Raw genomic sequence first — 57,289 nt, 5'->3', positions numbered from 1 at the left:
CTTAATGAATTAACCAACAACCATTGGACTCTAACTCTTACCCCGAACAGCCTAAGTCTAAGCCAGGCCATTCAGGCTGCTTACTCCCCAGCGATTGCGATGCGCTTACAAACGTGGCTCTCCGACCTTCAAACGAAGTTGAACGGACCAGAACTTAAAGCACATCTAGATAAAATATCATCCTATAGCAATCGCGCGCATCGCTCGGTAATTATAAAAGCCTTGCAACATGAAGGCGTTTCTCTGAAAGTCTCGAGCACTCAAGACAAAACCATATTCCTAGATCGACTTAAAAGACTTGGGGAAATTCTAGAGACGCAAAACCACTTAACTCACGAGCGTAATCGCGCAAAAAAAGAGAGTAAGCGCCGTGTAGCCAGCAGCGACTCAGAAGGAAAGATAAGACAATCAAACGCGAAAGCCGAAAAATTAGAAATCAATCGACAGCTCTTCCTGCTACTACAAGAAAAACAATTACTGAAAAGTCAATTACAAGACAGTGTCATAATTACAAATACAACACCGACAGGCCACATGGGGGTCCAGTTAAATATTGACCCATCACAACAGACATTATTGAACGACGAAATAGAACGCCTAAAATCCGGCCCATTACGGGGATATGGAGAAAGCGGCACGAAACTATCTGCATTCAAAAGCAGCGCTATTCCAATGGCAGCTTTGTATTATCAGGCAATGAACCTGGGAGAAGCTTTGGAAGCTTGGAGAAGCGTTTCCGGCAACGCATCAGCGAAAGATATCGCAATCTTTGCAGGCTCACTTTCTGGAATCATTTCAACTGCAATGTCGGTCTACCAAAACGCGCACATCGCAGTCATTGATAAGGCACTCAAATCGATTGTCTCTTCTTCTTCCGGGCAAGCGGGAAAATTATTTGAAGCAAAACTTGGAAAGTTAGGTTTGGGCCTCGGCGTAATAATTGCCCCTCTCTCTCTGATAAGCTCTATAGGCACGATGTGGGATAACTGGGGTAAATGGACTGATGCTCTTCGAACCGGAACGAGTGGTGAGAAGGCAGGCGCGTTTTTGGCACTGACGGGAGATGTAGGAAATACCGGTGTTGCTGCAGCAACTACAGCTCGAGCATTTTGGGAAATAGGTGCGATCGGAAGAACTTATGCTACAGCCAACTCAAGCCCGAAAGCATTCGCAGTCAGTGTAGCGTGGGGGTCACGAGGTGTACGTTTTCTCAGCTTCTCGGCATCGTTGACTCCTTGGTCACTCGGTTTTACTGCCCTTCAACTCGGTGGTGAAACCTTGTACAACTATTTCAACCTAGATGATCAGCAGCGTTGGATGTTGAATTGCTGCTGGGGAAGAGAAGACAGTAAGTGGGAATTAGAAAAGCATTATCAAGGATTGGCTGAAGCCAATATGAGACCGATCATTACGGATGCCCCCACATCTTCGTCACCCTTAGAAAAATCTTACGCACACAACTTGGCAATTAACTTTCCAGGCATTAACTTAGGCAAGCTAAAGCAAAATCCAATTCGTTTTCAGGCAGAGCTTTCTGCCCAAATAACAGAACCCGCCAGGGATGTTGCAGAAGATCTACGCGAGCTATTTAAAATACGGAGTGCAAACCCACTCATTCTTGATCTGGAAATTCCAGAGGAGTGGCGGGGCGAACAGGCACAACTCAAGTTACGTTTGAGCGTTCAACCAGACATAGCGAGATCGCCTCTCAAGGAAGATGACCAGTTCCTCTATTATCCAATTTCATTACGGACGTCAGGCCTTAAGGAACCCGTGAAAGGTATCTCTTCTAATAAACCTGGTCGACTACCATTAAAATGGATTGCCATCTCTCCGGAGCAACTTGATGTTTGACAGTAAATACGATCGTTTACCGAAGGCCGGAGACTCCGAAACAAAATCCGGAGTGGACTTTATTTACCTCTCTCCGAAACCTCTACCAACCGGGGCACCACCGTTCAGCTCCAGAGACCTTCACCGTGAAAGTAATGACGTTTATTTAGACTTTGCTGTAGGGCGGGGCAATTTTGAGTTTATGGCACGAGCCGGCATTGGTTCGGTCGTGTTCATTGCATTATTTTTTTTATTTACCTCTGGATTTGGGGCGTGGCTTAGAAGAGATATTCAGCCATTCCTAACGACTTGGGTAGAAATTTTCACCAACACATACGTGCAGGGTTTCATATGGACTCTCTTCATTGTATATATTTTTATATTCTTCCTTGCTGTTCGACGAGTCAGCATCCATCCCCCAATCAGATTCAACAGACATCGTAGAGAGGTTGCCTTTGTCCCCCAAAAAGGTGACTCGCCATGTTATGTCGCCTGGGAGAGTGTCATCACATGCGTCTCATCAGGCCAACTGATAACACAATACGCGGTTCTCCCAGAACACAAACTCATGATCGGCTTAAGAGACACGAACACTGGCAATGTACTTTGGTCAACAATATCCACAGGAAGCTTTAATTTAGCCGTTTCTGAATGGGAAGCTATACGCACATACATGGAAGAAGGTCCTTCTATGCTGCCGGCTCAAAACACGGACGACCCTGAAGAAGGTAGTGTTGCTTTCTTTCACTTGTGCCGTAGATCATACCGAGCAGAAAACTCACTTTTACGGTACATTTCTGGATTTCTGGTAATTCAATTTCTTAGCGGCTGGACCGTGCCTTGTCATATTTCTAGATGGGTCAATACGCGACCAAAAGCAGGCTTTCCTAGAGATGTACTGGAATGGTCTAAACCTCTTCAACTGAACCAACAGATCAAACCAAGTGAAGATCTACTTCATGAAACTGCTGAAATTAGAAAATTCTTCTCAAAGGGTAAAACTTTACTAGATTATTTCAGAAGCAAATCACTTATCCCGGAAAAACAATCCAGCACAAGAGGAACAGAAGAAGAACGGAGAACAGATTAATTTTTTTAAATAATAGATTTGTCACCTTATCCCAAGCCCAGCGCAAAAAAAATCGACGACATCAGAATAAAAAAGGTGACAGATTCAATTTTTTTATTTAATCACTTACAAATAAATCTTTCACTTTTTCTCAATAACAGAATGCGCACCAGATATGCAGAGAACGTCAAATCGCTAGGTGCAAGAATGAATAATCACTGCACTTACTCCGTAGCTTATAACGGCCCTGCTTTTGCACCTATTCAAGAACTAAAGGCTAGCTACCAAGGACCAAACATTGATTAAGAAAATTCTTGCCGCAATTTTATGCTCGATTTTATTTTCCGGCTCAGTTTTTGCCAAACTAACTACTGAGCAAGAGGCCGCAAAAGAAAAAGGCATTTCACTTTACCAACAAAGTGACTGGTACGATTCCCAACCGCTACTCAAAATTGCGGCAGAGAGTGGAGATAGTGTTGCGCAGTACTATTTAGGAGAAGCCATTCGTCTTAGTAAACACTACATCACAGAAGACGCAAAAAAATGGTACGAGGCAGCAGCCAGCCAAGGTGACCTTTACGCAATGCTACGTCTAAGCAACACAGATGATCTATGTAAAGAAATAGGTAGCTGTGCCGGTAAAAGCGGTGAAGAGTGGCGAGAGCATGCTTTGAAGATTGCAAAAGAAAGTGCCGAAAAAGGCGATTCTGAAGCAATGACTGTTTTATTTACAGCGAAGCAAGGTTTGGAGTGGTTGGAAAGAGCGGCAAACGCTGGTAACGGATTTGCCCAGAAAGTCCTTGCAGGGGTTTACCAAGACGGTGGCGGATGGTTCCTGACTCCCGGTAGTCGCGAGAAAGCTGTTGAGAAATGGTTTAAAGCCTCAGCCGAGAGCGGTTATGCGCCAGGCATGTATCTTTATGCAAATTTCTTGTACGAACACAACGCAAGTAAAGAAGAAGTTGGATACTGGATTGAGAAGGCTGCTGAGATGGGCCATATCGATGCTGCGGGTGGTTATGCTTTGACGGTAGCCCATCTTCCTGACAGCTACGGTTTTCCATTGGATTTAGTGAAAGCTTACGGAATAACTTACCTTATTTCGAAACTAGATGGTGGTGGAGTTGCACCGGAAGATGCTCGCAGAAGCCTTCCAGAAATAGCAGAAAAGATGACTCCAGAAGAAATAAAGAAAGGGATAGCTTTCGCCAAAGAGTGGAAAGCAAAGCATCCTCCACTATCTTATTTTGCTCCACCTTATGGCTACTGACCTAAGAAAAAGGTGACAGACCTAAAAAAGGTGACAGACTTATTTTCTAAAAAAGCTCCTCCACCTTTTTTTCTTGTAATTCGTATATAGACAAGAAACGGTGACAGATTTATTTCCAGAATATAAATCCGTCACCTTTTTTTGACAGATTGAAAGCATGTATTCGAACCTTAAGAAAAACGATGAGTTTGATTTCAAACAAAACCGACCTTTTGCGGGAGAACGCCGGCGCTTCGCTACAGGTGAAGCCATTTTTTTGTCACCGAAACCAATTCCGACAGGGCAAACGCCCATGGATTTGGGAGGAAGCTTCATTGAAGTAAACGATACGGTTCTTGATGTAGGCAGCAGTAATGTGAACAAGGCATTCCAAGCGAGAGTGATGATCGCAAGTGTAATGCTCGTACTCATATCATGTTTATTAATCGTTCCAACGCTTGCAGGTCTCGCTGGAATCAATAATCCCTTTGGTCGCAGTTTCTGGTGGTACTTTAGCGATTTTTTTGAGTTTGGCCTGCGACTATCTATCTGGTGCGCTGGAGGAGTGGCAATCCTCGGTAGCTATGTAGTAATTAGCAGTACCCTCAAAAAATCGAGGGCTCGTCCAATTCGCTTTAATCGCCAACGGCGTGAAGTATGTTTTTTCCCTGACGGTTCTGATGAACCGATAATCCAACCTTGGGAAGATACTGTCGCCTGGCTTTCAATCAGTGCGGGCGTTACGGGAGTAGGTGTAATGAGAAATTATACCTTTGGCATGGCCATCGTAACCCCAAAGCTGATACGGTACACTTTCTGAATCAAGAAGTAATGACACCTACTCATGGGTTAGGAAAATGGGAAGCCATCCGCATCTACATGGAAAAGGGCACTCAATTCTGCCCCGGCAAGGCCCCTTTTGAGGGTAGTCATAGTTTCAATAAAGAACGCGATGACATGCGAGAGGAATACCGACACAAGGAGCGCTCTGCAACGGGTGTGGCATGGTGGTATTTGACTCATTTGATTACGTGGTGGCGTCTTCCGTACTGGATAGCGGAATGGGATTACCGCTACAGCATGAAAGGATTCCCCGAGTCGATTGAAAGATGGTCTGAAGAACTCCCACCCGAACAGTGGGCACAACCGAGCCCAGCATTGAAAGAAGAGTCAGCAAAAATCGAAAAAGCTTTTGCTCGTGGTCAGGATTTCATGAGTTACTTCAAAATAGATCTAGAGCGCTCATCGACCGAACAGGAAGCACAGCATAATTAAAGAGGCGTAGGAGCCAAGAGATTAAAAGATGACAGGGTGACAGATGTACTTTTTATAAAATAAATCTGTCACCTTTTCTTGCAAAAAAGACGACTTGGCGACTGTTGATGTTTAAGAACTTGTTAAAACGTAAAACCACGATTGCCGAACATGAGTCCGCCCCAGACATCCGCAGTCAGCGCCCCCGTGCAGGAGAAATTCGAGCCAGCGGTTTAAATGAAACCCTGTTCCTTTCACCATTACCTGTCTACACAGGCCAGACACAGTCATCTCGTCGTAATTTTTCGGAGATAACCGAGACCTATCTTGAGTTGGGCGGTAACAATTGGGGCATGGTTGAGCAAGGAAAAATATTTGCCGCGGGAATCTGGATGCTGCTGACCCTGGCGTTTATTGCGCCGGTTTTAATTGTTTTGTACGGGACACTTGCCTACCCGGAAAACTTCCCCACGCCCTTGAAAGATTTAGCAATGGGCATCCAGACGTTTTCAGGGGTTGCATCGTTAGGGCTTCTGCCTCTCGGCGCCTATGTCTACGGAATGTTTTCCAGCGTTTTCACCGCCGCAAAAACCTATCCCGTCCGCTTCAACCGCCAGCGCCGTGAAGTCTGTTACGTCGACAGCAAAACCCATCGCGTGCTGATCGTGCCTTGGGAAAGCGTGGTTGCCTGGGTTGCAAACTCCCAGGGCGTCACCAGTTACGGCGCTACTCGCCAATACACTTTGGGCATGGGGCTTGAGGATGAAGAGCAGGACAAAGTGCAGTTTCTGCTGCTACCACAACCCAGCGATGCCCACTCCCTGGGCATGTGGACATCCATTCGCAACTTCATGGAAGACGGTCAACTGGTCGATGTGCCGAACCCGATGCTCAAGGCACTCGGCCTGATCCCGACCGGGGATCGGCTCAAGCCTTATGAAGGACTGCACACCTTTGAAATCGAACGCGAAGATGCCCGTGCGATGGGGTCGCTGGACGAAGAAGGTGGCGAGGACCTGACTCCAGAACAACGGAGGGAATATGGATTCGCGGAGAAATCTCGGTGGCCATTGCGCCGCTGGTACATCGGGCGTGTGCTGACCTTCTGGAAAATGCCCTACATTCTCGCCGAATGGGCTCACCGCAAGGGCCGTCCCGTTCTGCCGGAACAGGTTCAGACATGGTCGCAACCACTGCCCCCGGAGCAGTGGGCCAAACCCAGTGCGGCACTGGTGAAAGCCAATCAGTTGGTAAAAAACGCCATGGACAGGAAAGGCGCGACCTTTGTCGAGGCCTGCAAGGCCGCAGGCTTGCACTGAAGGAAACCCGGCGAGCGATGCTCGATCCTCGCCGGGGACTCATCAAACCTTTTGGTTACGCAACAGCCACCCTCACCTGCCTCTCCAACTCCACCTTCAACCCCGGCTCCAGCTTCAACTGCCGCGCCAGTTCGTCCAGATAGCTCTTCTCCATGAAGTTCTCCTCATCAACCATCATCACGCTCGCCACGTACATCTCGGCAGCCATCTCCGGCGTGCTCGCCGCGCGGGCGACGTCGGTGGGGTCGAGGGGTTTGTTGAGTTCGGCGTGGAGCCAGTGCTTGAGTTCCTGATCATTGTCGAGTTTGGTGAATTCGCCTTCGATCAGTTGGCGTTCGCGGTCGTCGATGTGGCCGTCGGCCTTGGCGGCGGCGACCAGGGCTTTGAGGATGGCCTGGCTGTGTTGTTCGACTTGCGCCGGTGGCAGGCGATCGAGGGTTTGCGGTTCGCTTTGCGGGGCGGTGCCTTTCTGGGCGTTCCAGTTGCCGTACGCTTTGTAGGCGATCACGCCGAGGGCGGCGAGGCCACCGTAGAGGGCGACTTTACCGCCAACCTTGCGCGCTTTTTTACTGCCCAGCAGCAGGCCCATGGCCCCGGCTGCCAGGGCACCTCCGCCTGCGCCTGACAGCAAGCCGCCGAGTGCGCCATTACTGGAAGATCCGCCCAGCAAGCCGCCCAAACCACCGGCAGCCGGTTTGTTCTGCGCCCCGCCCGCCTTGTTCTGCAGCAGATCCTGGCCGGACTTGAGGAGTTGATCGAGCAATCCACGGGTGTTCATGTTCCGTCTCCAAACTGGGGTTATCCGGATCAATAAGGCCCTCAGCCTAGTTCGAAAGTGCCCGTTACCTGGGTGCGAGTGTGCTTCCAGATGTTGCCTGGCCCACCGCAGCCCTTCGCGAAAATAGATATACACTCGAGGCAATCTATAAAAACCGCCCACCGGGTAAACCTTCCATGATGACCTTGCGTCAGATCCGCCATTTCATCGCCGTGGCCGAGACCGGCTCGATCTCCGCCGCCGCGCAAACCGCGTTCATTTCCCAATCGACCCTGACCCTGGCCATCCAGCAACTGGAGGAAGAAATCGGCGTCAGCCTGTTCAATCGCCACGCCAAGGGTATGACGCTCACCCATCAAGGACACCAGTTCCTGCGCCAGGCGCACCTGATTCTGGCGACCGTGGACAACGCCAAACGCAGCCTGCAACAGAGTACCGATCAGGTTGCCGGGCAGCTGATCGTCGGCGTGACCAGTCTGGTGGCCGGTTATTACCTGGCGGATTTGCTCACCCGTTTCCAGCGTGCCTACCCCAATGTCGAGATCCGGGTGATGGAGGACGAGCGGCCGTACATCGAGCATTTGCTGGTCAGCGGCGAGATCGATGTCGGTGTGCTGATCCTCTCCAATCTCGAAGACCGCCACGCCTTGCAGACCGAAGTGCTGACCCACTCGCCGCACCGGCTGTGGTTGCCGGCCCAGCATCCGCTGCTGGAACACGACAGCATCAACCTCGCCGACGTCGCCCGGGAGCCGTTGATTCAGCTGAACGTCGACGAGATGGATCGCAATGCCCAACGTCTATGGCGCGGCGCCGGACTGCAACCGAAGATCACCCTCAGAACCGCGTCCACCGAAGCAGTACGAAGTCTGGTGGCGGCGGGCCTCGGCGTTTCGATCCAGCCAGACATGACTTACCGCCCATGGTCGCTGGAAGGCGACATCATCGAGGCGCGGCCGATTGCCGACCTCAACCAGACACTCGACGTCGGTCTGGCCTGGCGTCGCGGCACCGCCCGCCCCGCACTGGTCGATCCTTTCCTGACCGTTGCCCGCGAACAGCCTCACGGCGGACGCAAGCCATCTATTTAATCGAATGCCACCTTCAGTATTTAGAATTTGTCGACCCCGGAGCCGCGCACTAGTCTTGCTGCATCTATAAGACGGTCGGCTCCCGGAACAGGGAGCAACATGGCCATACAAGAAAAGAGATCACGGAAAATGGCTGGCGCGCAGACCCACATGCACACCGCGTTGCTGATCGACGGCGAACTGGTCGCAGGACAGGGTTTTGTCGAACCGATCCTCAACCCGGCCACCGGCGAAGTCCTGACCCAGATCGCCGAAGCCAGCACCGAGCAAGTCGAAGCCGCCATCCTCGCCGCCCACCGCGCCTTTGCCGAGTGGTCGCGCACCACCCCGCAACAACGCTCGAATTTCCTGCTGGAAATCGCCAACGCCGTCGAAAAACACGCTGACCACCTCGCCCGTCTCGAAGCCCTGAACTGCGGCAAGCCGCTGCATCTGGCGCGCCAGGACGATTTGACCGCCACCGTCGATGTGTTCCGCTTCTTCGCCGGCGCCGTGCGCTGCCAGACCGGCCAGCTCAGCGGCGAATACGTGCCGGGCTACACCAGCATGGTGCGCCGCGATCCGATTGGCGTCGTCGCGTCGATTGCGCCGTGGAACTACCCGATCATGATGGCCGCGTGGAAGATCGCCCCGGCCCTCGCTGCAGGCAATACGCTGGTGTTCAAGCCGTCCGAGCACACGCCGTTGTCGATTCTGGCGCTGGCCCCGGCGCTGGCCGAGATCCTGCCGCGCGGGGTGATCAACATCGTCTGCGGTGGCGGCGAAGGCGTTGGTAGTCACTTGGTCGGGCATCCGAAAGTACGGATGGTGTCGCTGACCGGCGATATCGTCACCGGCCAGAAAATCCTTCAGGCCGCCGCCAAAACCCTCAAACGCACGCACCTCGAACTCGGTGGCAAGGCTCCGGTGATCGTCTGCAACGATGCGGATCTTAAAGCCGTGGTCGAAGGCGTGCGCACTTATGGCTATTACAACGCCGGGCAGGATTGCACGGCGGCTTGCCGGATCTACGCCCAGGCCGGGATTCACGACAAATTGGTCGCTGAGCTTGGCGCGGCAGTCAGCAGCCTGCGCTTCGCCGGCAAACGCGACGCCGACAACGAAATCGGGCCGCTGATCAGTACCCGCCAGCGCGACCGCGTGGCCAGTTTCGTCGAGCGCGCCCTCGGTCAGCCGCACATCGAACGGGTGACCGGCGCAGCGGTGCATTCCGGCGCAGGGTTCTTCTATCAGCCGACGCTGCTGGCCGGTTGCAAACAGAGCGATGAAATCGTCCAGCGCGAAGTGTTCGGCCCAGTGGTGACCGTGACCCGCTTCGATGAACTGGCGCAAGCGGTGGACTGGGCCAACGACTCGGAATACGGCCTCGCCTCGTCGGTGTGGACGCAGAACCTGGACAAGGCGATGCAGGTCGCCGCGCGCCTGCAATACGGCTGCACCTGGATCAACAGCCATTTCATGCTGGTCAGCGAAATGCCCCACGGCGGGTTGAAACGCTCCGGTTACGGCAAAGACTTATCCAGCGATTCGCTACAGGACTACAGCGTGGTGCGGCACATCATGGCCCGCCACGGCCAGCATCTCTGACTACGCTAATAACAAGCCGACCACGGCATGCTTCACCGCGTTCACAACTGCCCCGACCATAATTTAAAGAAGAGGGTTCACCATGTTCGTGCACAAGACCGCACTGCTCAGTGCAATCACCACGGCCCTGCTGGCCAGCGCCAGCCTGCAGGCCGCAGAGCCGCTGAAAGCCGTCGGCGCCGGCGAAGGCCAGCTGGATATCGTCGCCTGGCCCGGCTACATCGAACGCGGTGAAAGCGACAAGGCCTACGACTGGGTGACCGGTTTCGAGAAGGAAACCGGCTGCAAGGTCAATGTGAAAACCGCCGCTACCTCTGACGAAATGGTCAGCCTGATGGCCAAGGGCGGTTACGACCTGGTGACCGCGTCGGGCGATGCGTCGTTGCGGTTGATCGTCGGCAAGCGTGTGCAGCCGATCAACACCGCGTTGATCCCGAACTGGAAGTCCCTCGACCCTCGCCTGAAAGACGCGCCGTGGTACGTGGTCAACAGCCAGACCTACGGCACCCCGTACCAGTGGGGCCCGAACGTGCTGATGTACAACACCAACGTGTTCAAGACCGCGCCGACCAGCTGGAACGTGGTGTTCGACGCGCAGAATCTGCCCGACGGCAAGCCGAACAAGGGTCGCGTGCAGGCCTACGACGGCCCGATCTACATCGCCGATGCGGCGCTCTATCTGAAATCCACCAAGCCTGAACTGGGGATCAAGGATCCGTACCAGCTCACTGAAGATCAGTACAAGGCTGTGCTGGAACTGTTGCGTGCGCAGCAGAAGCTGATTCACCGCTACTGGCACGACACCACGGTGCAGATGAGCGACTTCAAGAACGAAGGCGTGGTCGCGTCCAGCGCCTGGCCGTACCAGGTCAACGGCTTGATCAACGAGAAACAGCCGATCGCGTCGACCGTGCCGAAAGAAGGCGCCACCGGTTGGGCCGACACCACCATGCTGCACGCCGAGGCCAAGCACCCGAACTGCGCGTACAAATGGATGGACTGGTCGCTGCAGCCGAAAGTCCAGGGTGATGTGGCGGCGTGGTTCGGTTCGTTGCCGGCGGTTCCGGCGGCTTGCCAGGGCAGTGAGTTGCTTGGCGCTGAAGGCTGCAAGACCAACGGGTTCGATCAGTTCGACAAGATCGCTTTCTGGAAAACACCGCAGGCTGAAGGTGGGAAGTTTGTGCCGTATAGCCGGTGGACGCAGGACTACATTGCGATTATGGGCGGTAGGTAATCCCCCACACACACCGATCGTTCCCACGTCGAGGCGTCGAACCGTCCGCGTGGGAATGCATCACCGGACGCTCCGCGTCCATTCGCAAGAGCTGACGCAGAGCGTCACGGGCTGCATTCCCACGCAGAGCGTGGGAACGATCAATTCGAATACTGCTTTTCAGAAGTCCAGGCAGGGCCGCTGCGACGACCCTCGCCTTTTCGGAGCACCGCATCATGACGCTTGCAGTCCAGTTCACCAACGTTTCCCGGCAGTTCGGCGAGGTGAAGGCCGTTGACCGGGTTTCCATCGATATCCAGGACGGCGAGTTCTTTTCCATGCTCGGCCCCTCCGGTTCGGGCAAGACTACGTGCCTGCGCCTGATCGCCGGGTTCGAACAACCGAGCGCGGGCTCGATCCGCATTCACGGCGCCGAAGCCGCCGGACTGCCGCCCTATCAACGCGACGTAAACACGGTGTTTCAGGATTACGCGCTGTTCCCGCACATGAACGTGCTGGACAACGTGGCCTACGGTTTGAAAGTCAAAGGCGTGAACAAGAACGAGCGCCACAAGCGCGCCGAAGAAGCGTTGGACATGGTCGCCCTCGGCGGCTACGGCGCCCGCAAACCGGTGCAGTTGTCCGGCGGTCAGCGCCAGCGTGTCGCCCTCGCCCGCGCGCTGGTCAATCGCCCGCGAGTGCTGTTGCTCGACGAGCCTTTGGGCGCTCTCGATCTGAAGCTGCGCGAACAGATGCAAAGCGAACTGAAGAAGCTGCAACGCCAGCTCGGCATCACCTTCATCTTCGTCACCCACGATCAGACCGAAGCCTTGTCGATGTCCGACCGCGTGGCCGTGTTCAACAAGGGCCGCATCGAGCAGGTCGACACCCCGCGCAATCTGTACATGAAACCGACCACTACCTTCGTCGCCGAATTCGTCGGTACTTCGAACGTGATTCGCGGCGATCTGGCGCGCCAGCTCAGCGGTCATCCACAGCCATTCTCGATCCGCCCTGAACACGTGCGTTTCGCCGAGGGCCCATTGGCCAGCCATGAAATCGAAGTCAGCGGCCTGCTCCACGACATCCAGTATCAGGGCAGCGCCACGCGCTATGAACTGACCCTGGAAAACGGCCAGACCCTGAGCATCAGCCAGGCCAACAATCAGTGGATCGACAGCAGCGCGCAGCACCAGACCGGTCAGCGCATCAGCGCACGCTGGGCGCGGGAAGCGATGATTCCGTTGCACGACACCGTTGCGAGCGGGGTGTGACATGACCGCCCTCGCCCTCCCTCAATCGGCGCCGTTGCGCAGATTTTCCAACCTGCTCTATCGCAAGCCGAACCTGTATCTGTCGATGTTGCTGATACCGCCGCTGCTGTGGTTCGGCGCGATCTATCTGGGCTCGCTGCTGGTGCTGTTGTGGCAAGGTTTCTACACCTTCGACGACTTCACCATGGCGGTCACGCCTGACCTGACCCTGGCCAACTTCGCCGCACTGTTTCAGCCGTCGAATTTCGACATCATCCTGCGCACCCTGAGCATGGCGGTCGTGGTGTCGATCGCCAGCGCCATCGTCGCGTTCCCGATTGCCTACTACATGGCGCGCTACACCACCGGCAAGACCAAGGCGTTTTTCTACATCGCGGTGATGATGCCGATGTGGGCCAGTTACATCGTCAAGGCCTACGCCTGGACGCTGCTGCTGGCCAAGGGCGGCGTGGCGCAGTGGTTCATTCAGCACCTGGGGCTTGAGCCGGTTCTGCAGTTCATTTTGGGGATTCCCGGGGTCGGCGGCAGCACCTTGTCAACTTCGCATCTGGGCCGGTTCATGGTGTTCGTCTACATCTGGCTGCCGTTCATGATCCTGCCGATCCAGGCCTCGCTGGAGCGCCTGCCGCCATCCTTGCTGCAAGCCTCCGCCGACCTCGGGGCCAAGCCGCGCCAGACCTTCATGCAGGTGATTCTGCCGCTGTCGGTGCCGGGCATCGCGGCCGGTTCGATCTTTACCTTTTCGCTGACCCTGGGCGACTTCATCGTGCCGCAACTGGTGGGCCCGCCGGGCTACTTCGTCGGCAGCATGGTGTACGCGCAACAGGGCGCAATCGGCAACATGCCGATGGCCGCAGCGTTCACGCTGGTGCCGATCGTGCTGATCGCCATCTACCTGTCCATCGTCAAACGACTGGGGGCCTTCGATGCACTCTGACAAAGCATCCATAGGGCTGAGAATCGCAGCCTGGGGCGGGCTGGTGTTCCTGCACTTCCCGATCCTGATCATCTTCCTCTACGCCTTCAACACCGAAGACGCGGCGTTCAGCTTTCCACCGAAAGGCTTCACGCTGCACTGGTTCAGCGTGACGTTTTCGCGGCCGGATGTGCTGGAAGCGATCAAGCTGTCTTTACAGATCGCGGCCATCGCCACGCTGATCGCGATGGTGCTCGGCACCCTCGCTTCGGCGGCGTTGTACCGCCGGGACTTCTTCGGCAAACAGGGCATTTCGCTGATGCTGATCCTGCCCATCGCACTGCCGGGGATCATCACCGGGATCGCGCTGCTGGCGACCTTCAAGACGTTGGGCATCGAGCCTGGGATGTTCACCATCATCGTCGGCCACGCGACCTTCTGCGTGGTGATCGTCTACAACAACGTCATCGCCCGTTTGCGCCGCACCTCGCACAGTTTGATCGAAGCGTCGATGGACCTCGGCGCCGACGGCTGGCAGACCTTCCGCTACATCATCCTGCCGAACCTCGGTTCGGCACTGCTCGCCGGCGGCATGCTCGCGTTTGCGCTGTCGTTCGACGAAATCATCGTCACCACCTTCACCGCCGGCCATGAGCGCACCTTGCCGCTGTGGTTGCTCAACCAGTTGAGCCGCCCACGGGACGTGCCGGTGACCAACGTCGTGGCGATGCTGGTGATGCTGGTGACCATGCTGCCGATCCTCGGCGCCTACTACCTGACCCGGGGTGGCGAGAGCGTGGCCGGCAGCGGCGGCAAATGATTTCCCTGACCGTTCCCACCCTGAATTTGCAGTAGAAAGAGGACAACAACATGCAAACCAAACTCTTGATCAACGGCCAACTGGTCAACGGCGAAGGCCCGGCGCAGCCGGTGCTCAACCCGGCGCGCGGTGACGTGCTGGTGGAAATCAACGAGGCCACCGAGGCCCAGGTCGATGCCGCCGTGCGCGCCGCCGACAGTGCCTTTGCCGACTGGTCGCAGACCACGCCGAAGGACCGTTCGCTGTTGCTGCTCAAACTCGCCGACGCCATCGAAGCCCACGGCGAAGAGCTGGCGAAACTGGAATCGGACAACTGCGGCAAACCCTACAGCGCCGCGCTGAACGACGAGATCCCGGCGATTGCCGACGTGTTCCGTTTCTTCGCCGGCGCCAGCCGCTGCATGAGCGGTTCGGCCGGCGGCGAATACCTGCCCGGCCACACTTCGATGATCCGCCGCGACCCTGTGGGTGTGATCGCCTCCATCGCGCCGTGGAACTACCCGCTGATGATGGTCGCCTGGAAAATCGCCCCGGCTCTCGCCGCCGGTAATACCGTGGTGCTCAAGCCGTCGGAACAAACCCCGCTGACTGCGTTGCGTCTGGCCGAACTGGCGTCGGATATTTTCCCGGCCGGTGTACTCAATCTGGTGTTCGGGCGTGGGCCGAGCGTAGGCAGCCCGCTGGTGACCCATCCGAAAGTGCGCATGGTCTCGCTGACCGGCTCCATCGCCACTGGTTCGAACATCATTTCCAGCACCGCCGACAGCGTCAAACGCATGCACATGGAGCTGGGCGGCAAAGCTCCGGTGATCATCTTCGACGACGCCGACATCGACGCGGCGGTCGAAGGCATTCGCACTTTCGGCTTCTACAACGCCGGCCAGGATTGCACCGCCGCGTGCCGGATCTATGCCCAGCAAGGCATCTACGACAAGTTCGTCGAGAAGCTCGGCGCAGCGATCAGCAGCATCAAGTACGGCTTGCAGGATGATCCGTCCACCGAACTCGGGCCGTTGATCACCGCCCAGCATCGCGACCGCGTGGCCGGGTTTGTCGAACGCGCCGTGGCGCAACCGCACATTCGTTTGATCACTGGCGGCAAGGCTGTCGAAGGCAACGGCTTCTTCTTCGAACCGACGGTGCTGGCCGATGCGCAGCAGGACGACGAAATCGTCCGCCGTGAAGTGTTCGGGCCGGTGGTGTCGGTGACCAAATTCACCGATGAAGCCCAGGCACTGGAATGGGCCAACGATTCGGACTACGGCCTGGCGTCCTCGGTGTGGACCGCGGATGTAGGACGCGCCCATCGCCTGTCCGCGCGGTTGCAATACGGCTGCACCTGGGTGAATACGCACTTCATGCTCGTCAGCGAAATGCCGCACGGCGGTCAGAAACTGTCCGGCTACGGCAAGGACATGTCCATGTACGGGCTGGAGGACTACACCACGGTTCGGCATGTGATGTTCAAGCACTAAAAGCATCGCTGGCAAGCCAGCTCCCACAGGGTTCAGTGCAGCTCTTGTGGGAGCTGGCTTGCCAGCGATGGCGTCACTCCGGTTTCAGGAAGAAAACCGGCATTACGCATCACCAGGCATTCAAAACAATAACTACCGATCCGGGCGGCGCTTACCAAGCCCCGCCACGGTTTCGGCCATCCGAAATCTGCCGATTTCACGGAGCAAACACACATGAGTGCATCACCCGATCTCTCAGCCGCCGTTGCCGACAGCGATGCCGAACAACTGCGCCAGCTGGGCTACACCTCCAACTTCAACCGCAGCATGAGCCTGTGGGAAAACTTCGCGCTGGGCTTCACTTATCTGTCACCGGTCGTAGGGGTTTATACCTTGTTCGGCCTGTGCCTGGCCGCTGGCGGGCCGCCGATGTTCTGGGCCTATTTGCTGGTCGGTTGCGGTCAATTGCTGGTGTGCCTGGTCTTCGGCGAAGTGGTGTCGCAGTTCCCGATTTCCGGCGGTGTCTATCCTTGGGCGCGTCGCCTGGTCGGCAAGAAATGGGCGTGGATGGTCGGCTGGATCTACTCCATCGCCCTGTGCGTGACCATCGCCGCCGTTGCGGTCGGCGCCGGCCCGTACCTCGCGGCCATGCTGGGTTTTGAGCCGAGCAACAACACCAACATCGTCATCGCCCTGGTGCTGACGCTGTTCGCCACACTGGTGAACCTCAGCGGCACCAAAATGCTGGCGCGGATCGCCATGTTCGGCTTCCTCTGCGAACTGGTCGGCGCGGTGATCGTCGGCGTGTACCTGCTGATTTTCGAGCGTCACCAGCCGATCAGCGTGCTGTTCAACACTTTCGATATCAGCGTCGACGGCTCCTATCTGCCGGCCTTCCTCACCGCGTCGCTGGCGGGGATGTTCCTCTACTACGGCTTCGAAGCCTGCGGCGATGTGGCCGAAGAAACCCCGAACCCGAGCAAGAAAATCCCGGTGGCCATGCGCATGACCATCTACATCGGCGGCATCGCGGCGATGTTCGCCTGCCTGGCGCTGATCCTCGCCGTACCGGACATGCAAGCGGTGATCAACGGCACCGACAAGGACCCGGTCACCACCATCCTCAACAACGCCTTCGGCCCGATCGGTTCAAAAGTGGTGATGGGCGTGGTGATGATTTCCTTCATCTCCTGCGTCATCAGCCTGCAAGCGGCGGCGAGTCGTCTGCTGTACTCCTACGCTCGCGATGAAATGGTCATCGGCAGCCGACTGCTGAAAAAGATTTCTCCTACGACCCAGGTTCCGGTTGCCGCCCTGTTCGTGTCCGGCGTCCTGCCCGGCCTGATCATCGCCCTCGGCTTCTTCCTGCAAGACGCCGTAGCGACCATCGTCAGCTTCGCCGCCATCGGCATCTACCTCGCATTCCAGATGATCGTCCTCGCCGCCCTGTACGCCCGCAGCAAAGGCTGGAAACCGAGCGGCAAATTCACCCTCGGCGCCTGGGGCTGGCCGGTGAACATCGGCGCGCTGGTGTACGGCGTCGGCGCAATCATCAACATGGCCTGGCCACGCACCCCGGATGCGGCGTGGTACATCAACTATGCGATGGTGCTGAGCACGGTGATCGTGATTGGGCTGGGGTTGATTTACATGTGGATTGGCAAGCCGTATGACCATGGGAAGGCGCCGGCTGGGGATGCGTGGAAAGTTAGTCGCTAAGAAAAACAGCCCCGGATTTATCACAATTTCGGGGCTGATTTCTTTCAGCGTCAGTTACTCGCTTCCTACAGACCGAACCCTCAGCATTCAGTCCCCTTTCCTACAAATGGCGTCAGCAGAGTAGACTTGGCGCCGCTAGCGCCTGACCGATAGGCTTTGTCCCGTTGCAGCCCAATTATTAGCTGAGGTCGAAGCCGGAAATCTGTCAACACGGTGTTTGCCCTTCATTGAACTGTGGTTATTCCGAACCTCAGTTCTGCGTTATGGCGGGCCGCGTGGCGCGGGCCTTCCGGGCTTGCCGTGTTGACGGGAAGTAACCCGACTTCGAACGCCACTCGGTTCGCCACCCAACTTGTCGAAGGGGTGGATGCAACCGCAGTATCCCCGGTAAGTCTCAAGAATGAAAAAGGGGCGAACTTCACAGTCCACCCCTTTGGTTCTTCACTTCAAAACCGCGAAACACTCCTCATCGCATCCACCAGATACCGCATCGCAATCCGGTCGCTTTCCGACAACTCCCGGTAACGCTCCACCAGTTTCAGTTCGTCAGGACTGAGCCGGCGTCTTCGCCGGACGTTGGTGAGGCAGGGAAAGATGCCCAACATTTCGGTGATGCCTTGTCCTTTTGTCATGGACGATGTCCTTTTCCAGTACGTCAGAAATTTTCGAAAACCGCATCGCCCTGCTCCTTTAAGCAGCGATTTGAGCCCTGCCGGTCGGATGAGTCGTGACCGGCGATGCCCATAGAATAGAAATTAAATCGGCGCTGAAAAGCTGTTTTTAGAGTAATTAGTCGAAAAAAGCAGATATGCCCTATAAATCAGAAAAGTCTGTGAGATAAATAACCGTAACGTCTTGTTTCATTGAGACGCTGTCGCCGTGCTATCAATGAATTTTGCAAAATCGGCGAACCGATTAAGCTAGCGGGCATCTGTTACTAGTCCGTAGCGTTTGGCCGAAGGCTTGTCCGAACCGTAATTTCTGATCCAGTACGTGCCAGGAACGGCGCGGGATTGTCCACGACAGGTTGTATTTATGCACCGCAGGAATTTGCTCAAAGCGTCCATGGCCATTGCGGCTTACACCGGCCTTTCCGCCTCCGGCCTGCTCGCCGCACGCGCCTGGGCCGCCTCTGGCGGTGCCGCCGACGGTGAAGCCCAGGCCTTCGACTTCGAGACGCTGAAGCGCCAGGCCAAGCAACTGGCCGGCAGCGCGTATCAGGACACCAAACAGGTGCTGCCGCCGACCCTGGCGACCATGACCCCGCAAAACTTCAACGCGATCCGCTACGACGGCGAGCATTCGCTGTGGAAGGAGAACAAGGGTCAGCTCGATGTGCAGTTCTTCCACGTCGGCATGGGTTTTCGCCAGCCGGTGCGCATGTATAGCGTCGATCCGAAGACTCGCACGGCCCGCGAGGTGCATTTCCGCCCTCAGCTGTTCAACTATGAGAACACCTCGGTCGACACCCAGCAGCTCAAGGGCGATCTGGGGTTTGCCGGTTTCAAGCTGTTCAAGGCACCGGAGCTGGATCGGCATGACGTGGTGTCGTTCCTCGGCGCCAGCTACTTCCGCGCGGTGGATGCCACTGGCCAATATGGCCTCTCCGCCCGTGGCCTGGCCGTCGACACCTACGCCAAGAAACGCGAAGAATTCCCCGACTTCACCAAATTCTGGTTCGAAACCCCGGATCAGAACGCGACCCGCTTTGTGGTCTACGCCCTGCTCGACTCTCCGAGCGCGACCGGTGCCTATCGCTTCGACATCGACTGCCAGGCCGAGCGCGTGGTGATGGAAGTCGACGCCCACATCAATGCCCGTACCGCCATCGAGCAACTGGGCATCGCCCCGATGACCAGCATGTTCAGCTGCGGCACCCACGAGCGCCGGATGTGCGACACCATTCACCCGCAGATTCATGACTCGGATCGTCTGGCCATGTGGCGCGGCAACGGCGAGTGGATCTGCCGACCGCTGAACAACCCGGCGACCCTGCAATTCAACGCCTTCGCCGACACCGATCCGAAAGGTTTCGGTCTGGTGCAGACCGACCATGAGTTCGCCAACTATCAGGACACCGTCGACTGGTACAGCAAGCGTCCGAGCCTGTGGGTAGAACCTACAACCGCATGGGGCGAAGGCTCCATCGATCTGCTGGAAATTCCTACAACCGGCGAAACCCTCGACAACATCGTTGCGTTCTGGACGCCGAAGAAACCGGTAGCGGCCGGCGACTCGCTGAACTATGGCTACAAGCTCTACTGGAGCGCCCTGCCGCCGGTCGGCACGCCGCTGGCGCGGGTGCATGCGACCCGTTCGGGCATGGGTGGATTTGTCGAGGGTTGGGCACCGGGTGAGCATTACCCGCCGGTCTGGGCCCGTCGCTTTGCTGTGGACTTCACCGGTGGCGGCCTGGATCGCCTGCCGCAGGGCACCGGGATCGAACCGGTGGTGACTTGCTCCAACGGTAAGGTGCAGGACTTCAGCGTGCTGGTGCTGGATGACATCAAGGGTTACCGGATCCTGTTCGACTGGTACCCGACCAACGACAGCGTGGAGCCGGTTGAGCTGCGACTGTTCATCCGCACCAACGATCGCACGCTGAGCGAAACCTGGTTGTACCAGTACTTCCCGCCGGCACCGGACAAGCGCAAGTATCCTTAATGATTCTCTGGCGTCAGATCGGGCCTCATCGCTGGCAAGCCAGCTCCCACATGGATATCGATTGATCACAGCGTTTGTGTACAACCGAAACCTGTGGGAGCGAGCTTGCTCGCGATGGCGTCAGTCCAGGCGACAGTAAAAGTGGATATCGTGAGGTTCGAGTGCAAACAACTCGGGATCCGGTTGTGCCAGCAACCGGCAGCCCTGGCGCTGGTAGAACTCCACGGTATTGCGCGACTCGGTCGCCGACACGTACAACGCCGCTGCACCGACCTCCCGACCATGCTCGCAGGCCAGGGCAAACAATCGCCCGCCAAGCCCCTGCCCACGCCAGGCACGGCTGATGTGCAGAAACTTCAACTGCCGCATGTTCAGACCCTGATTGTGAATAACCCGGTTATCCACAACCACCGCCGCCACCAGTGTCTCTCCATCGAAAATCCCGTGTAGCCACCCGCCGCTGCGCCAGCACTTTTCCAATACCCGCGCATTTTCCGCCGCCTCCCCTTCGGGCCAGCCGCGCATGTCGAAACGCGCCGGATACAGAATCAGCTCACCGTTTTCCACGCGATAGCACTCTTCGACCAGTTCACTGCGGTCGATCAACGCAAGCAGCGGCAAGTCCGATTCAGTCAGCTCTCGTTCGATCAACATTGCGATCCATTCCTTCGCGATTCCAAACGACAGGCAAGAAAAAACCCGCCGGTTCAATGGCGGGTTTTATAGGCTTTGCGACCAGTCGGAATCAATCCCGCAGATCAGACTCGTGAATCGGCTGATCCCGATGAGTCGCACGTTGATACTGCGCCGGCCACACCGCTTTGCGTCCGCCCAGGTCATCGTCAGCATGCAGCGGCCAGTACGGATCACGCAGCAGCTCACGGGCGAGGAAGATGATGTCGGCCTGACAGGTTCGCAGGATGTGCTCGGCCTGGGCCGGCTCGGTAATCATTCCCACGGTGCCGGTGGCGATGCCTGACTCCTTGCGCACCCGTTCGGCGAAGCGTGTCTGATAACCAGGCCCCACGGGGATTTCGGCGTTAACCGCCGTGCCACCCGATGACACGTCGATCAGGTCAGCCCCCAAGGCCTTCAGGCGTCGCGCCAGCTCCACTGTTTCATCGGGATTCCAGCCGTCCTCCACCCAATCGGTGGCCGACAGGCGCACAAACACCGGCAGTTCTTCCGGCCACACCGCGCGTACCGCCTCGGTCACTTGCAGCACCAGACGAATGCGATTTTCGAACGAACCGCCGTACTGGTCGCGGCGCTGGTTGCTGAGCGGCGACAGAAACTGGTGCAGCAGATAACCGTGCGCCGCATGCACCTCGACCACACTGAAACCGGCGGTCAGCGCACGTTTGGCTGCGGCCACGAAGTCCTGAATGACCTGGGCGATCTGCCCTTCATCCAGTTGTTTCGGCTGGGTGTGTTGCGGGTCAAAGGCAATCGGCGAAGGCCCGACCGGCGTCCAGCCACCATCCTCCGGTTTCACGCTGCCATGCTTGCCGATCCACGGCCGATGGGTGCTGGCCTTGCGCCCGGCGTGGGCCAGTTGAATGCCGGCCACTGCGCCCTGCGCGTTGATGAAACGGGTGATGCGTTGCAGCGGTGCGATCTGTTCGTCGTTCCACAAGCCAAGGTCTTCGGCGGTGATCCGCCCGTCGGCCGTGATCGCCGTGGCTTCGGTAAATACCAGGCCAGCGCCCCCCACGGCACGGCTGCCGAGGTGCACCAGATGCCAGTCGTTGGCCAGGCCATCGACGCTGGAGTACTGGCACATGGGCGACACGGCGATGCGGTTGGACAGGGTCAGTTGGCGAAGGGTAAAGGGTTCAAGCAGCAGACTCATGGGGCACCTCTCAAATCAGTGGGCAGGCTCCAGGGTTCTGTTTGAAAAGTCGACGAGTGACAGGAAAAAGGTGCAGCACCCGCCCCCGCGGGCAAAAATTCGACAAGACGTCACAAGGCCAATCAAGCAGTGCTTAGAGCCTAGTCGACATCCGGAGATGAGGGAGGGTTCAGAAATGAAACAGCACAATTGAAGATGCCTGCGCCCCTTCAGTAAGGGGCGCAACGACCTTTAGCGCGGTTCGATGTGGGCGATCATCAACTGCACGGTCTCATTGCCGCGAAACTCGTTGAGATCGAGCTTGTAGGCCAGTTCGACCCATTTGATCGTCGGGTTCGGCCAGATATCGCGATCGATGCCGAAGGCGATGCCATCGAGCTTCACCGAACCGCATTCGGTCTTCAGCACCACTTTCAGGTGCCGCTCGCCGACCACTCGCTGCTCGACCAACTGGAACACGCCATGAAACAGCGGTTCCGGGAAATGCTGGCCCCAAGGCCCGGCGTGGCGCAGGGCGCGAGCCAGTTCCAGATGAAACTCCTCGACCGCCAGCGTGCCGTCCGATAGCAGACGCCCTGTCAGATCTTCCTCGCGAAGTTGCCTACGCACTTCGGCGTCAAAGGCCTCGGCGAACAACGGAAAATTCTCCTGCGGCAAGGTCAGACCGGCCGCCATCGCGTGGCCACCGTACTTGCTGATCAGATCCGGATGTTGTGCCGCGACCACGCTCAGCGCGTCACGAATATGGAAACCCTGCACCGAACGGCCCGAGCCCTTGAGCAGGCCGTCGCCGGCATCGGCGAAGGCGATGGTCGGGCGGAAATATCGCTCCTTCATCCGCGAAGCCAGGATACCGATGACGCCCTGGTGCCATTCCGGATCGAACAGGCAAAGACCGAACGGCATCGACTCAACCGGCAAGTCCTTGAGCTGGGCCAGCGCTTCACGCTGCATGCCTTGCTCGATGGATTTGCGGTCCTGGTTCATGCCGTCCAGTTGCGCGGCCATTTCCCGGGCCAGCGCAGCATCGTGGGTCAGCAGGCATTCGATGCCCAGGCTCATGTCATCCAGACGCCCCGCCGCGTTCAGGCGCGGGCCGACGATAAAACCGAGGTCGGTAGACGTAATGCGCGAAGCCTCACGCTTGGCCACTTCCAGGATCGCCTTGATCCCCGGCCGCGCACGTCCGGCGCGAATTCGTTCCAGGCCCTGGTGCACCAGAATCCGGTTGTTGGCATCCAGCGGCACCACGTCGGCGACGCTGCCCAGCGCCACCAGATCCAGCAGTTCGCCGATGTTCGGCTGTGGTTTGCTCTCGTACCAACCAAGGCTGCGCAGTCGTGCGCGCAAGGCCATCAACACATAGAAAATCACCCCGACACCGGCCAGCGCCTTGCTCGGGAACTCGCAGCCGGGCTGGTTCGGATTGACCAGCGCATCGGCCTGCGGCAGTTCATCGCCGGGCAAGTGGTGATCGGTGATCAACACCTTCAGGCCGTGACGTTTCGCTGCTGCCACACCTTCGACGCTGGAAATACCGTTGTCGACGGTGATCAACAGTTGCGGCTCGCGGGTCATCGCGACTTCGACGATTTCAGGGGTCAGGCCGTAGCCATATTCAAAGCGGTTCGGCACCAGATAATCGACATGCGCCGCGCCCAGCAGGCGCAAACCGAGCACGCCCACGGTGCTGGCCGTCGCGCCGTCGGCATCGAAATCGCCGACGATCAGGATCCGCTGACGCTGCTCCAGCGCCGTCACCAGCAGATCCACCGCCGCATCGATCCCTTTGAGCTGCTGGAACGGAATCAGCCGCGCCAGGCTCTTGTCCAGCTCCGCCTCGGACTGCACGCCCCGCGCCGCGTACAGGCGGGTCAGCAAAGGTGGCAGTTCACCGAGAAACGGCAGAGTGGCGGGCAACGGGCGAGGATCGATACGCATGGGGTGACAGAAGCTTCTCTTGAATACGTGGGATTTTTCGGGAGTAACGCGGACTTAACCGCGCTCGCCTTGCAGCCAGGTGAGCTGGACTTCGTGCTGGCCACGGTCGTCAGTGACGAAGATCGTGCCTTCGCTGATCATCACGTCCCACTTGATGACGCGGGGCATGTCCTGGGCCAGGGTTTCCAGCACTTCCTGCGGCACGGCGGCAATGTTGACGTTCTTCAGATTTTTGATCGCCGGGATCACCTTGCCTTCCCAGACACGCAGGCTGCCGTAGGCCAACAGGCTGGTGCGCTCGGTGCGACGGGAGCACCAGGTCAGGCGATCAGCGTCAGGCTGGCCGACTTCGATCCAGTGCAGGACGCGGTCATCCAGGCTCTTTTCCCACAACGCAGGTTCGTCCACGTCCGACAGACCACGACCGAACGACAGTTGCTCGTTGTACCAGAGCGCGTAGGCCAACAGGCGTACGGTCATGCGTTCTTCGGTTTCCGAAGGGTGACGGGCGATGGTCTGCTTCACGTTCTCGTAGACGCTGCGGTCGAGATCGGTGAGGTTCAGTTCGAATTTGTAGGTAGTGGACGGCTGGGCCATGAACGGGCTTCTTGATACGAGGAAAGTCGGCAAGTCTAACCGATGCTGTAGGCAATCCACGAATTGATGGCGATCAACCTTGCGCGACTGACAGCCGGCTATGTTAAAACGCTGTATCTGCTCAGCCTTGTCCTACAGGATCTCGCATGCCGTTCGCCAACAAACCGCTCAGCGGTCTGAAAGTCATTGAATTGGGTACTTTGATTGCCGGGCCGTTTGCCTCGCGCATCTGCGGCGAATTCGGCGCCGAAGTGATCAAGATCGAGTCGCCGGACGGCGGTGATCCGTTGCGCAAATGGCGCAAGTTGTACGAAGGCACCTCGCTGTGGTGGTTCGTCCAGGCACGCAACAAAAAGTCCCTGACGCTGAATCTGAAACACCCCGATGGCCTCGCGATCCTGAAAAAACTGCTGGGTGAAGCCGACATCCTGATCGAGAACTTCCGCCCCGGCGTGCTGGAAAAACTCGGCCTGAGCTGGGAAACCCTGCACGCGCTGAACCCGAAACTGGTGATGGTGCGCCTGTCCGGCTTCGGCCAGACCGGGCCGATGAAAGATCAGCCTGGGTTCGGTGCGGTCGGTGAATCCATGGGCGGCCTGCGCTACATCACCGGTTTCGAAGACCGCCCGCCGGTGCGCACCGGGATTTCCATTGGCGATTCGATTGCTGCTTTGTGGGGCGTGATCGGTGCGTTGATGGCCCTGCGTCATCGCGAGGTCAACGGCGGTCTCGGCCAAGTGGTCGATGTGGCGTTGTACGAAGCGATCTTCGCCATGATGGAAAGCATGGTGCCGGAGTTCGATGTGTTCGGCTTCATTCGCGAGCGCACCGGCAACATCATGCCGGGCATCACACCATCATCGATCCACACCAGCGCCGACGGCAAACACGTGCAGATCGGCGCCAACGGCGATGCAATCTTCAAGCGCTTCATGCTGATCATCGGCCGTGAAGATCTGGCCAATGACCCGGCGCTGGCCAGCAACGACGGGCGCGACACCCGCCGCGATGAGTTGTACGGCGTGATAGACCGCTGGGTGAATTCGCTGCCGCTGCAAACCGTGCTGGACCTGCTGAACCAGGCTGAAGTCCCGGCCAGCCGGATCTTCAGCGCCGAAGACATGTTCAACGATCCGCAGTACCTGGCCCGGGAAATGTTCCTGCACGCCAAACTGCCGGACGGCAAACCCTTCAAGATGCCAGGCATCGTGCCGAAACTCTCTGAGACACCCGGCTCGTCCGAATGGGTCGGACCGCAGCTCGGTGAACACAATGCGCAGGTACTCCACGATCTTGGCTACGACGAGAAGCAGATCGCCCGCCTGCGCGAAAACGGAGCCATCTGACCTGAAGCGCCTGATGCCCTCGGCTTCGAACCGCGCCCACCATTGGTGGACCTGGCGGTTGTTTGGCCTGTTATTCCTGCTGGTGCTACCGGCGTGGGTGCAGGCCAAGCCAACGCTGATCTGGCTATTGCGCGACCTGCCGCCGCTGACGATCTTCGAGGGTCCGAAAAAGGGCCAGGGCGTTATCGATCAATTGATGCCGATGCTGATTGCCGGCATGCCGCAATACGAACACACCTTGATGCGGGTCAATCGCGCCCGTGGCACTCAAATGCTGCATGAACATCCCTTCGCCTGCGATCCGTCGCTGATCTGGAACAAGGAACGGGCGCAATGGATCGCCTTCTCCATCCCTGCGTTTCGCGCGGTCAGCAATGGTCTGGTGGTGCGTCAGAGAGACCGCGAAGTGCTGGAGCCGTTTCTGGTCGAGGACGAAGTCGATCTGTCGGCGTTTCTGGCCAACGGTGAGCGAAAAGTCGGCGTGGTCGCAGAACGCAGTTATGGCGAGTACATCGATACATTGCTGCATCAGGCACCGAGCGGCGCGTTGACGCCGCATTACGGCAACGATGCGCTCAGCAGCCTGCTGTCGATGCAGCGCCTGGGACGTTTGCAGGTAGTTTTGGGTTACTGGCCGGAAATCCGCTATCAGGCGCGCCAGGCCGAGATCGCCGAGGACGAACTGCTGTTCTTCCCGATTCGCGGCACGGGCAAGTACCTGTCGGGCCATGTCGGCTGCACCGACACCACGGCGGGTCGACAGGCGATCACGGAAATCAATCAGTTGTTACGCACCCTGCCCCACGAGCATCTCAACCAGCTCTACGCCGACTGGCTCGACCCCGAGAGGCGCCAGGATTATCTGGAACAGGCGCGGATTTTCTTCGAGCAACAGGCCGCGCAGTGAAATCCGGGCAAAAAGAAACCCCGAGAAGTGGGGAGACGACTCGGGGTTAAACGTGGTCTGTATCAAAGACCCGTAGCAGCAAGCGACAAGCACCGGAGCACAATGCTTGATCCTGCTGTTACGGGGTCTGACTGACTTGGGTGCAGGAAGGTTCCCACAAATGAAAAATCAGTTTCAGAGGGTCGGGTGCTTGTCGAGGGCTGCGTTTCGCAACGCCGCGATCACACAGGGTTCCAGCCGGCCTTCGGCAATCAGGATGTCACGGTGCAGGCCGTCGACCACATCCGTCAGCTGGCGCTTGTCGCTCAATTGCGCCTGATTGAATTCGCGCTCCACCACGATCGCGCCGCTGCCGTTCTTCAAGGTCACCAGGCATTCGCCATGGCGACCGCGAGGGGTCAACGTCACTTGATACGGGCTCAGAGCCTCACCGAGCAATAGACTGATACTTTCCATCTCGATCTCCACTCAATAGTCCGAAAACACAGTGTCTGGGGCGTGTTCACAGTAAATGACCACCGGCCCGAGAAGAAAGTTCTGCTTGTCACCGGCCTCTCCCGGAGCGTCACCGGCCTATCGGAGCATGCATGGTGAAGATGACAGAAAAATAACCGTGGGGGTCAAGCGTCGACGGAATGCCTGGGGATGGTCATGTAGGTGTCCAGCAGTGCCCTCATCAATACCGCCGAAACGGGAGTGTGCAGGCGGCCCAGCAATATGATCCGGTGCTCGCCCAGCAAGGTTTCCAGATCGTCCAGCAGGGTGGGTGCCACAGCCCCCAGCAGAATCAGTGCACGTGCTTCCTGCCGGTCGGCCATATGCCGGATCAGCGCCAGCCCGTCACCGTTCTGCAATTGTGGATTGCACAGGGTGATGTCGACGGCTCCGCGACGTTCCAGTGAGCGCTTTGCCGAGCCCAGCGACGGTGCGGTCAGAACATCGTAGATACCAATGGCGTTGAGCATCTGGTGCAACGCCATCAGCTGGAACGGATTGGGTTCTAGAATCAGGATCTTGAGCGAGCGCATGGGACGACCTCTGGAGCGACAATCGCGGATTCACGCCGCAGTGGCCTGTCACTCTAGGGCAGTGGTCCTAAGCCTCCCATCAGAAAAGGAATCGCTGCTTATAGGACTTTTCCCATCTTTAATGCAGACATCGACACCCGCTCTCCTTCCGCCGCTCGGTGATGTCCGTCCAGCCCCCGAGCAGGCCTCGCAGTTTTCCATCGACACTGTAAAACGGCACCGTCCATTGATAGATCTGACGGGGGCCGCTCTTGAACATCAGTTGCCGCTTGCTGAAGCGTGTTTTACGCGTACCCAGCTGCGCCATGAATTCGTCGTGCAGCATCAATGCCGTGGCCTGTGGAAGTGCATCGAACTCGAACAGCATCCGGCCCTGCACCTGCTCCTGCCGGACCGACAGCGCATCTTCGTAACTGCGGTTGCACATGATCAACCGACCCTGCAGATCGCGCACGAACACGGGGTCGGGCATCGCATCGATCAATGCATGTTGAAAGGCCAGTTGATCACCCAGATTCTTTTCGGCTGCCCGTCGCTGCTTCACTTCTGCCGCCAGTCGACGGTTCCACATCAAAGGCAATAGCCCGAACACGCCAAGCCCGCCCATCGCCCAGCAACCCCACTTGATCAGGAGCGAGCCGATCGAGGGTGTCGGCGTAGGAGAGACGCCATCCAGCCACTTCAGGCGCATGGAACGAAGCTCCGCCGCGGAGAAGGCGCCCAATGCCTTGTTGAGGATGCTCACCAGCTCGGGCAACCCTTTGCGTACTGCCAGATGGTCGGCCTCCCACTTGCCCTCCACGAGACCACCGACCTTGAGCAGGCCGGAGGGAAACAGCTGAGCGCCGATCTCGTTTTCGATGGTGGCATAGGCCTCGCCACTTTCCACCAGCGCCCGAGCCTCAGCATAGGTCTTGACCGAACGAATCGGGATCGATGGGTAGTCGCGTCGAATGCCGTCCTCCAGCGCATGCCGGGCCGGCAGCACCAGGACTCGCTTGGACAGCATCTCGAGCGACCGTATTGCCGGTTCGCCTGAATGACCGACGAACACCCACCCTGCACCGCCGAACGCGTGACTGAAGTCCAGAAATGCCTTGCGCTCCTCGTTCATTGCCAACGTCGTGCTGATGTCGGCCACGCCACTCTGGAGCCGTTCCAACATGTGGTCGGTGGAAAACGATTCCTGATGAACGAACTGCAATCCGGTCATGGCGCTGATGTGCTTGAGCACATCGTTGTTCAGGCCGCTCCATTGGCCATGTTCGTCCTGAAACAGATACAACGGGTATTGCACAGAGGCGACGGTCACACGAGGGTTATCTCGAATCCACTGACGCTCATGCTCATCCAGCTCGATGGGCTGAATAGCCTCCACCGTGTCGGGGTGTCTCGCCAGATGGGCGGCTTCGACCCACGGTGACAACCCGAAGCTCCCCGATAAAAACAACCAGCACAGGGCTGGTTTCAATCCTGAAAAAAACCGCATTGCCACATCCTTCGTCATCGACTCGCCCGTCCTTCGTGGGCGAAACGCGCGCAGTGTGGCATGCAAAAACAAGAAAGCCCGTCAGGAGACGGGCTTCAAAATGTGACAGCTTTGCGGTCTTAAAGAGGCTTGCCGCGGTTGCCATGCTGGCTGACAAAGGCTTGTACGGCTTTGAGCTCGTTCGCCAGCACAGTGCAGCGCTCTTCTCTCTCAAACAAATCAGAAAGATGTGCAGGCAGTTCGAGAGCTTTTCCTACACCGGCTTTCTCCACCGCGTCCGGGAACTTGACCGGATGCGCCGTGCCCAGAATCACCATCGGGATGTCCAGGCTGCGACGACATTCACGAGCGGCCTTCACGCCGATGGCGGTGTGCGGATCCAGCACTTCCCCGGTCTGTTCGTAGACTTCGGCGATGGTTTCGCAGGTTTGCGCATCGTCCACAGCCAGCGAGTCGAACAGTTTGCGTGCCTCGGTCCAGCGTTCCTGTTCGACGCTGAAGCCGCCGCCCTGCCTGAACGAATCCATCAGCCCGGCAATCGCCGCGCCGTTGCGACCGTGCAGGTCGAACAGCAGGCGTTCGAAGTTCGACGAGACCATGATGTCCATCGACGGCGACAGCGTGGCGTGCAGGGTTTCCTTGACGTACTGGTTGCCGCTCATGAAGCGGTGCAGGATATCGTTGCGGTTGGTGGCGACGATCAACTGGTTGATCGGCAGGCCCATGTTGCGCGCCAGGTAACCGGCGAAGATGTCGCCGAAGTTGCCGGTCGGCACCGAGAACGACACCGAACGCGCCGGGCCGCCCAATTGCAGCGCTGCGTGGAAGTAGTAAACGATCTGGGCCATGATCCGCGCCCAGTTGATCGAGTTGACTGCCACCAGACGGGTGCCCTTGAGGAAGCTCTGGTCGGCGAAGCTGGCCTTGACCATTTCCTGGCAGTCATCGAAGTTGCCTTCGATGGCGATGTTGTGGATGTTCTCACCGAGAATGGTGGTCATCTGCCGACGCTGCACTTCGGACACACGGTTGTGCGGGTGCAGGATGAAGATGTCGACGTTTTCGCAGTGCTTGCAGCCTTCGATGGCGGCCGAACCGGTGTCACCGGAGGTGGCGCCGACGATGACCACGCGCTCGCCGCGCTTTTCCAGCACGTAGTCGAGCAAACGACCGAGCAGTTGCAGGGCGAAGTCCTTGAACGCCAGGGTCGGGCCGTGGAACAGCTCCAGCACCCATTCGTTGCCGTTCAGCTGACGCAGCGGCGCAACGGCGTTGTGGGCGAACACACCGTAGGTTTCTTCAAGAATCTTTTTGAAATCGGCGTCCGGAATGCTGCCGGTGACGAACGGGCGCATGACGCGGAAAGCCAGCTCGTGATACGGCAGGCCGGCCCAGGAAGCGATTTCTTCCTGGGTGAAACGTGGCAGGTTTTCCGGGACGTACAGACCGCCGTCGGTTGCAAGACCGGCCAGCAGGACGTCTTCGAAATTCAGGGCCGGTGCCTGGCCGCGGGTACTGATGTAACGCATAGGGGCAAACCTTCGGTTTGAGCCTCAAGCTACGAGTTACAAGCTTCAAGTAAAAGCCGGACTGCTTTTCTCTTGCTGCTTGCAGCTCGAAGCTTGCAGCTGTTTCTGTTTAGTTCAAGTGCTCGACGCGGATCCGCACAACCGGACCGACCACGCCCGCCAGCGCTTCGAGGGCGGCGATCGCATCGTTGATGTGCTGCTCCAGCACGCGGTGGGTCAGCAGGATCATCGGCACCAGGCCGTCGTGTTCCTCGACTTCCTTCTGCATGATCGACTCGATGTTGATGCCGCGCTCCGAGAGGATGCTCGCCACCTGAGCGAGTACACCCGGATGGTCCTTGGCCTGGATGCGCAGGTAGTAGGCGCTTTCGCAGGCTTCGATCGGCAGGATCGGATGGGCCGACAGCGAGTCCGGCTGGAAGGCCAGGTGCGGCACGCGGTTTTCCGGGTCGGAGGTCATGGCGCGAACCACGTCCACCAGATCCGCGATCACCGACGAAGCAGTCGGCTCCATGCCGGCGCCGGCGCCGTAGAACAGGGTCGAACCGGCAGCGTCACCGTTGACCATCACCGCGTTCATCACGCCGTTGACGTTGGCGATCAGACGATCGGCCGGGATCAGCGTCGGGTGTACGCGCAGCTCGATGCCGGCGGCGGTGCTGCGTGCCACGCCCAGGTGCTTGATGCGGTAGCCCAGCGCTTCGGCGTAGTTCACGTCGGCGGTGGTCAGCTTGGTGATGCCTTCGGTGTAAGCCTTGTCGAACTGCAGCGGAATACCGAACGCGATCGATGCCAGGATCGTCAGCTTGTGCGCGGCGTCGATGCCCTCGACGTCGAAGGTCGGGTCGGCTTCGGCGTAGCCCAGCGCTTGCGCCTCGGCCAGCACGTCTTCGAAGGTGCGACCCTTCTCGCGCATTTCGGTGAGGATGAAGTTACCGGTGCCGTTGATGATCCCGGCGACCCAGTTGATACGGTTGGCGGACAGGCCTTCACGGATCGCCTTGATCACCGGAATGCCGCCGGCGACCGCCGCTTCGAATGCCACGATCACGCCTTTCTCGCGTGCCTTGGCGAAAATTTCATTACCGTGAACGGCAATCAGAGCCTTGTTCGCGGTGACCACATGCTTGCCATTCTCGATGGCCTTGAGTACCAGCTCGCGGGCAACGGTATAGCCGCCCATCAGCTCTATGACGATGTCGATCTCAGGGTTCGTGGCCACTTCGAAGACATCGTTGGTAATCGCAATACCGGTCGTCTGGAACTGAGGCTTTGGCGTGCGCATGGCAATTTGTGCCACTTCGATTCCACGCCCGGCACGACGAGCAATTTCCTCGGCGTTGCGCTGAAGTACGTTGAAGGTTCCGCCACCGACGGTCCCTAACCCACAGATGCCTACTTTGACCGGTTTCACTGTGAACTCCCCATAAAACGGCCGACACGAGGCCGGCCGTGAAAACAACCGCAGGTTCGCGGCTCTCTGTTGATGGCCCGGCAATCCTGCCGCCGGACCACGCTCGTCACACCAGGGCGTGACGATGCGAATTACTTCGCGCCCAGCGCCAGTTTGGCGACTTGTGGCGCAGGCTGGTAGCCCGGAATGACTTGTCCGTCAGCCAAAACGATGGCCGGCGTACCGTTCACACCGATCGACTGGCCTAGGGCGAACTGTTTGGAAACCGGGTTCTCGCACTTGGCGGCCTTGATTTCCTTGCCATCGACCATTTTGTCCATGGCGGCTTTCTTGTCTTTCGAGCACCACACCGCTTGCAGTTGCTCGTCACCCGGCGAGCCGAGGCCCTGGCGCGGGAACGCCACGTAACGCACTTCGATGCCGCGCTTGTTCAGCTCAGGCACTTCGGCGTGCAGCTTGTGGCAATACGGGCACGTGGTGTCGGTGAAAACGGTGATGTGCGACTTGGTTTCGCCCACGGCCGGGTAAACCACGGTCTCGGCCACCGGGATCGCATTGATCAGTTTGGAAATGCCCAGGCGCTCGGTCTTCTCGGTCAGGTTGACCGGTTTGCCGTCCTTGAGCTGGAACATGTAGCCCTGAACGATGTACTGGCCGTCAGCGCTGGCGTAGAGCACGCGGCTGCCCTTGAGCTTGACTTCATACAGGCCTGGCAGCGGGCTGGCGGTGATGGTGTCCACCGGCACGTCGAGCTGGAGGTTTTCCAGGCTTTGGCGAATCGCTTTGTCGGCCGCGTCATCGGCGACGGCAAAGGTGCTGACCAACGCAATGGCTGCAGCGGCGAAAATCTGGGTCAGACGCATGAGAACTCCTGAAGGCGGACAAATGGAACGATCAGAACGCCCGTGCCGGAACACCGGGTCATAACCGCCCATCGTGCAAACCGGCAAAGCCTACCACATAAGGCTCCCGTGGCCGAATGCGCCTGTCGCAAGACAAATGGCGCTCAGCCGCGCGGGTGATGTTTGGCATGCAGATCCTGCAAACGTGCCCGGGCGACGTGAGTGTAGATCTGCGTGGTCGACAGGTCGCTGTGGCCCAACAGCATCTGCACCACCCGCAAATCGGCGCCATGGTTGAGCAGGTGTGTGGCAAACGCGTGACGCAAGGTGTGCGGCGACAGCGATTTACCAATGCCGGCGACCTTGGCCTGATGCTTGATACGGTGCCAGAAGGTCTGGCGGGTCATCTGCTCGCCGCGCTGGCTGGGAAACAGCACATCGCTGGGGCGCCCGCCCAGCAGTTCGCCGCGACCGTCGCGCAGGTAGCGCTCGACCCAGACAATCGCTTCCTCGCCCATTGGCACCAACCGCTCCTTGCTGCCCTTGCCCATCACCCGCAACACGCCCTGACGCAGGTTGACCTGTTCCAGAGTCAGACTGATCAGCTCGGTCACCCGCAGCCCGCAGGCATACAAGACTTCGAGCATGGCGCGGTCGCGCTGGCCGATGGCTTCGCTCAGGTCTGGTGCCTTCAGCAAAGCTTCAACGTCGGCTTCCGACAAGGATTTGGGCAATGGCCGACCGAGTTGCGGCATATCCACGCGCAAGGTCGGATCGACCGAAATCAGTTTTTCCCGCAGCAGGTAGCGATAAAAGCCACGCACACCGGAGAGAAATCGCGCGGTGGAGCGAGGTTTGTAGTTCTGTTCCAGACGCCAGGCCAGGTGGTCGAGGATCAGTTCGCGACCGGCATTGATCAGCTCGAGACCTTTGTCCTGCAACCAGCCGTTGAACAGCGCGAGATCGCTGCGGTAGGCGTCGCGAGTGTTGTCGGAGAGACCTTTTTCCAGCCAGAGGGCGTCGAGAAACTGGTCGATCAGTGGGTGGTCGATGGCAGGCATGGGCGCTCAAGACACGCAGGCTTGGCACTGCGCGCAAATAAAGAGTGAACGGTTGAAATGGCCGCTAGTCTTTCATAGCCCGCTATTTCAAGGAACAGGGAGCTTCAATGAACGAGCAGCAAATTCTGTTGGCTTTCGGTGGTATCGGTGCCGCCGCGCTGGGCTGCCAATGGCTTGCCTGGCGCCTGAAACTGCCGGCGATTCTGTTTCTGCTGCTGACCGGCATTCTGGCGGGCCCCGTGCTGGGCTGGCTCGACCCGCAGGAAATGTTCGGCCCGCTGCTGATGCCGCTGGTGTCGCTGGCGGTGGCGCTGATTCTGTTTGAAGGCAGCCTGACCCTGCACCTGTCGGAATGGCGCGAGATCGGCAGCGTCGTGCATCGCCTGGTCACCATCGGAGCGCTCTCGACCTGGATAGTGATTGCGGTCGCGACCCACTGGCTGCTGGGCTTCGACTGGCTGCTCGCCATCCTGTTCGGCAGCCTGACCCTGGTTACTGGCCCGACCGTGATCGTGCCAATGCTGCGCGTGGTGCGGCCGAAGGCTTCGATCGCCAACATCCTGCGCTGGGAAGGGATTGTGATCGACCCGATCGGCGCGCTGCTGGCGGTGGTGGTCTACAGCTTCATCATTGCTCGGTCCGAAGGAAATGGCCTGGAACAGAGCCTGCTGACATTCGGCGGGGTGATTGCCTGCGGCAGTGCGTTCGGCGTCGCCGGTGGCTGGCTGCTCGGCACGATCATCCGGCGCCAATGGCTGCCGGAGTATTTGCACAATCTGGCATCGCTCGCCGCGGTGCTGGGGATATTCATCGCCGCCAACCAGGTGATGCACGAATCCGGGCTGCTGGCGGTGACGCTGATGGGCATGTGGCTGGCGAACATGAAGGGCGTGGACGTGCGGCATATCCTGCACTTCAAGGAAAACCTCAGCGTGCTGCTGATTTCCGGGCTGTTCATTCTATTGGCGGCGCGACTGGATCTGAACGCTTTGATCAGTCTCGGGCCGCTGGTGCTGATTCTGTTGCTGGTGATCCAGTTGATCGCCCGACCGCTGAACGTGGTGCTAAGTACCGCCGGTTCGGGTCTGAGCTGGCGTGAGCGTGCATTGTTGTGCTGGATTGCCCCGCGCGGGATCGTCGCGGCGGCAGTCTCGGCGATCTTTGCGATTCGCCTGGATGAAGCGGGCCATGAAGGTGCATTGTTGCTGGTGCCGCTGACCTTCGCGGTGATCATCGGCACCGTCGTACTGCAAAGCGCGACTGCCCGGCCACTGGCCCGACTGTTGAAAGTTGCGGAACCAGCGCCCAGCGGCTTCCTGATCGTCGGGGCGAACGGGCCTGCGCGCCTGCTCGGCAAGTCGCTGCAACAGCTGGGCAGCCGGGTGCTGCTGACGGATTCAAGCTGGGAGAACATCCGCGCGGCGCGCATGGATGGCTTGCCGACCTACTTTGGCAATCCGGCTTCGCAGCATGCCGATGCGCATCTGGACCTGGTCGGACTGGGGCATCTGCTGGCGCTGTCACCGTCGGGCGAACTCAATACGCTGGCGGCCATGCGCTTTCGCCATGACTTTGGTCATCAACGATTGTTCGGACTGGCCAGTGGTCAGGAGAGCCGACGCAGCGACAAGCACCGCGCCAGCCTCGAACATCGCGGCAATCAACTGGGGAGCGAGGCGCTGACTTACGCCAGACTCGCCAGCCAATTGGGCCAGGGCGCCGACCTGTACAGCACGACATTGACGGACGGGTTCGGCTGGGACGATTACCGGGCGCTGCATGGCAACCGCGCGACGCTGCTGTTCATGCGCGATGACAGCGGCTGGGTGCATGTCGTGACACCGGAAACCGTGTTGAAGCCGGGACCGGGGTGGACGTTGCTGGCGCTGATTCAGCCGGAGAGTGGCAGCGCCTGATAGAACAAATCGCGGGCAAGCCCGCTCCCACAGTGTCCGTGTCGAACACAACATCAGCGGACAACACAAAATCTGTGGGAGCGGGCTTGCCCGCGAATGCCGCGGCTCGGTGCTGGATCAGGCCGCGAAACCCGGCAGCACCGGCACCGGACGCTTGTCATCATCAATGGCAACAAAGCTGAACTGCCCGTGAATGGCCTTCTCACGCCCGTCACAGCTCATGCTTTCGACGAACACTTCCACCTCGACCTTGAGACTGGTGTTGCCAACCTTGATCACCCGCCCGACCAGCTCGACGATGGATCCTGCCGGGATCGCGTGATTGAAGTCGATGCGATCGGTCGACACGGTCACCAGCGGCAAACGGCAAAACCGCGTGGCGGTGATGAACGACACTTCGTCCATCCAGGCCAGTGCGGTGCCGCCGAACAGGGTGTTGTGGTGATTGGTGGTCGGCGGGAAAACCGCCTTGGTCACGCGGGTCACCGAGAGTTCGGTGCGGCGTTCGATTTCTTGCTCGCGAGGGGTCATGGGTCAGGCCTGGAACGGAATGCTGTGGATAAATTGCGGGCAACAAAAAAGCAGCCCGTAGGCTGCTTTTTTCTGCATCGGAAGCTGGACTTAAGCCAGTTTTTCCTTGATGCGAGCTGCTTTACCCGACAGGTCGCGCAGGTAGTACAGCTTGGCTTTACGTACGTCACCGCGACGTTTAACAGCCATGCTGTCGATCTGCGGGGAGTAGGTCTGGAAAGTACGTTCTACGCCAACACCGTTGGAGATTTTACGAACGGTGAACGCACTGTTCACGCCGCGGTTACGCTTGGCGATTACAACGCCTTCGAACGCTTGCAGACGGGAACGATCGCCTTCCTTCACTTTCACCTGAACGACGATGGTGTCGCCCGGGGCAAAGGTAGGGATTTCTTTGGTCATCTGCTCTGCTTCGAGTGCAAGGATGATTTTGTTGGTCATGCTGTGCTCCTAAGGTAAATCGTCTGATCTACCATCGATACGTTGTTAACTATCGTCCCGCTCGCGGATGTATTCCTCGAGCAGCTTCTTCTCTTCTCCAGAAAGCGAGCGGCTTTCCAGAAGATCGGCGCGTCGTTCATAGGTCCTACCAAGGGACTGCTGTAAACGCCAACGCCGGATATGCGCGTGATTGCCACTCAGCAACACGTCGGGAACACGCTGATCCGCATACACCTCAGGTCGGGTGTAGTGCGGGCAATCCAGCAGACCATCCGTAAAGGAATCTTCCTCAGCGGAATCCGCATGCCCTAAAGCTCCGGGCAGCAGTCGTGTAACCGCATCGATCATGACCATGGCCGGCAGCTCGCCGCCAGACAACACATAGTCACCAATCGACCACTCTTCATTGACATGAGCATCAATAAAACGCTCGTCAATGCCTTCATAGCGACCGGCAATCAGGATCAACGCATCCGATTTAGCCAGTTCGCGTACCGCCGACTGAGTCAGTTGACGGCCTTGGGGGGACAGGTAAATCACCTTCGCCGCCTCCCCGGCTGCTGCCTTGGCCTGAACCAGAGCATCTTCCAGGGGCTTGATCTTCATCACCATGCCCGGACCACCGCCAAACGGGCGATCGTCCACAGTGTGATGCCGATCCGTCGTGTAATCCCGCGGATTCCAACAGGTCAGCTGCAAGAGCCCCTGTTTGACCGCACGACTGGTAATGCCGTACTCACTGATGGCCGAGAACATCTCGGGAAACAGCGTAATGACGTCTACGCGCAGGCTGGCCATTGCTTAGAAGTCCGCGTCCCATTCCACCCTCATCACGCCTGCTTCCAGGTCGATTGCCAGCACGCATTGCTCCGTATAGGGCAACAACCGCTCGCGATCATCCAGGCTGCCGACGCAGGGCTTGACCACCAATACATCGTTCGCGCCGGTCTCCAACAGGTGATCAACCTTGCCGAAGAATTCTTCGTTCTGGTTGATGACACTCAGACCCTGCAACTGGTACCAGTAGTACTCATCGCCAGTCAGGTTGGGCAAAAGGCTTCGCGAGATGCAAATCTCGTAACCACTCAGAAGACGGGCTTCATCGCGATCGTCGAGGCCTTTGAGCTTGGCAACCAGATCCTTTTGAGTGGATCGGCCGCTGACCAGCTCGACCTGCTTTACCACGCCTTCGCGCCGAAGCGTCCAGTTGCGGTAGTTCAACAGGTTTTCAATCGGATCGGTAAAGGAAAAGACCTTCACCTCGCCGCGAACGCCGTGAACCGAAAAAATCTTGCCGACAACGATCAGGTCATCAGCTTTTTCTGGCGTCGCGCTCATACTGCTCAGGCTGCAGCCTTGGCAGATTCCTTCAGCAACTGAGCAACACGCTCAGAAGGCTGTGCACCAACGCTCAGCCAGTAGGCAACGCGCTCTTGGTTCACGGACAGACGAACTTCCTGACCACGGGCAACAGGGTTGAAGAAACCAACCTGTTCTTTGTGGGAACCGTCACGCGGGTTGCGGGAGTCGGTTACGGTCAGGTGGTAAAACGGGCGCTTTTTGGAGCCGCCAAGGGCAAGACGGATTGTTAGCATGTGAACATCGTTCCTGTAGTCGGTGCTGCAAATCTAAATGCACAGCGGGCATGGGTGCCCGAAAGGCCGCATATTCTAAGGAATATCCGGACTTTTGCAAATGACTTTTTCCGGCGCCTGTGGCATGCCGTGCAGATTTGCATATGGGGCCGTCGTTCAAAACGGCCGGTCAGCTCCCGCCGAGTGCGGGTTTGCTGTTGATCCTGCGTCCTTGCAGGGTCTGCGCCGGTGCGACGACCGGCGAAGTCTTTACATCTTTGGCATGCCGCCGCCGGGCAACATACCGCCCATGCCGCGCATCATTTTCGCCATTCCGCCCTTGGCGGAGAATTTCTTCATCATCTTCTGCATCTGCTTGTGCTGCTTGATCAAGCGACCGATGTCCTGCACCTGGGTGCCGGAACCCATGGCGATCCGGCGCTTGCGCGAACCACTGATCAGCTCAGGGTCGCGGCGCTCGGCCGGGGTCATGGAGTTGATGATGGCTTCCATCTGCTTGAACTGCTTCTCTGCGGCGTTCTGGGCGTTGCCCATTTGCGAGAGATTGACGCCGCCGATGTTCGGCAGTTTGTCCATGAGCCCACCTAGGCCGCCCATGTTCTTCATCTGTTGCAGCTGATCGCGGAAGTCTTCGAGGTCGAAGCCCTTGCCCTTCTTCAGCTTTTTAGCAAGCTTGTCGGCCTTGTCCTTGTCGAGCGTCGCTTCAGCCTGCTCGATCAGGCTGAGCACGTCGCCCATGCCGAGGATCCGCGAAGCGATACGCTCGGGGTGAAACGGATCGAGCGCTTCGCTCTTCTCGCCCATACCGATGAACTTGATCGGCTTGCCGGTGATTGCGCGAACGGACAGCGCGGCACCGCCACGGGCATCACCGTCGACCTTGGTCAGGATCACACCGGTCAGCGGCAGTGCATCACCGAAGGCCTTGGCCGTGTTGGCCGCGTCCTGACCGGTCATGGCGTCGACCACGAACAGGGTTTCAACCGGATTGATCGCGGCGTGCAGCGCCTTGATCTCGCCCATCATCTCTTCGTCGATGTGCAGACGACCGGCGGTGTCGACGATGACCACGTCGATGAATTTCAGTTTTGCTTCTTTAATAGCCGCGTTGGCGATATCGACCGGCTTCTGGCTCAGGTCGGACGGGAAGAACGTCACGCCGATGTCGTTGGCCAGGGTTTCCAGCTGTTTAATAGCAGCAGGACGGTAGATGTCCGCCGACACGACCATGACCGACTTCTTCTTGCGCTCTTTAAGGAAGCGCGCCAGCTTGCCGGCGGTGGTGGTTTTACCCGCACCCTGCAGACCGGCCATCAGAATGACGGCAGGCGGCACGGCGCTCAGGTTCAAGTCTTCGTTGGCCGCGCCCATCAGGCTTTCGAGTTCGGCCTGGACGATCTTCACGAACGCCTGGCCCGGCGTCAGGCTGCGCGACACCTCGGTGCCGACAGCGCGTTCCTTGACCGAATTGACGAAGTCCTTGACCACCGGCAGGGCGACGTCGGCTTCGAGCAACGCCATGCGCACTTCGCGCAGGGTGTCTTTGATGTTGTCCTCGGTCAGTTTCGCCTTGCCGGTGACATGGCGCAGCGTCTGCGAGAGACGGTCGGTTAAGTTTTCAAACATTGCGCGATCCTTTCAGGCCCTGTGTAGACCGGGATAATGGCGGCCCAGACCGGAATCAACATGTGCTCGGCGAGCCTGCGGCGTGGGCAGGTCGCGGATTATAGCGAAGACTGCGTCTGGCGGACACCTCGCTGTCAGCTTGCCGGTCTTTCGTGCAATGGCGGTTCTATGCCAAACTCAGCCCCTTTCGGGCTTGCCTAACAGGATTTATGCTCCCCTTGTCACCGAGTTTGCTGACCACCCTCGCCGCCGCCCTTCTTTACGCCGCTGCGACTCTCTATCAGGGCACCCGCCTGGCCACTGGCGCCAAGGCCAACAAGCGCCTGCTGGTCTCGCTCGGCGTCCTCGCCGTGCTGGCCCACAGCGCCAGCCTGCTCACCCATTTATTGACGCCGATCGGTCTGGGCCTGGATTTCTTCAGCGCTTCCAGCCTGATTGCGGCGGCCGTCATTGCCCTGACCCTGCTGGCCTGCTCGCGGATCCCGGTGGAAAACCTGCTGGTGCTGCTGTTCCCGCTGGGTGCAATCACGGTGCTGCTGGCGCAATTCGCGCCGACCGGCACGGTGCAGGTCATCGATGAAGAACCGGGCATTCTCGCGCACATTCTGCTGTCGATCCTCGCCTATGGCATGTTCACCATTGCGGTGTTTCAGGCCTTGTTGCTGCTGGTGCAGGATCACCAGCTCAAGCACAAGCACCCGTCCGGGCTGATCAAGAATTTCCCGCCGCTGCAGACCATGGAAAGCCTGTTGTTCGGCTTCCTCTGGGCCGGCTGGACGCTGCTGTCGCTGTCGCTGATTTCCGGCTGGCTGTTCGTCGAGAACCTGTTTGCCCAGCACCTGGTGCATAAAACCCTGCTGGCCTGCCTGGCCTGGATCGTGTTCAGCGTCCTGCTGTGGGGCCGTAACCGGCTCGGCTGGCGCGGGCACAAGGCAATCCGCTGGACCCTCGCCGGTTTCTGCCTGCTGATGCTCGCGTATTTCGGCAGCAAACTGGTTCGTGAATACATCCTGCACATCTGACGGGCGGCATAAATGGACGGTTTGCCCATAGGGCCGATGCTCGCGGTATTTGTTCTGCTGATTCTCTGGTCGGGGCTGTTTACCGCCGTCGAAGCGGCGCAACAGCACCTGCTCGCGCAACGCACCGCCTCCCGCGCCAGCGACAAGCCGCTGGCAAAGCTCAGTTTCCCGCTCGAAAGCCTGATCCTCTGCAATACCCTGTGCCGCGCCCTCGCCGTCATTCTGGCCACGCTGCTGGCAATCTTTCTCTGCGAAGAAAACGGCCCCTGGGCGGCTTGCCTCGGTGCCGGCGCCCTGCTGCTTGTCTTTGCCGACTATTTCCCCCGCGCCCTCGCCCAGCGTTATCCGGATGCGGTGTTGGCGTTCGGCAATACGCTGCTGGCGGTCCCGCTGAAGGTGGTTTACCCGCTTGCCTGGTTGCTCAGCCGCATCAGTGCTTTGCTGATGCGCCCGTTCATTCGCAAGGCCCAGGTGGTGCAACAGAGCGAAGATGATGTGCCGACGGAGCGTCATGACGACCCGGATCATCCGGTGCGCCCACACCCGGTTTCAGGCATCCATGCGCTGGACAACATCACGGTCAACGACATTCTGGTGCCGCGCAGCGATGTCGACGGCATCAACCTCGACGATCCGATCGAAGAAATCATCGAGCAATTGCGCAAGAACCGGCGCACTCGCCTGCCGGTCTTCCACAGCGATATCAATCAGGTCGAAGCGGTGCTCAACACCCGGCAGATCCGTCACCTGCTGGACAATGGCAGCCTGACCCGCGAAGCGTTGCTGGCGGCCAGTTACGAGCCGTATTTCGTCCCTGAAAGCACCCCGCTGCAACTGCAACTGCTGAACTTCCACAAGCAGCAGCGGCGTCTGGGCATGGTGGTGGACGAGTACGGCGAAGTCCTCGGCATCGTCACCCTGGAAGATATTCTCGAAGAAATCGTCGGCGAATTCGAAAGCGAGCACAGCCTCGACAACCCGCACATCCACCCGCAAGCCGATGGCCGCATGGTGATCGATGGCGCGGCGTCGATCCGCGAGCTGAACAAATGCCTGGGCTGGCACCTGCCCAGCGACGGCCCCCGGACGCTCAATGGCCTGGTGACCGAAGCGCTGGAAACCATCCCGGAAAGCGCGGTCTGCCTGAAGATCGGCCGCTACCGGCTGGAGATTCTCGAAACCGAGGAGAACCGGGTGAGCAAAGTCCTGATCTGGCACACCACTTCGGCCCCGGCGCTGGCCACGGCGCGCTAGACAGCCCCTTGTTCAATCGTTAGCCACCTTCCTATAATCGCGGTGCTTACCCAAGCCCCGCCGAACCGCGTGCTTACCCCGCACCCGACAAATTCCGGCCGGTTCATTGGCAATATCCGCATCACACCGACGACTGTTCCTACCTGAAGCAGCGATCGCGCCTCATCCCACATCCCTGGGTGTTCGACCATAATAATTCGCTCCAACGGAGCTCATGACTGTCAGGGATCACCGCATGACGACCAGTACCGCTTACAGCGACACCACGCCTGCCCAACCGACCAACTCCGCCACCCGCGTGGCCACGGCGAGCTTCATCGGCACGGCCATCGAGTTCTACGATTTCTACGTCTACGCCACCGCCGCTGCGCTGGTGATCGGGCCGGTGTTTTTCCCGCAGACTTCCGGCACGGCGCAGATGCTCTCGGCATTCCTGACCTTCGGCATCGCCTTCCTCGCCCGACCTTTGGGTTCGGCGCTGTTCGGCCACTTCGGTGACCGGATCGGGCGCAAATCGACCTTGGTGGCTTCGCTGCTGCTGATGGGTGTCTGCACCACGCTGATCGGCGTGCTGCCGGGTTACGACAGCATCGGGGCCTGGGCGCCGATCCTGCTTTGCGTGCTGCGCTTCGGCCAGGGCCTGGGATTGGGTGGCGAATGGGGCGGCGCGGCGCTGCTGGCCACCGAAAACGCCCCGAAAGGTAAACGGGCGTGGTTCGGCATGTTCCCGCAGCTCGGCCCTTCGATTGGCTTTCTGGCCGCCAATGGTCTGTTCCTGTCCTTGGCCATGACGCTCAATGACGAACAGTTCCGCAGCTGGGGCTGGCGGATTCCGTTCCTGCTCAGCGCCGTGCTGGTGATGGTCGGGCTGTACGTGCGCCTCAAACTCCACGAAACCCCGGTGTTCGCCAATGCCATCGCCCGTCAGGAGCGAGTGAAAGTTCCGCTGGTCGAGCTGTTCAGCCAATACTGGGCACCGACGCTGCTGGGCGCCGCCGCCATGGTGGTCTGCTACGCACTGTTCTACATCTCGACGGTGTTTTCCCTGAGCTACGGCGTATCCACATTGGGTTACAGCCGCGAGACATTCCTCGGGCTGCTGTGCTTTGCGGTGCTGTTCATGGCGGCTGCCACGCCTTTGTCGGCGTGGGCAAGTGACCGTTACGGGCGCAAGCCGGTGCTGATCGTCGGCGGTGTGTTGGCAATTCTCTCCGGGTTTCTGATGGAGCCGCTGCTGACTCAGGGATCGACCTGGGGCGTGGCGCTGTTCCTGTGCATCGAGCTGTTTCTGATGGGGGTGACATTCGCCCCGATGGGTGCGCTGCTGCCGGAACTGTTTCCGACGCATGTCCGGTATACCGGTGCATCGGCAGCCTACAACCTCGGCGGCATTGTCGGAGCCTCAGCGGCGCCGTTCTTCGCGCAGAAACTGGTGGCGATGGGTGGTTTGAGTTACGTCGGCGGGTATGTGTCGGCGGCCGCGGTGCTCAGCTTGATCGCTGTGCTGTGCCTGAAGGAAACGCGTAATAACGATTTGAATCAGGTGTCGTAAATGCCCTGATCGCTCCCGCCCGATGCGGGAGCGATCAGGTTGCGAGATTACAGCTCTACAACGACCGCCTGGGAAGCACGGGTCGCCTTGGCGCGAGCGGCTTCAATCGACTCGTCACGGGCCAGTGCAACACCCATGCGGCGCTGACCGTTGACTTCAGGCTTGCCGAACAGACGCAGCGCGGTATCCGGCTCGCTCAGCGCAGCCCCGAGGTTGGCGAATGCGGTCTGGGTCGACTGACCTTCCACCAGGATCACCGCCGAGGCCGATGGGCCGAACTGACGGATCAGTGGCACCGGCAGGCCGAGGATCGCCCGGGCGTGCAGGGCGAACTGCGACAGGTCCTGGGAAATCAGGGTTACCAGACCGGTGTCGTGCGGACGCGGCGACACTTCGCTGAACCACACCTGATCGCCTTTGATGAACAGCTCGACACCGAACAGGCCACGACCACCCAACGCTTCGGTCACGGCTTTGGCAACGCGCTCGGATTCAGCCAGCGCCACCGGGCTCATGGCCTGTGGCTGCCAGGATTCCTGATAGTCGCCCTTCTCCTGACGGTGGCCGACCGGCGCACAGAACGTCGTGCCGCCGACATGACGCACGGTCAGCAGAGTGATTTCGTAGTCGAAATCGATGAAGCCTTCGATGATCACGCGACCTTTGCCGGCGCGACCGCCCTCTTGGGCGTAATCCCAGGCTTTCTGCACGTCATCGGCGCTGCGCAGCAGGCTCTGGCCCTTGCCCGACGAACTCATCACCGGTTTTACGACGCATGGGAAACCCAGGTCCTGAACGGCCTTGCTGTAATCCTCGAAGGTGTCGGCGAAGTGGTACGGCGAAGTCGGCAGGTCCAGCTCTTCGGCGGCCAGGCGACGGATACCTTCGCGGTTCATGGTCAGTTGCGCGGCGCGAGCGGTCGGGATCACGGTGAAGCCTTCGGCTTCCAGTTCGACCAGAGTCGCGGTGGCGATGGCTTCGATTTCCGGCACGATGAAGTGCGGCTTCTCGGCTTCGATCACTGCACGCAGGGCGGCGCCGTCGAGCATGTTGATCACGTGGCTGCGATGGGCAACCTGCATGGCCGGCGCATTGGCGTAACGGTCAACGGCGATCACTTCAACGCCCAGGCGTTGCAGCTCGATCACCACTTCTTTGCCCAACTCACCACAGCCACACAGCAATACGCGGGTCGCGGTCGGCGACAATGGAGTTCCGATACGGGTCATCTCAGGTCCTCAAAGAAGCGGATCATCGAGGAAAGCAACGCCAGACGCGCTTTCCATGGGGAGAAAGCGCGGCATTTTACATGAACCTGAGGGTTTGGCTTCAGCCGGCGACAGCCTGTTTGCGTTCGCGCCAGGCCATGATCAGCCAGACCGCAGTCACACCGGCGAACTTCGAGGCCAGCGCGGTGATGAGCACCGGCGGCGTCAGCAGGTCGATCATGCCGAAGAAGATGAAGGTATCGAGGGGAATGCTCAGCGCCGAGCTGATCCACAAGCGGTCGCGCAACGGGCGCTTGGTGATGGTGAACACCAGCCAGTCGATGCATTCGGAGACCGCGAATGCCGTGGCGCTGGCCAGTGCAATCGACGGATCGGACGTGACATAGGACAGCACCAGCGCCGCCAGCATCGCCACAATCGCGCCGTGGCCGAAGCGGATCTGCACCATGTCGCGCAGCACGAACACCAGCCCACCCCAGGCCGACCAGATGATGTCCAGGTGCGGCGCGGTGGAGAAGGCGAAGTTGATCAGCACGACGCTGCTGATGTAGGCGATGAGGAAAATCATGGGCGTGACCTGTCAATTTGGCGCACAGGTTACTGGACCCGAAGATCAAGAGCCACCCCTCACCCCAACCCTCTCCCCCAAGGGGGCGAGGGGGAAAGGGAGCAGATCGGGGGCTTTTCAAATCTTGAGTTCGACTCGATGGCTCAGGTCGGCGTATAGCGAAAGACACCTCGGTCAGTCCCCTCTCCCTCTGGGGGAGGGTTAGGGTGAGGGCACTCTCAGAATGATCACGATTTTGGCGGCAACATCCAGACCAGCCCACTGGCCTTCGCCCGCTCATGACAGAGCCCGAGGACAACCCGGCGTTCATCATTCGTCATCCGGCTCCAGCGAGTGATCTCCTCGACCGTACGCTGGCAACCGGTGCAAATGTCGTCTTCGTCCAGCGCGCAAATGCTCACGCACGGCGAGGCGACAGGTCTTTCCGGGGTTGTCATTCTTCCTGCTCGACCAGATCGCGCGCATAGCGCTGGGAGTTATGCACATAGTGCGCGGCACTGGCTTCGAGCATCTTCTTCTGCGGCTCGGTGAGTTCGCGCACGACCTTGCCCGGCGAGCCCATCACCAGCGAACCGTCAGGAATTTCCTTGCCTTCGCCGATCAGCGAATTGGCGCCGATGATGCAGTTCTTGCCGATTTTCGCGCCGTTGAGGATGACGGCGTTGATGCCGATCAGGCTGTAGTCGCCGACCGTGCAGCCGTGGAGCATGGCGTTGTGGCCGATGGTCACGCCGGTGCCGATGGTCAACGGATAGCCCATGTCGGTGTGCATCACCGTGCCGTCCTGCACGTTGCTGTTCTTGCCGATCAGGATCAGTTCGTTGTCGCCGCGCAACACGGCGTTGAACCAGACGTTGGCGCCCTCTTCCAGTTTGACCTTGCCCACCAGCACGGCATTGGGGGCGACCCAGCTCTGCGGATGGGTTTCGACACGGGCGTCGCCCAGGCGGTATTTCATCTTGTTTTCCTCAGGGCTCACGATGGCTGGCCATTCGAGCGATGGCTTCAGGTATTGATGAAGCTTTTAGGCGGCTGATGCAGGCTGATTCTGGCGTCATAGAGCAGGTTGATCAACTCGACGATCATGATCGCCGTCAGCCCCCAGATCTTGTATTCGCCGTAACGGTAGCTCGGCACGTACCAACTGCGACCCTGATAGTCGATGCGATGGGTGTGTTCGCGCGGATCCTTGCGGAAGAACTCCAGCGGCACGCTGAACACCGCAGCAATCTCGGCATCATTGGCCTGGTATTCGACAAAATCGGGAATCACCCCGACATACGGCGTGACCTTGATGCCATGCAGGGAAATCAGCGGACTGAGCGGACCGATCACTTCGACCAGTCCTGGCGGCAGGCCGATTTCCTCTTCGGCTTCACGCAGCGCGGTAAACACCAGGTCCGGGTCTTCGGGATCGCGTCGTCCTCCGGGGAAGGCGACTTCGCCGCCGTGGGTCGAGAGCCCGCTGGCGCGCAGGGTGAGGACTAGTTCGGGTTCGTCACTGCGAGTAATCGGCACCAGGACAGCGGCCTCGGGGAAACGCGTGTCGGTCTCCAGCGTGCGCGGCGTGTGATTGCTTACCCGGTGCAGTAGCTCGTCCAGCATAAGTGTTCTCGATCGGTGCCTTACCCTGCATCATGCACCAATCATTGCGACCGCCCAAGCCCCGAACGGCGGTCATGTCGCGAAACGACAACTTGCCGACTGACACCGCTGCACGCCAAGATAGGCGCAGCATTCAGGAACCCCAGCATGAAATTTTGCAGCCAGTGCGGCAACCCGGTGACCCAGCGCATTCCCGAAGGCGACTCGCGGCTGCGATTCGTCTGCGACAGCTGTCAGACGATTCACTACCAGAACCCCAATATCGTGGCCGGTTGCGTGCCGACCTGGGGCACCAAAGTCCTGCTGTGCCGCCGCGCCATCGAGCCACGCCTCGGTTACTGGACGCTGCCCGCCGGGTTCATGGAGAACGGCGAGACCATTGAACAGGCCGCCATTCGCGAAACCGCCGAGGAAGCCTGCGCCCGGGTGCGCAACCTGAGCATCTACACCCTGATCGACGTGCCACATATCAGTCAGGTGCATGTGTTTTTCCGCGCCGAGCTGGCGGATCTGGACTTCGCCGCCGGCCCCGAAAGCCTGGAAGTGCAACTGTTCGACGAGGAAGACATTCCGTGGGACGAGCTGGCTTTCCGTACGGTGGGCCGTACTTTGGAATGTTTCTTCGCTGACCGGCGCGTCGAGGTCTATCCGGTTCGCTCCGAATCGATCCCGCCGCTCACTCAACCGGCCATTACTTGATTTCGACGGCGGCCGGCCGATAACCGGCTAACGCAGCCCGCGACAGCGCCTGCACACTATCTATAAATAAAGTATCTGCTTCATTTCTGGGGAATCGTTTCAATGCGCTGGTTGCTTGCCCTGTTCTGCCTGTCGTTCGTCACCGTCTCCCAAGCGTCATTCGTGACCACCGTGACGCCTTCGAACACCCCGGTCATCGAAAAAGTACTGGTGCTCAAATCGGCCCATCAGCTGCAGTTGATCGCCGACGGCAAGCCACTCAAGAGCTATCGCATTTCCCTGGGCAAGGGCGCGAAAAAAGGCCCGAAGCTGATTGAGGGCGACAAGCGCACACCGGAAGGTTTCTATTGGATCGACTGGCGCAAGACCAGCGACAAATTCAACCTGTCGATGCACATCTCCTACCCGAACATCAGCGACTCCGCCCGCGCCCGCCGCGAAGGCGTCGAGCCTGGCGGCATGATCATGATCCACGGCACGCCGGACTCCGAAGACAACCCGGAACAACTGTTCCATACCCTGGACTGGACCGATGGCTGCATCGCCATGCGCAACGTCGACATGCGCGAAGTCTGGAACCTGGTGCCGGACGGCACGATGATCGAAATCCGCCCCTGATTCCGTAACCAGGCAGTTGTTGCAATGGGCCGCGAAGCGGCCCTTTCTCCTGACCATTGGTCGCCCGTAAAAAATAAATTCAAAAGATCGCAGCCTGCGGCAACGTCTGAACGGTGATACCACTTTCACCCGCCAGAACTGCCGCAGACGGCGATCTTTTGCTTTCCATAGCCCACCGCTAATACCACTTGAAACCACCCACCCTGAAACACCCGATTCCAAAGGACTACAGGCCTTCCCACTGCGTTGACATGGTATGCAAGTGGTATTAGTTTTCGCCGAAACAGCGAGCGACAACAAACCAATATCAGCTCCGGAAGTGCCTTGCATGAACGATCTCCACGCCCTGCGCCCTGACGACTCCCAGCCGACGCCGCTGTACCTGCAACTGGCGCGCAACCTGGAAGCGGCGATCCATGCCGGCCAGTGGAAAGCCGAACAGGCGATGCCGTCGGAGCGCAATCTCAGCGAAATGCTGGGGATTTCCCGGGTCACCGCCCGCAAGGCGCTGGAAGTCCTGCTCGATCAAGGTTTGATCCGCCGCCTGCAAGGTTCCGGCACCTTCATCACTCCACGCCTCGAACAACCGCTGTCGCGTCTGTCGGGTTTCAGCGAAATGCTGCGCCTCAAGGGCTTTGTGCCCAGCTCGCAATGGCTGGAGCGTGAAATCACCCTGCCAACCCACGAAGAACTGATCCGCCTCGGCCTGTCGCCGAACGACAAGGTCGCGCGCATGAAACGCCTGCGCAAAGCCGACGACACCGTGATGGCCATCGAGATGAGCACCCTGCCCGCCTCGATCATGCCCAAGCCACAGGTGGTGGGCGATTCCCTCTACGAACACCTCGACAGCATCGGCAAACCGATCGTGCGCGCCTTGCAGCACATCCAGGCGATCAACGCCTCGGACGAGTTCGCCGCACTCGTCGGCATCGCCCCCGGCACCGCGATGCTGCTGATGACCCGGGTCGGCTACCTGGAAGACAACACGCCGATCGAAGTCACCGACACCTATTGCCGCAACGACTACTACGACTTTGTTGCAGAGCTTCGCCGCTGATCAGCAGCCAGGCCAAACGAGAGAAGCGAAATGTCTGAAGACAACATCCTCACCGCTGACGGCTGGATTCGCGGCCGGCTGATCCACGAACACGGCAGAGTCGTGTCGATCGAAGGCGTGCCTTGCGATCCGGCGACCAATGACCTGCCTTATCTGCTGCCGGGTTTCATCGACCTGCACGTCCACGGCGGTGGCGGCAAGGACATCATGGAAGGCGCCAGCGCGTTCGAGACCATCACCAAGACCCACGTGCGCTTCGGCACCACCTCGCTGCTGGCCACCACCATGACCGCGCCGAGTGCCGAGATTGCCAGCGTGCTCAAGGAGGTCGGCGAATTCTGCGAACAGCGTCCGAAAGGCGCCGCCCGAGTGCTCGGCGTGCACCTCGAAGGCCCGTACATCAATCCCGGCAAACTCGGCGCCCAGCCGAACTTCGCCCACACCGCGTTGATGGCCGAAGTCGAAGACTATCTGGCACTCGCGCCAATCCGGGTGATCACCATCGCCCCGGAAATCGCCGGCCATGACGGCTTGATTCGTGAACTCAGCAGCCGTGGCATCCGCATGCAGATCGGCCACACCCTCGGCAGTTACGAGGAAGGCGTCGCCGCCCTCGAAGCCGGCGCCACCAGTTTCACCCACTTGTACAACGCCATGAGCCCGCTGCATCACCGCGAGCCTGGCATCGTCGGCGCGGCGCTGGCCCATGCCAAATTCGCCGAGCTGATTCCGGACTTGCTGCACGTACACCCCGGCGCGATCCGCGTCGCCCTGCGCTCGATTCCGTGCCTGTACTGCGTCACCGACTCGACCGCCGCCGCCGGCATGCCCGACGGTGAATACAAGCTCGGCAGCCACACAGTCACCAAATGCCTGGGCGGCGTGCGCCTGCCCGACGGCACCCTGGCCGGCAGCACCCTGACCATGGATCAGGCCCTGCGCAATCTGGTGAAAATCGGTCTGCCGATCGCCGAGGCCTCGCAACGTCTTTCGCAATTCCCCGCCGACTACCTCGGCATCACCGAACGCGGGCGCTTGCAACCCGGCGCCTGGGCCGACTGCGTGCGGCTGGATCGCTCACTCACACTGACCGCCGTCATGGTCGAAGGAGAAGACATTGACTTCAAAAATGCTTGAGGAGGCGCTGTCCTCGTTCGAGGCCGTGCAAGCACAACTGCAACAGCTCGACCCGCAGATGATCGAGATTGCCGGACGCCTGCGCCGTCAGCCGCCGCAAGTGGCGATGACCGTTGCCCGTGGCAGCTCCGACCATGCGGCGAGCTACTTCGCCTACCTGACCATGCAGCAACTCGGCGTACCGGTGGCGTCGCTGCCGATGTCCGTGGTGACCATGCAACAGGCGCCGTTGAAGGTCAGCGGTCAGGTCGCGTTCGCGTTCTCCCAATCGGGCCAGAGCCCGGATCTGGTCAACAGCCTGCGCCTGCTGCGCAAGCGCGGCGCCTTGAGCGTGTCGATGGTCAACGCCGCCGATTCGCCGCTGGAGGCTGCGTGCGAATTCAGCCTGCCATTGCTGGCCGGCACCGAAAGCAGTGTCGCCGCGACCAAGAGTTTCATCGCCACCCTCAGCGCCAGCGCCCGTCTGATCGCTCATTGGAAAGAAGACAGCGAATTGCTGGAAGCGCACAACGCCCTGCCCGAAGGCTTGCGCGAAGCTGCGCAACAGGACTGGAGCCCGGCCATCGATGCCCTGCGCGATTGCGAGCGGTTGATGGTGATCGGCCGTGGCGCGGGTTTCGCCATCGCCCAAGAAGCCGCGCTGAAATTCAAGGAAACCTCGGCGATCCAGGCCGAAGCCTTCAGCAGCGCCGAAGTCCGTCACGGCCCGATGGCCCTGATCGACGAACATTACCCGTTGCTGGTGTTCGCCCCGCGCGGTGCCGAACAGGCCGGTCTGCTGAGCCTGGCGGCCGAGATGCGTCAGCGCGGCGCCCGCGTTCTGCTGGCTGCGCCGGATGACGTGAGCGAGCGCGACCTGACCCTGAGCCGTGCCGAGCACCCGGCCCTCGATCCGATCCTGGCGATCCAGAGTTTCTACGTGATGGCGGCCGGTCTGGCCGTGGCCCGTGGCATGGACCCGGATCAGCCGCGACACCTGAGCAAAGTCACCCGTACGCACTGAGTCCGAACCGAACGTTTTCCTGATGAGACCGAGCCATGCACAACAACAATAAAGAGCTGACTTTAAGCGCCCCGCTCAGCGGCCCGGTGCTCACGCTCGCCAAAGTCCCGGACGCGGTGTTCGCCAGCGGCGCGATGGGCGACGGCATTGCCATTGATCCGCTGAACGACACCCTGTATTCGCCCTGCGCCGGGGTGGTGATCCACGTCGCCCGCACCGGCCATGCACTGACCGTGCGCGCCGACAACGGCGCCGAGCTGTTGCTGCACCTTGGTCTGGACACGGTGGAGTTGCAGGGCGAAGGCTTCTCGATGCTGGTCAAGGAAGGCGCGCGGGTCAGCAATGGCCAGCCGCTGCTGCGCTATGACCTGGACAAGGTCGGCCGCCAGTGCAAAAGCCTGGTCAGCCTGCTGATCCTGACCAACAGCCAGGATTTCCAGGCGCGCCCCATCACCCTGAAAACGGTGAAGGTGGGCGAGCCACTGCTGCACATCGTCGCTCGTCACAGCGCAGCGGCGAACACAGAGGAACTCGGCGGCCCGGAAGTTCACGGCCACGTGCAGGTCGCCCATCGCGGCGGTCTGCATGCACGCCCGGCGGCGTTGATCCGCCAGACCGCGCAAGGTTTCAAAAGCCATTCGCAGCTGCATTTCGCCGGCAAGTCGGCGCCGTGCAACAGCCTCATCGGTTTGATGGGCCTGGCGATTGGCGAACAGGACGAAGTGCAGGTCAGTTGCCAGGGCCCGGACGCACAGGCTGCGTTGCAAGCCTTGCTCACCGCACTGGCCACCGCCCTGCCGGAGGATCATCACGCCGCCGCACCGGTTGCCGCCACTCCACGCAATCGCCCGGCCGAGGCTGGCGTGTTGCACGGTGTTTGCGCCGCACCGGGTCTGGTCGGCGGACCGCTGTTTCGTTTGAACGCGATCAGCCTGCCAGCGGACAGTGGCAATCATCAGCCCGAGCAACAATTGCAGATCCTCGACACGGCGCTGAATCAGGTCCGCAGCGAAATCGACGGCACCCTCGCACAAGCAAAAAAACACCGCAATGCCGACGAAGAAGCGATCTTCGCCGCGCATCTGGCCTTGCTGGAAGACCCGGCCCTGCTCGACGCCGCCCAGCAATCGATCGAAATCGGCACGGCGGCGACTCACGCCTGGAGCCGGTCCATCGACGCGCAATGCGAAGTGCTGCAAAACACTGGCAGCCCGCTGCTGGCCGAACGCGCCAACGATCTGCGCGACCTCAAGCAACGGGTGCTGCGCGCCCTGCTCGGTGAGGCCTGGCATTACGACGTGCCGACCGGCGCCATCGTCGCCGCTCACGAACTGACGCCGTCGGACCTGCTGCAACTGAGCGCACAAGGCGTCGCCGGTTTGTGCATGGCCGAAGGTGGCGCAACGTCCCACGTGGCGATTCTGGCCCGGGGCAAAGGCCTGCCGTGCATGGTCGCACTGGGCTCGGCGCTGCTCGATCAGACGCAAGGCCAATCGGTGGTTCTCGACGCCGACGGCGGGCGCCTCGAACTGACGCCGAATGCCGAACGTCTGGCCGAAGTCCGCCAGGCGCAAATCGACCGCCAACAACGGCGCGACGCCCAGCAAGCTCAGGCCCATCTGCCGGCGGAAACCCGCAACGGCGTGGCTATCGAAGTGGTCGCCAACGTCGCCTCCAGCCACGAAGCGGCGGATGCGTTTGCCAACGGCGCCGACGGCGTCGGCCTGTTGCGCACCGAGTTCCTGTTCGTCGATCGCCACACCGCGCCGGACGTCGAAGAACAGCGCACCGCCTACCAAGCGGTGATCGATGCCATGGGCGACAAGTCAGTGATCATCCGCACCATCGACGTCGGCGGCGACAAACAACTCGACTACCTGCCGCTGCCCGTGGAAGCCAACCCGGTACTCGGCCTGCGCGGCATTCGCCTGGCCCAGGCCCGCCCGGAAATCCTCGATCAGCAACTGCGCGCACTGCTGCAAGTCAGCCCGTTGCAGCGTTGCCGGATCCTGCTGCCGATGGTCACCGAAGTCGACGAACTGCTGCACATCCGCCAGAGGGTCGATGCGCTGTGCCTGGAACTGGGCATCAATCAACGTCCGGAAATCGGCGTGATGATCGAAGTCCCGGCCGCCGCATTGCAGGCCGAGCAACTGGCCGAACACGCCGACTTTCTGTCCATCGGCACCAACGACCTGTCGCAATACACCCTGGCCATGGACCGCGACCACGCCGGCCTCGCCGCACGGGTCGATGCCTTGCACCCGGCGCTGCTGCGCCTGATCGCCATGACCTGCGAAGGCGCGGCGGTGCATAAACGCTGGGTCGGCGTGTGCGGCGCCTTGGCTTCCGATCCGCTGGCGACGCCGGTGTTGATCGGCCTGGGCGTGAGCGAACTGTCGGTGAGCCCGGTACAGATCGGCGAAATCAAGGACCGCGTGCGCCAGTTGCACGAAGCCGAATGCCAACGCCTCGCCCGGGACCTGCTCAAGCTGAGCAGCGCCGCCGCGGTGCGTCATGCCTGTCATCAACATTGGCCTCTGCGCTAACAAAAACAACAAGGACAAACGCCATGTACCAACTTTTCATCGAAGGCCTGCAACGCCTCGGCCGCGCGCTGATGCTGCCGATCGCGATCCTGCCGATCGCCGGCCTGCTGCTGCGCCTGGGCGACACCGACCTGCTGAACATCGCGATCATCCACGACGCCGGCCAGGTGATCTTCGCCAACCTGGCAATGATCTTCGCCATCGGCATCGCGGTCGGCTTCGCCCGGGACAACAACGGCACCGCCGGCCTCGCCGGGGTGATTGGTTACCTGGTGATGATTTCCACCCTCAAGGTGCTCGATGCGAGCATCAACATGGGCATGCTCGCCGGGATCGTCAGCGGCCTGATGGCCGGCGCGCTGTACAACCGCTTCAAGGACATCAAGCTGCCGGAGTACCTGGCATTCTTCGGCGGCCGGCGTTTCGCCCCCATCGTCACCGGCTTCAGCGCGGTCGGCCTGGGCGTGCTGTTCGGCTATATCTGGCCGCCGATCCAGCACGGCATCAACAGCTTCGGCACGTTGCTGATGGAAAGCGGCAGCTTCGGCGCGTTCGTCTTCGGCGTGTTCAACCGCCTGCTCATCGTCACCGGCCTGCACCACATACTCAACAACATGGCGTGGTTCGTGTTCGGCAACTTCACCGATCCAACCACCGGCGCGCTGGTCACCGGTGACCTGTCCCGCTACTTCGCCGGCGACCCGAAAGGCGGCCAGTTCATGACCGGCATGTTCCCGGTCATGATCTTCGGCCTCCCCGCCGCCTGCCTGGCGATGTACCGCAACGCCCTGCCGAAGCGGCGCAAAGTCATGGGCGGGATCTTCCTGTCGATGGCCCTGACCGCCTTCCTCACCGGCGTCACCGAACCGATCGAATTCGCCTTCATGTTCCTCGCACCGCTGCTGTTTCTGCTGCATGCGCTGCTGACCGGGTTGTCGATGGCAATCACCAACGCATTGAACATCCACTTGGGCTTCACCTTCTCCGGCGGTTTCATCGACATGGTGCTGGGTTGGGGACGCTCGACCAACGGCTGGCTGGTGGTGCCGGTGGGAGTGGTTTATGCGGTCATCTATTACGCGGTGTTCGACTTCTGTATCCGCCGTTTCAACCTGAAAACCCCAGGACGTGAAGACGTGGCCGCTGCCGAGAAATCCGTGCTGACAGAAAACGAGCGCGCCGCTGCGTATATAAAAGCCTTGGGAGGTGCCGAAAATCTGCTCACCGTCGGCGCATGCACCACGCGGCTGCGACTGGAAATGGTCGATCGCAACAAAGCCTCCGATGCCGATTTGAAAGCTCTGGGCGCGATGGCCGTGGTACGTCCGGGCAAGGGCGGCAGTCTGCAGGTTGTTGTGGGGCCGATGGCCGACAGCATTGCCGACGAAATCCGCCTGGCGATGCCTGCATTGGGCCGAGCCGTAGTGGCTGCTCCTGTCGCCGTCGTCGAAACCAGTGAGCCCGTTGCGGTAGCCGCACCGCAGGCCCAGCAATGGCTGAGCGCCCTGGGCGGCAGCGACAACGTGCTGCAACTCGACTGCATCGCCATGAGCCGGATTCGCCTGCAACTGGCCGATGGCAAGGTGTTGTCGGAAAGCCGATTGAAAGAGCTGGGCTGTTTGGGTGTCAGCGCGCTGGAAGATGGCGTGTGGCACTTGCTGGTGGGCGAGCGGGCGCAGAGCTTGAGTACGGCGCTGGAGGGGTTGGTCAATCGAAGTGAGGTCAGTGCCAAGGTTTAGGGCGACCTCTGAATCGATGAGTGGGGGGTGATTCGATGCATTTTTGTACGGTCGCAGAATTCCCCTCACCCTAACCCTCTGCCGAAGGGAGAGGGGACTGACCGCGTTGTTTGGGAGAGGTACGCCGACGTGACATACCGAGGTGAACTCGGGTTATAAAATGCATGCAACTCGAATTGTGCTTCCTCTGCTTCCTTTGCCTCCTTTACTTCCTTTGCTTCCTCCCCTTCTTCTGCTCCTTGCTCCTGCTCCTGCTCCTGCTTTCGCTCCCCACCACTCAACACGATGAGCGTTAGCTCGAGAAAGGCTTTTGACGTGCCGGCCCCATCGGAAGGCTGAGTGGAGGGATTTATCCGGGGGTGGGAGCGCAGCGACCGTGCGGCGAAGCCGCATGCATCGAAAGGAGGTGCAGCGAAGCAAACCGTAGGCGATGCCCCCGGATGAATCCCGGAACGAAGGAACACCGAGCCAAAGCGAGGTGCCGAACGCAGGGGCCCAGACCTTTGGTTACTTTGGGGCGTTTGCCAAAGTGACCCGCCGTAAGGGCGGAACCATAAGCCGCCGCACTCGAAGAAACGGATATTCACCCAACCCAAACCCCAAAACCCAAACAACAAAAAACCCGCTGAAATCACTCTCAGCGGGTTTTCCATTTCAGTAGCCAAGGAAGATCAAAAATCCTCCAGCCGCCACACTTCATAAGCCGGCGTCTCGTAGGGATGGCTCAACTTAAGAGCCGCCACTACCGCGCGAATCAACTCATCGCCAACAACAAGCTCAACCTTCCACTCCTCGACCCGCTCAAACCGCCCCGCCTCACCAATGAACGGCTGACTGCCGTCCAAAGGCCGAAACTGACCAGATCCAAGCACCTGCCAAGCACAGTGGTCATAATCACC

Annotated in this window: 53 protein-coding genes (2 of these 53 only partly in view); 28 read left to right on the top strand and 25 right to left on the bottom strand. The window is 59.5% G+C overall.

Translation table 11 applies throughout. The features are described from left to right. From CAF74_RS16735 to CAF74_RS16715, 6 genes are all read left to right on the top strand, one after another. Positions 1-1,854, top strand: partial view of a toxin VasX gene (locus CAF74_RS16735; RefSeq protein ID WP_139832908.1) — the 3' portion only. It extends 1,584 nt beyond the left edge of the window; only the last 1,854 of its 3,438 coding nucleotides appear in the window; its start codon lies off the left edge, out of view; it ends in the stop codon at positions 1,852-1,854. Further along, a complete protein-coding gene (locus CAF74_RS16730; RefSeq protein WP_256578385.1) occupies positions 1,847-2,923 on the top strand; it encodes a DUF6708 domain-containing protein in 1,077 nt (358 codons plus the stop codon). Before CAF74_RS16735 ends, CAF74_RS16730 begins: the two co-directional genes overlap by 8 nt. A gap of 277 nt (positions 2,924-3,200) precedes the next feature. Then, positions 3,201-4,172: a tetratricopeptide repeat protein gene (locus tag CAF74_RS16725; protein WP_085747038.1), complete on the top strand. Its 972-nt coding sequence runs from the start codon at positions 3,201-3,203 to the stop codon at positions 4,170-4,172. Positions 4,173-4,329: 157 nt separating this feature from the next. Beyond that, positions 4,330-4,971 carry a hypothetical protein gene (locus tag CAF74_RS29405; RefSeq protein ID WP_256578384.1) on the top strand — a complete coding sequence of 214 codons (642 nt, stop codon included), beginning with the start codon at positions 4,330-4,332 and terminating at the stop codon, positions 4,969-4,971. Between the two features lie 11 nt (positions 4,972-4,982). Then, the gene (locus CAF74_RS29400) at positions 4,983-5,426 is read left to right on the top strand and encodes a hypothetical protein (RefSeq protein ID WP_134023702.1); all 444 of its coding nucleotides are present in this window, start codon (positions 4,983-4,985) and stop codon (positions 5,424-5,426) included. 107 nt (positions 5,427-5,533) lie between these two features. Next, the gene (locus tag CAF74_RS16715; RefSeq protein WP_256578383.1) at positions 5,534-6,724 is read left to right on the top strand and encodes a DUF6708 domain-containing protein; all 1,191 of its coding nucleotides are present in this window, start codon (positions 5,534-5,536) and stop codon (positions 6,722-6,724) included. 55 nt (positions 6,725-6,779) lie between these two features. On the opposite strand, the gene CAF74_RS16710 is transcribed toward CAF74_RS16715, so the two are convergent. Then, on the bottom strand, positions 6,780-7,502 hold the full coding sequence (locus CAF74_RS16710; RefSeq protein WP_085747037.1) for a tellurite resistance TerB family protein: 723 nt from the start codon (positions 7,500-7,502) through the stop codon (positions 6,780-6,782). Between the two features lie 176 nt (positions 7,503-7,678). Between CAF74_RS16710 and CAF74_RS16705 the strand changes: the two genes are divergently transcribed. From CAF74_RS16705 to CAF74_RS16670, 8 genes are all read left to right on the top strand, one after another. Beyond that, positions 7,679-8,593: a LysR family transcriptional regulator gene (locus CAF74_RS16705; protein WP_007954670.1), complete on the top strand. Its 915-nt coding sequence runs from the start codon at positions 7,679-7,681 to the stop codon at positions 8,591-8,593. 99 nt (positions 8,594-8,692) lie between these two features. Then, positions 8,693-10,180, top strand: a complete 1,488-nt coding sequence (locus CAF74_RS16700; protein ID WP_085747036.1) for a gamma-aminobutyraldehyde dehydrogenase — start codon at positions 8,693-8,695, stop codon at positions 10,178-10,180. Positions 10,181-10,262: 82 nt separating this feature from the next. Beyond that, positions 10,263-11,414: a putative ABC transporter substrate-binding protein YdcS gene (gene ydcS, locus CAF74_RS16695; protein ID WP_085747035.1), complete on the top strand. Its 1,152-nt coding sequence runs from the start codon at positions 10,263-10,265 to the stop codon at positions 11,412-11,414. 215 nt (positions 11,415-11,629) lie between these two features. After that, positions 11,630-12,667 (top strand): ABC transporter ATP-binding protein, encoded by a 1,038-nt coding sequence (locus CAF74_RS16690; protein ID WP_085747034.1) that lies wholly within the window; start codon positions 11,630-11,632, stop codon positions 12,665-12,667. A gap of 1 nt (position 12,668) precedes the next feature. Continuing rightward, the gene (locus tag CAF74_RS16685; RefSeq protein WP_085747033.1) at positions 12,669-13,604 is read left to right on the top strand and encodes an ABC transporter permease; all 936 of its coding nucleotides are present in this window, start codon (positions 12,669-12,671) and stop codon (positions 13,602-13,604) included. Next, positions 13,594-14,403, top strand: a complete 810-nt coding sequence (locus tag CAF74_RS16680; protein ID WP_085747032.1) for an ABC transporter permease — start codon at positions 13,594-13,596, stop codon at positions 14,401-14,403. The genes CAF74_RS16685 and CAF74_RS16680 overlap by 11 nt, the downstream gene beginning before the upstream one ends. A 50-nt stretch (positions 14,404-14,453) precedes the next feature. After that, on the top strand, positions 14,454-15,878 hold the full coding sequence (locus CAF74_RS16675; RefSeq protein ID WP_085747031.1) for a gamma-aminobutyraldehyde dehydrogenase: 1,425 nt from the start codon (positions 14,454-14,456) through the stop codon (positions 15,876-15,878). Positions 15,879-16,091: 213 nt separating this feature from the next. Then, positions 16,092-17,576, top strand: coding sequence for an APC family permease (locus CAF74_RS16670; protein WP_085747030.1), 1,485 nt, complete (start codon positions 16,092-16,094; stop codon positions 17,574-17,576). 446 nt (positions 17,577-18,022) lie between these two features. Here the strand turns inward: CAF74_RS16670 and CAF74_RS16665 are convergent, their stop codons facing one another. Next, on the bottom strand, positions 18,023-18,208 hold the full coding sequence (locus CAF74_RS16665) for a hypothetical protein (RefSeq protein WP_007954656.1): 186 nt from the start codon (positions 18,206-18,208) through the stop codon (positions 18,023-18,025). Between the two features lie 403 nt (positions 18,209-18,611). Here CAF74_RS16665 and CAF74_RS16660 point away from each other — a divergent pair, with 403 nt between their 5' ends. Further along, positions 18,612-20,240, top strand: coding sequence for a glucan biosynthesis protein D (locus tag CAF74_RS16660; protein WP_007954654.1), 1,629 nt, complete (start codon positions 18,612-18,614; stop codon positions 20,238-20,240). A 120-nt stretch (positions 20,241-20,360) separates the two neighbouring features. Here the strand turns inward: CAF74_RS16660 and CAF74_RS16655 are convergent, their stop codons facing one another. The 4 genes from CAF74_RS16655 to CAF74_RS16640 form a co-directional block, all read right to left on the bottom strand. Further along, on the bottom strand, positions 20,361-20,894 hold the full coding sequence (locus tag CAF74_RS16655) for a GNAT family N-acetyltransferase (protein ID WP_085747029.1): 534 nt from the start codon (positions 20,892-20,894) through the stop codon (positions 20,361-20,363). Positions 20,895-20,985: 91 nt separating this feature from the next. Then, a complete protein-coding gene (locus CAF74_RS16650; protein ID WP_085747028.1) occupies positions 20,986-22,092 on the bottom strand; it encodes an NADH:flavin oxidoreductase/NADH oxidase in 1,107 nt (368 codons plus the stop codon). Positions 22,093-22,323: 231 nt separating this feature from the next. Continuing rightward, on the bottom strand, positions 22,324-24,033 hold the full coding sequence (gene recJ / locus CAF74_RS16645; protein ID WP_085609150.1) for a single-stranded-DNA-specific exonuclease RecJ: 1,710 nt from the start codon (positions 24,031-24,033) through the stop codon (positions 22,324-22,326). A 54-nt stretch (positions 24,034-24,087) separates the two neighbouring features. After that, the gene (locus tag CAF74_RS16640) at positions 24,088-24,630 is read right to left on the bottom strand and encodes a YaeQ family protein (RefSeq protein ID WP_007954646.1); all 543 of its coding nucleotides are present in this window, start codon (positions 24,628-24,630) and stop codon (positions 24,088-24,090) included. Between the two features lie 146 nt (positions 24,631-24,776). Here CAF74_RS16640 and CAF74_RS16635 point away from each other — a divergent pair, with 146 nt between their 5' ends. Together CAF74_RS16635 and CAF74_RS16630 are read left to right on the top strand one after the other, a co-directional pair. Then, a complete protein-coding gene (locus CAF74_RS16635; RefSeq protein ID WP_085747027.1) occupies positions 24,777-25,976 on the top strand; it encodes a CaiB/BaiF CoA-transferase family protein in 1,200 nt (399 codons plus the stop codon). Positions 25,977-25,989: 13 nt separating this feature from the next. Further along, positions 25,990-26,883 carry a TIGR02285 family protein gene (locus CAF74_RS16630; protein WP_256578382.1) on the top strand — a complete coding sequence of 298 codons (894 nt, stop codon included), beginning with the start codon at positions 25,990-25,992 and terminating at the stop codon, positions 26,881-26,883. Positions 26,884-27,057: 174 nt separating this feature from the next. Here CAF74_RS16630 and CAF74_RS16625 read toward each other — a convergent pair whose 3' ends face one another. The 7 genes from CAF74_RS16625 to xerD all read right to left on the bottom strand — a co-directional run bounded on the left by CAF74_RS16625 (position 27,058) and on the right by xerD (position 34,246). Continuing rightward, the gene (locus tag CAF74_RS16625; protein WP_085747026.1) at positions 27,058-27,339 is read right to left on the bottom strand and encodes a DUF3509 domain-containing protein; all 282 of its coding nucleotides are present in this window, start codon (positions 27,337-27,339) and stop codon (positions 27,058-27,060) included. A 164-nt stretch (positions 27,340-27,503) separates the two neighbouring features. Then, positions 27,504-27,911, bottom strand: a complete 408-nt coding sequence (locus CAF74_RS16620; RefSeq protein ID WP_085747025.1) for a response regulator — start codon at positions 27,909-27,911, stop codon at positions 27,504-27,506. A 118-nt stretch (positions 27,912-28,029) separates the two neighbouring features. Next, entirely contained in the window at positions 28,030-29,400 is a 1,371-nt protein-coding gene (locus tag CAF74_RS16615) for a transporter substrate-binding domain-containing protein (protein ID WP_085747024.1), read from the bottom strand. 119 nt (positions 29,401-29,519) lie between these two features. Further along, a complete protein-coding gene (gene thrC, locus CAF74_RS16610) occupies positions 29,520-30,929 on the bottom strand; it encodes a threonine synthase (RefSeq protein WP_085747023.1) in 1,410 nt (469 codons plus the stop codon). A 109-nt stretch (positions 30,930-31,038) separates the two neighbouring features. After that, positions 31,039-32,343, bottom strand: a complete 1,305-nt coding sequence (locus CAF74_RS16605; RefSeq protein ID WP_018926703.1) for a homoserine dehydrogenase — start codon at positions 32,341-32,343, stop codon at positions 31,039-31,041. Between the two features lie 131 nt (positions 32,344-32,474). After that, entirely contained in the window at positions 32,475-33,206 is a 732-nt protein-coding gene (gene dsbC, locus CAF74_RS16600; protein ID WP_007954633.1) for a bifunctional protein-disulfide isomerase/oxidoreductase DsbC, read from the bottom strand. Positions 33,207-33,349: 143 nt separating this feature from the next. Continuing rightward, positions 33,350-34,246: a site-specific tyrosine recombinase XerD gene (xerD, locus tag CAF74_RS16595; protein ID WP_085609146.1), complete on the bottom strand. Its 897-nt coding sequence runs from the start codon at positions 34,244-34,246 to the stop codon at positions 33,350-33,352. 107 nt (positions 34,247-34,353) lie between these two features. Between xerD and CAF74_RS16590 the strand changes: the two genes are divergently transcribed. Next, positions 34,354-36,162: a sodium:proton antiporter gene (locus CAF74_RS16590; RefSeq protein WP_085747022.1), complete on the top strand. Its 1,809-nt coding sequence runs from the start codon at positions 34,354-34,356 to the stop codon at positions 36,160-36,162. A gap of 117 nt (positions 36,163-36,279) precedes the next feature. Here CAF74_RS16590 and CAF74_RS16585 read toward each other — a convergent pair whose 3' ends face one another. The 6 genes from CAF74_RS16585 to ffh all read right to left on the bottom strand — a co-directional run bounded on the left by CAF74_RS16585 (position 36,280) and on the right by ffh (position 40,355). Further along, positions 36,280-36,693 carry an acyl-CoA thioesterase gene (locus tag CAF74_RS16585; RefSeq protein ID WP_011332614.1) on the bottom strand — a complete coding sequence of 138 codons (414 nt, stop codon included), beginning with the start codon at positions 36,691-36,693 and terminating at the stop codon, positions 36,280-36,282. Between the two features lie 90 nt (positions 36,694-36,783). Continuing rightward, on the bottom strand, positions 36,784-37,134 hold the full coding sequence (gene rplS, locus CAF74_RS16580; protein ID WP_003175895.1) for a 50S ribosomal protein L19: 351 nt from the start codon (positions 37,132-37,134) through the stop codon (positions 36,784-36,786). Positions 37,135-37,179: 45 nt separating this feature from the next. Then, positions 37,180-37,932, bottom strand: a complete 753-nt coding sequence (gene trmD / locus CAF74_RS16575) for a tRNA (guanosine(37)-N1)-methyltransferase TrmD (RefSeq protein ID WP_085747021.1) — start codon at positions 37,930-37,932, stop codon at positions 37,180-37,182. Positions 37,933-37,935: 3 nt separating this feature from the next. Next, positions 37,936-38,472 carry a ribosome maturation factor RimM gene (gene rimM, locus CAF74_RS16570; RefSeq protein ID WP_007954628.1) on the bottom strand — a complete coding sequence of 179 codons (537 nt, stop codon included), beginning with the start codon at positions 38,470-38,472 and terminating at the stop codon, positions 37,936-37,938. 5 nt (positions 38,473-38,477) lie between these two features. Next, positions 38,478-38,729 carry a 30S ribosomal protein S16 gene (rpsP, locus tag CAF74_RS16565; protein WP_003198088.1) on the bottom strand — a complete coding sequence of 84 codons (252 nt, stop codon included), beginning with the start codon at positions 38,727-38,729 and terminating at the stop codon, positions 38,478-38,480. A gap of 249 nt (positions 38,730-38,978) precedes the next feature. After that, entirely contained in the window at positions 38,979-40,355 is a 1,377-nt protein-coding gene (gene ffh / locus CAF74_RS16560) for a signal recognition particle protein (protein ID WP_007954627.1), read from the bottom strand. Between the two features lie 209 nt (positions 40,356-40,564). On the opposite strand from ffh, the gene CAF74_RS16555 reads away from it, so the two are divergent. From CAF74_RS16555 to CAF74_RS16540, 3 genes are all read left to right on the top strand, one after another. Next, positions 40,565-41,377: an inner membrane protein YpjD gene (locus CAF74_RS16555; RefSeq protein WP_007954625.1), complete on the top strand. Its 813-nt coding sequence runs from the start codon at positions 40,565-40,567 to the stop codon at positions 41,375-41,377. 12 nt (positions 41,378-41,389) lie between these two features. After that, complete coding sequence (locus tag CAF74_RS16550) at positions 41,390-42,631, top strand: transporter associated domain-containing protein (RefSeq protein WP_085747020.1); 1,242 nt, start codon at positions 41,390-41,392, stop codon at positions 42,629-42,631. A gap of 235 nt (positions 42,632-42,866) precedes the next feature. Continuing rightward, positions 42,867-44,183, top strand: a complete 1,317-nt coding sequence (locus CAF74_RS16540; RefSeq protein WP_085747019.1) for an MFS transporter — start codon at positions 42,867-42,869, stop codon at positions 44,181-44,183. A gap of 47 nt (positions 44,184-44,230) precedes the next feature. Here CAF74_RS16540 and purT read toward each other — a convergent pair whose 3' ends face one another. The 5 genes from purT to CAF74_RS16515 all read right to left on the bottom strand — a co-directional run bounded on the left by purT (position 44,231) and on the right by CAF74_RS16515 (position 47,585). Beyond that, on the bottom strand, positions 44,231-45,412 hold the full coding sequence (purT, locus tag CAF74_RS16535) for a formate-dependent phosphoribosylglycinamide formyltransferase (protein ID WP_039769540.1): 1,182 nt from the start codon (positions 45,410-45,412) through the stop codon (positions 44,231-44,233). 100 nt (positions 45,413-45,512) lie between these two features. After that, positions 45,513-45,980, bottom strand: a complete 468-nt coding sequence (locus tag CAF74_RS16530) for a preQ0 transporter (protein WP_007954619.1) — start codon at positions 45,978-45,980, stop codon at positions 45,513-45,515. A 227-nt stretch (positions 45,981-46,207) separates the two neighbouring features. Beyond that, on the bottom strand, positions 46,208-46,417 hold the full coding sequence (locus CAF74_RS16525) for a DUF1289 domain-containing protein (RefSeq protein WP_085747018.1): 210 nt from the start codon (positions 46,415-46,417) through the stop codon (positions 46,208-46,210). Further along, positions 46,414-46,938: a gamma carbonic anhydrase family protein gene (locus CAF74_RS16520; RefSeq protein ID WP_007954617.1), complete on the bottom strand. Its 525-nt coding sequence runs from the start codon at positions 46,936-46,938 to the stop codon at positions 46,414-46,416. Before CAF74_RS16520 ends, CAF74_RS16525 begins: the two co-directional genes overlap by 4 nt. Before the next feature lie 47 nt (positions 46,939-46,985). Beyond that, positions 46,986-47,585 carry a CoA pyrophosphatase gene (locus CAF74_RS16515; RefSeq protein ID WP_039769535.1) on the bottom strand — a complete coding sequence of 200 codons (600 nt, stop codon included), beginning with the start codon at positions 47,583-47,585 and terminating at the stop codon, positions 46,986-46,988. Positions 47,586-47,732: 147 nt separating this feature from the next. On the opposite strand from CAF74_RS16515, the gene CAF74_RS16510 reads away from it, so the two are divergent. The 7 genes from CAF74_RS16510 (at position 47,733) to nagE (ending at position 56,390) form a co-directional block, all read left to right on the top strand. Further along, positions 47,733-48,284 carry an NUDIX hydrolase gene (locus CAF74_RS16510; protein WP_085747017.1) on the top strand — a complete coding sequence of 184 codons (552 nt, stop codon included), beginning with the start codon at positions 47,733-47,735 and terminating at the stop codon, positions 48,282-48,284. 102 nt (positions 48,285-48,386) lie between these two features. Next, positions 48,387-48,902 (top strand): murein L,D-transpeptidase family protein, encoded by a 516-nt coding sequence (locus CAF74_RS16505; protein WP_085747016.1) that lies wholly within the window; start codon positions 48,387-48,389, stop codon positions 48,900-48,902. Between the two features lie 328 nt (positions 48,903-49,230). After that, a complete protein-coding gene (locus tag CAF74_RS16500) occupies positions 49,231-49,962 on the top strand; it encodes a GntR family transcriptional regulator (RefSeq protein ID WP_007954613.1) in 732 nt (243 codons plus the stop codon). A gap of 30 nt (positions 49,963-49,992) precedes the next feature. Beyond that, positions 49,993-51,099 carry an N-acetylglucosamine-6-phosphate deacetylase gene (nagA, locus tag CAF74_RS16495; protein WP_085747015.1) on the top strand — a complete coding sequence of 369 codons (1,107 nt, stop codon included), beginning with the start codon at positions 49,993-49,995 and terminating at the stop codon, positions 51,097-51,099. After that, on the top strand, positions 51,080-52,102 hold the full coding sequence (locus CAF74_RS16490) for an SIS domain-containing protein (RefSeq protein ID WP_007954611.1): 1,023 nt from the start codon (positions 51,080-51,082) through the stop codon (positions 52,100-52,102). The genes nagA and CAF74_RS16490 overlap by 20 nt, the downstream gene beginning before the upstream one ends. A 35-nt stretch (positions 52,103-52,137) precedes the next feature. Beyond that, positions 52,138-54,651, top strand: a complete 2,514-nt coding sequence (gene ptsP / locus CAF74_RS16485) for a phosphoenolpyruvate--protein phosphotransferase (protein WP_085747014.1) — start codon at positions 52,138-52,140, stop codon at positions 54,649-54,651. Positions 54,652-54,674: 23 nt separating this feature from the next. Further along, positions 54,675-56,390, top strand: coding sequence for an N-acetylglucosamine-specific PTS transporter subunit IIBC (nagE, locus tag CAF74_RS16480; protein WP_085747013.1), 1,716 nt, complete (start codon positions 54,675-54,677; stop codon positions 56,388-56,390). 671 nt (positions 56,391-57,061) lie between these two features. On the opposite strand, the gene CAF74_RS16475 is transcribed toward nagE, so the two are convergent. After that, positions 57,062-57,289: the 3' portion of a YqfO family protein gene (locus CAF74_RS16475; protein ID WP_085747012.1), read on the bottom strand. Its footprint extends 84 nt past the window's final position; only the last 228 of its 312 coding nucleotides appear in the window; its start codon lies off the right edge, out of view; it ends in the stop codon at positions 57,062-57,064.

Source organism: Pseudomonas sp. R45(2017) (genome assembly GCF_002112305.1).
Taxonomy (GTDB): domain Bacteria; phylum Pseudomonadota; class Gammaproteobacteria; order Pseudomonadales; family Pseudomonadaceae; genus Aquipseudomonas; species Aquipseudomonas paraglycinae.
The sequence above is the reverse complement of the archived record's forward strand: the minus strand, read 5'-3'. Positions and strand labels throughout refer to the sequence as shown.

Excerpts from the sequence above, each read along its gene's own strand:
- CAF74_RS16730 (WP_256578385.1), top strand. The coding sequence starts at position 1,847 with ATGTTTGACAGTAAATACGATCGTTTACCGAAGGCCGGAGACTCCGAA.
- CAF74_RS29405 (WP_256578384.1), top strand. The coding sequence starts at position 4,330 with ATGTATTCGAACCTTAAGAAAAACGATGAGTTTGATTTCAAACAAAAC.
- CAF74_RS29400 (WP_134023702.1), top strand. The coding sequence starts at position 4,983 with ATGACACCTACTCATGGGTTAGGAAAATGGGAAGCCATCCGCATCTAC.
- CAF74_RS16715 (WP_256578383.1), top strand. The coding sequence starts at position 5,534 with ATGTTTAAGAACTTGTTAAAACGTAAAACCACGATTGCCGAACATGAG.
- CAF74_RS16710 (WP_085747037.1), bottom strand. The coding sequence starts at position 7,502 with ATGAACACCCGTGGATTGCTCGATCAACTCCTCAAGTCCGGCCAGGAT.
- CAF74_RS16705 (WP_007954670.1), top strand. The coding sequence starts at position 7,679 with ATGATGACCTTGCGTCAGATCCGCCATTTCATCGCCGTGGCCGAGACC.
- CAF74_RS16700 (WP_085747036.1), top strand. The coding sequence starts at position 8,693 with ATGGCCATACAAGAAAAGAGATCACGGAAAATGGCTGGCGCGCAGACC.
- ydcS (WP_085747035.1), top strand. The coding sequence starts at position 10,263 with ATGTTCGTGCACAAGACCGCACTGCTCAGTGCAATCACCACGGCCCTG.
- CAF74_RS16690 (WP_085747034.1), top strand. The coding sequence starts at position 11,630 with ATGACGCTTGCAGTCCAGTTCACCAACGTTTCCCGGCAGTTCGGCGAG.
- CAF74_RS16685 (WP_085747033.1), top strand. The coding sequence starts at position 12,669 with ATGACCGCCCTCGCCCTCCCTCAATCGGCGCCGTTGCGCAGATTTTCC.
- CAF74_RS16680 (WP_085747032.1), top strand. The coding sequence starts at position 13,594 with ATGCACTCTGACAAAGCATCCATAGGGCTGAGAATCGCAGCCTGGGGC.
- CAF74_RS16675 (WP_085747031.1), top strand. The coding sequence starts at position 14,454 with ATGCAAACCAAACTCTTGATCAACGGCCAACTGGTCAACGGCGAAGGC.
- CAF74_RS16670 (WP_085747030.1), top strand. The coding sequence starts at position 16,092 with ATGAGTGCATCACCCGATCTCTCAGCCGCCGTTGCCGACAGCGATGCC.
- CAF74_RS16665 (WP_007954656.1), bottom strand. The coding sequence starts at position 18,208 with ATGACAAAAGGACAAGGCATCACCGAAATGTTGGGCATCTTTCCCTGC.
- CAF74_RS16660 (WP_007954654.1), top strand. The coding sequence starts at position 18,612 with ATGCACCGCAGGAATTTGCTCAAAGCGTCCATGGCCATTGCGGCTTAC.
- CAF74_RS16655 (WP_085747029.1), bottom strand. The coding sequence starts at position 20,894 with ATGTTGATCGAACGAGAGCTGACTGAATCGGACTTGCCGCTGCTTGCG.
- CAF74_RS16650 (WP_085747028.1), bottom strand. The coding sequence starts at position 22,092 with ATGAGTCTGCTGCTTGAACCCTTTACCCTTCGCCAACTGACCCTGTCC.
- recJ (WP_085609150.1), bottom strand. The coding sequence starts at position 24,033 with ATGCGTATCGATCCTCGCCCGTTGCCCGCCACTCTGCCGTTTCTCGGT.
- CAF74_RS16640 (WP_007954646.1), bottom strand. The coding sequence starts at position 24,630 with ATGGCCCAGCCGTCCACTACCTACAAATTCGAACTGAACCTCACCGAT.
- CAF74_RS16635 (WP_085747027.1), top strand. The coding sequence starts at position 24,777 with ATGCCGTTCGCCAACAAACCGCTCAGCGGTCTGAAAGTCATTGAATTG.
- CAF74_RS16630 (WP_256578382.1), top strand. The coding sequence starts at position 25,990 with ATGCCCTCGGCTTCGAACCGCGCCCACCATTGGTGGACCTGGCGGTTG.
- CAF74_RS16625 (WP_085747026.1), bottom strand. The coding sequence starts at position 27,339 with ATGGAAAGTATCAGTCTATTGCTCGGTGAGGCTCTGAGCCCGTATCAA.
- CAF74_RS16620 (WP_085747025.1), bottom strand. The coding sequence starts at position 27,911 with ATGCGCTCGCTCAAGATCCTGATTCTAGAACCCAATCCGTTCCAGCTG.
- CAF74_RS16615 (WP_085747024.1), bottom strand. The coding sequence starts at position 29,400 with ATGCGGTTTTTTTCAGGATTGAAACCAGCCCTGTGCTGGTTGTTTTTA.
- thrC (WP_085747023.1), bottom strand. The coding sequence starts at position 30,929 with ATGCGTTACATCAGTACCCGCGGCCAGGCACCGGCCCTGAATTTCGAA.
- dsbC (WP_007954633.1), bottom strand. The coding sequence starts at position 33,206 with ATGCGTCTGACCCAGATTTTCGCCGCTGCAGCCATTGCGTTGGTCAGC.
- xerD (WP_085609146.1), bottom strand. The coding sequence starts at position 34,246 with ATGCCTGCCATCGACCACCCACTGATCGACCAGTTTCTCGACGCCCTC.
- CAF74_RS16590 (WP_085747022.1), top strand. The coding sequence starts at position 34,354 with ATGAACGAGCAGCAAATTCTGTTGGCTTTCGGTGGTATCGGTGCCGCC.
- CAF74_RS16585 (WP_011332614.1), bottom strand. The coding sequence starts at position 36,693 with ATGACCCCTCGCGAGCAAGAAATCGAACGCCGCACCGAACTCTCGGTG.
- rplS (WP_003175895.1), bottom strand. The coding sequence starts at position 37,134 with ATGACCAACAAAATCATCCTTGCACTCGAAGCAGAGCAGATGACCAAA.
- trmD (WP_085747021.1), bottom strand. The coding sequence starts at position 37,932 with ATGGCCAGCCTGCGCGTAGACGTCATTACGCTGTTTCCCGAGATGTTC.
- rimM (WP_007954628.1), bottom strand. The coding sequence starts at position 38,472 with ATGAGCGCGACGCCAGAAAAAGCTGATGACCTGATCGTTGTCGGCAAG.
- rpsP (WP_003198088.1), bottom strand. The coding sequence starts at position 38,729 with ATGCTAACAATCCGTCTTGCCCTTGGCGGCTCCAAAAAGCGCCCGTTT.
- ffh (WP_007954627.1), bottom strand. The coding sequence starts at position 40,355 with ATGTTTGAAAACTTAACCGACCGTCTCTCGCAGACGCTGCGCCATGTC.
- CAF74_RS16555 (WP_007954625.1), top strand. The coding sequence starts at position 40,565 with ATGCTCCCCTTGTCACCGAGTTTGCTGACCACCCTCGCCGCCGCCCTT.
- CAF74_RS16550 (WP_085747020.1), top strand. The coding sequence starts at position 41,390 with ATGGACGGTTTGCCCATAGGGCCGATGCTCGCGGTATTTGTTCTGCTG.
- CAF74_RS16540 (WP_085747019.1), top strand. The coding sequence starts at position 42,867 with ATGACGACCAGTACCGCTTACAGCGACACCACGCCTGCCCAACCGACC.
- purT (WP_039769540.1), bottom strand. The coding sequence starts at position 45,412 with ATGACCCGTATCGGAACTCCATTGTCGCCGACCGCGACCCGCGTATTG.
- CAF74_RS16530 (WP_007954619.1), bottom strand. The coding sequence starts at position 45,980 with ATGATTTTCCTCATCGCCTACATCAGCAGCGTCGTGCTGATCAACTTC.
- CAF74_RS16525 (WP_085747018.1), bottom strand. The coding sequence starts at position 46,417 with ATGACAACCCCGGAAAGACCTGTCGCCTCGCCGTGCGTGAGCATTTGC.
- CAF74_RS16520 (WP_007954617.1), bottom strand. The coding sequence starts at position 46,938 with ATGAAATACCGCCTGGGCGACGCCCGTGTCGAAACCCATCCGCAGAGC.
- CAF74_RS16515 (WP_039769535.1), bottom strand. The coding sequence starts at position 47,585 with ATGCTGGACGAGCTACTGCACCGGGTAAGCAATCACACGCCGCGCACG.
- CAF74_RS16510 (WP_085747017.1), top strand. The coding sequence starts at position 47,733 with ATGAAATTTTGCAGCCAGTGCGGCAACCCGGTGACCCAGCGCATTCCC.
- CAF74_RS16505 (WP_085747016.1), top strand. The coding sequence starts at position 48,387 with ATGCGCTGGTTGCTTGCCCTGTTCTGCCTGTCGTTCGTCACCGTCTCC.
- CAF74_RS16500 (WP_007954613.1), top strand. The coding sequence starts at position 49,231 with ATGAACGATCTCCACGCCCTGCGCCCTGACGACTCCCAGCCGACGCCG.
- nagA (WP_085747015.1), top strand. The coding sequence starts at position 49,993 with ATGTCTGAAGACAACATCCTCACCGCTGACGGCTGGATTCGCGGCCGG.
- ptsP (WP_085747014.1), top strand. The coding sequence starts at position 52,138 with ATGCACAACAACAATAAAGAGCTGACTTTAAGCGCCCCGCTCAGCGGC.
- nagE (WP_085747013.1), top strand. The coding sequence starts at position 54,675 with ATGTACCAACTTTTCATCGAAGGCCTGCAACGCCTCGGCCGCGCGCTG.